This is a genomic window from Streptococcus sp. WB01_FAA12, assembly GCF_012843315.1.
In the GTDB taxonomy this organism is placed as follows: domain Bacteria; phylum Bacillota; class Bacilli; order Lactobacillales; family Streptococcaceae; genus Streptococcus.
Window position 1 is genome coordinate 57,672 of record NZ_JABAEX010000007.1, and the last position, 48,414, is coordinate 106,085.

Genomic DNA, 48,414 nt, shown 5'->3' on the forward strand with positions numbered 1-48,414 from the left:
TCTTGAGTTTCCGCTTCATTCCTGAATTTGGCTGGGGGCGAGGGATTCTAACCTCTATCTTTTTGGCTGTTTCAGCTTTCTGTAATGCTGGATTTGATAATTTTGGAAGTACGAGTTTGGTAGCCTTTCAAACGGACCCCTTGATCAATCTAGTGATTGCTGGTTTGATTATCACGGGTGGTCTAGGATTTATGGTCTGGTTTGACCTAGCGACCCAGATTGGGAAAAAGAAAAAACGACGCCTTCGCTTTCATACTAAGTTGGTTCTCCTTCTAACTGCGGGAATTCTGCTCTTTGGAACAGTATCGACTCTCTTAATTGAGTGGAATAATCCTGGGACGATTGGAAATCTTAGTTTCCCAGAAAAACTGCTGGTTAGCTTTTTCCAGACCGTCAGCATGAGAACGGCAGGTTTTGCTTCCATTGACTACACACAGACTCGACCAGTTACCTTACTGATCTACATCTTGCAGATGTTTCTGGGTGGGGCACCTGGAGGGACAGCAGGGGGGCTCAAGATTACGACCTTCTTTGTTTTGTTGGTCTTTGCCCGTAGCGAACTATTGGGCTTGCCTCATGCCAATGTGGCTCGGAGGACTATTGAACCCCGAACCGTGCAAAAGTCTTTCAGTGTCTTTATTATCTTCTTGCTAACATTCTTGCTGGGCTTGATCCTACTAGGGATAACAGCAGAGGGAAATCCGCGTTTTATTTACCTCATGTTTGAGACCATTTCAGCTCTTGCGACAGTTGGGGTGACGGCGAATTTAACACCGGAGCTAGGCAAGATAGCCCTCAGCATCGTTATGTTGTTGATGTTTATCGGCCGTATTGGTCCCTTGACACTACTGGTCAGTGTAGCGGAATACCAGCCAGACAAGAAAGATACGATTCACTATATGAAAGCAGATATCACTATCGGATAAGAAAGGAAGAACGATGTCAGATCGGACAATTGGAATTTTAGGCTTGGGAATTTTTGGGAGCAGTGTTTTGGCTGCCCTAGCCAAGCATGGCATGAATATCATCGCTATTGATGACCACGAGGAACGCATTAATCAATTTGAACCTGTGCTGGCGCGTGGAGTAGTTGGAGATATCACGGATGAAGAACTCCTTCTATCAGCGGGGATTGACACCTGCGATACCGTAGTTGTCGCAACGGGTGAAAATTTGGAGTCCAGTGTTCTAGCGGTTATGCACTGCAAGAGTCTAGGAGTACCGACCGTTATTGCCAAGGTCAAAAGTCATACAGCTAAAAAGGTTCTAGAAAAAATCGGGGCAGACGCAGTCATCTCACCAGAGTTTGAAATGGGGCGCTCATTGGCGCAGACCATCCTCTTTCATAACAGTGTAGACGTCTTTCAGCTGGACAAGAATGTATCGATTGTCGAGATGAAAATCCCCCAATCATGGGTAGGTAAAAGTCTCAGTCAGTTGGATTTGCGTGGGCGATACAACCTCAACGTACTTGGCTTTCGTGCCTACGAAAATGCTCCTCTGGATGTCCAATTCGGACCTAATGACCTCTTGCAGGCAGATACCTATATTATGGCCGTCATTAATAACCAACATTTGGACACCCTAGCTGAACTGAGTGAGTAGGAGAGGAAGGGTACTCTCTTTCCAATAATTAACGAGTCAATATAAGTATTTTATAAGAGGGATTTAAGAAAAATTTTAACTTTTTCTTAATCCTTTTTAATTTTAGGAGATTATACTAGAGTCATCAAAAAAAGAAAACTCTAAGGAGAATCCTATGAAATTCAACCCAAATCAGAGATATACTCGTTGGTCTATTCGCCGTCTCAGTGTCGGTGTTGCTTCAGTTGTTGTGGCTAGTGGCTTCTTTGTCCTAGTAGGGCAACCAAGTTCTGCACGTGCTGATGTCGTCAATCCGACTACTGCCCAAGTCGTGCCAGACGCTGCTTCGGTGAGTGAAAAGAGCGACTTACCAGCAGAGGCTCTCAAAAAAGCAGTCGATGTAGCTCTTCCTTCAGAACAAGCAGACTCAGCACCTAAAGCAAGCTTGGATACTACAAGCTCGTCAGAAAAAGCGGACGCAACTGCTAAAGAGTCGGCAGTAGCACCAAAAGAAGAAGTGCAAGCACAACCTGACTCTAAGAAACAAACAGAAGATGCAGTTAAACCTGTGGAAAGTTCTGCGTCTACAGGTTCTGGGCAAGACCGTGAAGCCAGTGAATCGCAACCAGCGACCACCCCAGCTGAAGTACAAAAAGGTGTGGCTGACAATACCAAAGATACAGTAGATGTCCCAGCCACTTACTTGGACAAGGCTAACTTCCCTGGTCCCTTCACAGCTGGTGTCAATCAAGTCATTCCATACGAATTCTTCGCTGGTGACGGCATGTTGACTCGCCTTATCTTGAAAGCATCTGATAAGGCTCCATGGTCAGACAACGGAACAGCTAAAAATCCTGCTCTATTGCCACTTGAAGGCTTGGCTAAAGGTCAATATTTCTACGAAGTGGATTTGAATGGCAATACGGTTGGCAAAGATGGTCAGGCCTTGCTGGAGCAACTTCGAGCTAACGGAACCCATACGTATCTAGCTACTGTTAAAGTCTATGGCGCTAAAGACGGCAAACCAGATTTGACCAATCTGAATGCTACTCGTCAAGTAACGATTCAGCTTCGTGGAAAAGAAATGGCGACAACACCATCTCAACAAGGTCAGATGAATACGAAGCCTTCTGAAACAGGCTCTACAGGTACGACTGAGGGCATGATGGGTACAAATTACCATATGTCAGATATGAAAGCAGATCAACCAGCTTCTAGCCCAATGGCTAATATGATGAAAAAAGATGATAGAGCGATGCTACCAAATACTGGGGAAGCTAAAACGGCTACAGCTGGCCTTGGTATCTTTGGTCTAGCCTTGGCAGGTCTTGTTGGACTTTTGGGTTTGACAACCAAACGAGAAGATTAAGATTCAAATCACTTAAACATTAGGGAAAATAGTGTTATACTAAAGCAAGTATAACACTGTTTTTATCGAAGGAGTGTCAGATGAAAAAGACAATTTTGCTGGTTGATGATGAGATAGATATTCTAGATATTCAAAACCGCTATCTTTTACAGGCAGGTTACGACGTTTTGGTCGCCCATGATGGTAAGGAGGGATTAGAGCTTTTCAGAAAAAAATCTATCGACCTCATTATCACAGATATCATGATGCCCAATATGGACGGTTATGATTTTATCAGTGAAGTTCAGTACATCGCTCCGGATCAACCCTTCCTCTTTACAACTGCTAAGACAAGCGAACAGGATAAGATTTATGGGTTAAGTTTGGGGGCAGATGATTTTATAGTCAAACCCTTTAGCCCACGCGAATTGGTTTTAAGAGTGAATAATATCTTGCGTCGCCTTAGCCGTGGAGGAGAGACAGAACAGATCGAGTTTGGTGACTTAGTGATCAACCATGTGACTCATGAGGTTCGCATTGGGGAGCAACCTTTGGAATTGACAGTAAAATCCTTTGAACTTCTATGGGTATTAGCCAGCAATCCTGAGAGAGTCTTTTCAAAGACGGAACTTTACGAGAAGATATGGCAAGAGGACTATGTGGATGATACCAATACACTCAATGTTCATATCCATGCTTTGAGGCAAGAGTTGACCAAGTATACAAATTCAAATGCTCCTGCTATCAAAACTGTCTGGGGTTTGGGCTATAAGATGGAAAAACCAAGAGGTAGAAAATGAAATTAAAAAACTATATTTTAGTGGGGTATCTAGTGTCGACTCTACTAACGATTTTGGTCGTTTTCTGGGCAGTCCAACGAATGTTGATTGAGAAAAGTGAAGTTTACTTTCTAGTTGGAATGACCTTGATTGCTAGTTTCATTGGCGCTGCAGTGAGCATCTTTCTTTTGTCGCCTGTGTTCTCTTCTCTGAAACATTTGAAAAAACAAGCTCAGGATATAGCCAGCAAGGATTTCAGCACAGAAATCGAAACCAAAGGACCATTAGAATTTCAAGAGCTGGGACAGGCTTTTAATGACATGTCCCACAATTTGCAAGCTACCTTTCAATCACTTGATGAGAGCGAGCAAGAAAAGAGAATGATGATTGCACAGCTCTCTCACGATATTAAAACTCCCATTACCTCCATTCAGGTTACTGTGGAGGGAATTCTAGATGGGGTGATTAAGGAAGAGGAGCGGCTCCACTACTTAGCCACGATTGGTCGGCAAACTGAGCGTCTAAACAAGCTAGTGGAGGAATTGGATGTTTTGACTCTCAATACACAACCTCAAGATACTGCTGATGAAGAAGTCGAAGAGGTATTTTTAGATCAATTGCTGATTGAGTCAATGAGTGAATTTCAACTCCAGATTGAACAAGAGGAGCGGGATGTTTACATTCAAGTATCACCTGAGTCGGCGAAAATCAAGAGCCATTCTGACAAACTTTCTCGCATTTTGGTCAATTTGTTAAACAATGCCTTTAAATATTCAGAACCAGGAACCAGAATCGAGGTTCTTGCCCAATTAACAGAACAAGAGCTGACAATCAGTGTGAAAGACGAGGGTCAGGGGATCCTTCCTGAGGATTTGGAAAAGATCTTTAAACGACTTTATCGTGTAGAAACTTCGCGCAATATGAAGACAGGTGGACATGGATTAGGACTTGCGATTGCACGAGAACTAGCACATCAGCTTGGTGGCGAAATCACAGCAGAAAGTCAGTATGGTTTAGGAAGCAAGTTTACATTCAGCCTCAAATTGAAATAAAGGCGTAAAATCCCTTTACAAATCTAGTTTTTCATGGTACAATAGCCCTTGTGTGAAATAGCAGCAGGAAAGCATGAAGCTCGTCAACAGGTGTCTTATGACAAGTAACCTTGGCTGTTTAGGCGAAGGGCATCTGCACGAATCAGGGCTTTCTAAGTGACTATTTCCACCGAAATATTATTTATATCAGGAGGACATACATATGTCACGTTATACAGGACCATCTTGGAAACAAGCTCGTCGCCTTGGCCTTTCACTTACAGGTACAGGTAAAGAATTGGCACGTCGTAACTACGTACCAGGACAACACGGACCAAACAACCGTTCTAAATTGTCAGAATACGGTTTGCAATTGGCTGAAAAACAAAAACTTCGTTTCACTTACGGTGTAGGTGAAAAACAATTCCGTAACTTGTTCGTACAAGCTACAAAAATCAAAGGCGGAATCCTAGGTTTCAACTTCATGCTTCTTTTGGAACGTCGTTTGGATAACGTTGTTTACCGTCTTGGTCTTGCAACTACACGTCGCCAAGCACGTCAATTCGTAAACCACGGGCACATCCTTGTTGACGGAAAACGTGTTGATATCCCATCATACCGTGTAACCCCAGGTCAAGTAATCTCAGTTCGCGAAAAATCATTGAAAGTTCCAGCTATCCTTGAAGCAGTAGAAGCAACTCTTGGACGTCCAGCATTCGTATCATTCGACGCTGAAAAATTGGAAGGTTCATTGATTCGTTTGCCAGAACGCGACGAAATCAACCCAGAAATCAACGAAGCACTTGTCGTTGAATTCTACAACAAAATGTTGTAATATTTTATTGAATAAGATAGGCTGTAAAGCCTTGAAACTAAGCACTTTAGGCCTCTATCCTAGAGTGCTTTTTTTGATTTTACTACCCTTTTAGTTACCCATAACTAATTTTAGGTATAGTAATAGGGTAGCCCAAAAATGGGGCACCCTTATTATTTATAAATTGCTGATAGCTGCCTCAAAGATTGAGACGGCTTTTTTAGCTCCCTCTTTGGTAGCATGGACATAAGTATTCAAGGTCATTGAGATATTAGAGTGACCTAGTCTATACTGTAAATCTTTCGCCTCTATGCCAGCGTATAGCATGATTGTAGCGTGAGTATGTCTGAAACCATGGAAACTAATATCAGGAACGCCAGCAGCTTTAAAGTGACTTTGTAGTCTCTTTCTTAGCAAACAAGCGTAGGCGTATTTTGTGGTAAAAGGAGTAAAGACAATCCCCTCAGACCGTCCTAGTTGCCATGACTGGACTTGTTGACGTTTTTTATACTGTTTGAGTAGGGAAACTGTAGCCTTGTCTATGTCAATCTCTCTTAGACCTGCTTTAGATTTAGGCGTATTTGTTTCCTGGTATCTATTTAGAGTCTTAGATATGCTGATAGTACCTTTTTTAAGGTCAATATCAGACCACTCAAGAGCTAAAGCCTCACCGATACGGCAACCACTAGCCAGCAATGTCTTATAAAGCACGTAGTCAAAGAAATTCTCATAACTAGACTGATCCAAATCTTCCAGGTAGTCTAAAAACCGTTTTAGTTCCTGGTTGCTGAAAAATTTGACCTTATGCTCTTTATTTTGTTGTTTACGTGGGATAATGACATCACGCGCAGGGTTATGCTGGATTACTTGCATAGTCACGCCATACTGGAGTATACGGCGGTTTATATTGTTTAGAAAGCTATAGTTTGCGTATGCCCCTTTTTCGCCCTTATTGGCCTTGTCAGCCCACTTATTGACTTGTTGCTGGATAATGGGAGTAGTGAGCTTGTCTAGCTTGTAATCACCGAATACAGGCAAAATATGAAGCCTTACGATCCCCTCCATGGATTGCTGGGAATTTGGCTTGATTGTATTCTTGTAACTCTCCCACCATAAAGCGACCAGCTCCCTATAGGTTGTAATGGTCGGTTTTTCCTTTACACTATATCCATTAGCTGCAAAAGCATTGACAGCCTCCCTAGCTTTAATTTTAACGCCCTTTTTAGTGTTGGCCGTGACTGTTGTCCTAGCCTTTTTCCCTGTAAGTTTATCAACGCCTAAATAAACACTTGCACGGTACACTGTAGCACCGTTTTTCTTTTTGTATTCTGTAATATTCATAGTCATACCTTTCTAACATCAGTAAGCAAGTATGGGATTTAGTCAAGTATTTATGAATATTGTTTTATATAGCGCTGAGAGCTACGAGAATAGCCCTATTTTCGTTTGTTTTAGGTGTTGTTTGCCTTATTGAAATCCTCCAAGGCTTTTAGATCTTTAGCGTAAATCATTAAACGTTCTTTATTATAGTCTGTTAGATTTCTATATATACTAGTTAACTCATTTTCGTTATTTTTATCATCCAATGGGTCAAAATTAGTAACGTGTATACCTAGAACTTCAGATGGTGAAATTTCAAAGAAGTCTCCTAAAATTTGTAACTGCTCTTTGGTGTAACCTCTTTTTTCCGCTTCCCAATCTTTTACGAGTGATAAGGGGAAATTTAACGAAGAAGCTAACTCTTCCTGAGTTATACCTTTAGTCTTCCTTAGTTTTGCTAATTGGTCCTCATAGACTATGTATTCAGCTTTAGGGTCGTCGTAACCTAATAAGTATGAAACAGAGACACCAAAGAAATCTGCTAGTAATTCTGCCTTGTCTTGTTTTATCGAATGCTTATTATTTTCCCAATTTGAAATTGTCATTTTAGAGATAGCCTTTTTGCTATCGCCTAATTTACTATTTAATTCAGCAACCAACTCGTCTTGAGTAAGTCCTTTTTCATTTCTTAAGGCTTTGAGCCTGTTTTTTATTGTACTCATTTAATATTACCTCACTTAGATTATAACGATTTACAAAACTTTTGTAAAGTTTTTTTATATTTTCTCTTGACAAATAAAGACAAACTTTATAAAATGTAATCAAGTAAAGGAAATCTTTACAAACAAAGAAAGGAGAAAAAAGATGGTGACAATAACCATAGCTCAAGCAAGGGCTATCCGAAGAAAGCAGGCTGATAATATGCTCACAAATCAAGCGGCGGCAAAGCAAATAGGGATTAACTCTATCACGTACCGTAAGGTTATTCAAGGCGGAGAAGTCAAGAATAGTATTTACCAGAAAGTCATGGAATGGCTGGCAGAAGATTATTAAAGCAACAAAAAAAGCCTAGACAGTCGGCAAACTAGTAAGGCTTTTCACACAAACAACTAAAACCACAAATAGCAAGTATGGGATTTAGTTAGGTATTTATTAAATTATATCACAAAATAGTGATTTGTGCCCAAACGAGAGAGCGCTAACTCTTTAAACTGGTACTTTCTCACGCTTTCAGATATTGGCGACCGAGAGTGTGAGGCAGTGAGCAATTGCAAGAAAGACATTAAAAAGCTGGTGGAACCTTTCCCAAATTTGGGAGAAAGTCCTGGAGCAACTATAGAAAATAAAATATGATCGAGGAAAAACATGAACACATACTTTGAAGAATTTGAAAAAGGGCTACAACTTGTTGAGGAAAAACTAGATATTCTATCAGAGTGGCATATAGCTAAAAATCATGATGGAGCAGCAGAGATTGCTGAAGATTGCAGGTCAACTATTAGTCAGCTATGGACTCAGTTTTACAAATTATCTGAGGCATATAAAAAGCAAGAGGCAAGTCATGAGGATTTCTTTAATAGGAATGTTGAGAATTTACTTGGAGAATTAAAAAGATATGACGAGGAATGTACAGAAAGACATGGAAAAGCTCCTGACTGGTTGCTATTCAATTTCTTGGATCAAGTAATAAAAGAAAATGATTTAAGTAACGGGATCAATCATGCAACTACGTCAACCTGGATGTACTTACGTAGTTTAGTAGCTGCTGATCTACAAAAAAGGGGGATACTAAAATGAATGAGCTAGATTTAACCAATACACAGGCGCTCATCTTTTCCGTGGTACTGATTGGCTTGCTGCTTTATTTAAACCATCGAGACCGCCAAAAAAGCGCTCAAATGGAGAGAGAAAGCAGACAGGCGATAGAAACACCTAGCGAGGTTTTAAATCCTTGCTACGGGCGTTATATTCAACTAGCAGGCAAGCGGCACAATTAGAAAAGGGGTGTAATATGCAACTATTATCAAGAGAGGCAGAGCTTGAGCTACTGGAGAAAGTGGGAGATCACTTAGAGAAAAGGCTTGAGCTTGAAAAGCAGCATAATGACGGCTGGGACTTAATTGCTAGAGCTGATCTACTAGAAAAGTTAGGGATCAGCGGAACAACGTTGAATAATTGGGAAAAACACGGCTTAAAGCCTTATCAGTCGCCTTTTGAGAACAGTAAGAAGATTTATTACCGCAAGACCGATATATACAATTTTCTTGCAGTAGATTAGGGGGAATAATGACAAAGAAAAAAGAACAATGGACGCCCACCATCACAAATCTACGTAAGGTAATTGTGGACGGTGTGGAGCAATGGGTGAAATTTGAAACAGAGGGCTATGTCATTCCTGCTGGTCACTCTTATTATGACATCATCAGGGGAATTAACAAGGAGGTGCAACGGAAGAAAAATGGGAAATCGTAGAATGATAAGTAAGACAGTAACCCAAACTCAGAGATTTTTGCGGCTACCGTTAGAGGCACAGGCTCTATATTTTCATTTAATTCAAAACTCAGATGATGATGGAGTAGTAGAGGCTTTCCCTGTTGTTAGAATGATAGGGGTTAGTGAGGATAGCCTAGGACTTTTGATAGTCAAGGAATTTATCAGGCCGCTTAATGATGAAATGGTTTATTTTATTGTGGATTTTCATGAGCAGAATACTATCAAGAAAGATAGATATAAAAAAAGTGTCTATCATGAGCTACTAGAAACCCTTAAAAGCCAGGGTTTTTATGAAGTGGAGCCCAATGGGTTCCAAAGTGGAAACCAAACGGAAACCAATGGGTTCCCCAATATAAGTCAATATAAGTCAAGTCAAGATAATCTAAGTCAATATAAGTCAAGTCAAGATAATCTAAGTCAATCTAGGTCAGGTCAGAATGACGAGGACGAGCATGAAAATCCAATCTTTGAAAAATTAAAGTCGGCTTTTGGTCAAATGTCAGTCAATGGGACAATGATGGAAGAAGTGAGAGACTTGTTAGAAATTCATGGCCAAGAGCTAGTTATCTATGCTCTTGAGGCAACTATCCTAAACGCTGGTAAGTCAATTAGATATACCAGGTCAATTCTTTCAAATTGGCAAGGATTAGGACTTAGAACAGTTGAGCAAGTTAAGCAGCATGAGGAGCAAAGGCAAAAGCTGAAACAGTCACCTAAACAAGCTGAGCCTATTAGCCGTGAGGAATGGCTAAAAACACGAACAGAGGAAAACCCATTTTAGGAGGGTGAGCAATGGAAAATAAATTTGAGCAATATAACAACAGAAAAATTAGTGAAAAGGTATGTGAGGTTCATAAGGTCAATTATTGGCAAATATCAACGCCAATAAGAGGCAGTAAGGAACGAAGTATACAAGAGTTTTGCCCTGAATGTTGTCAGGAGCAAATTGATAGGCAAGAGCAAGAGGGAGTTAATAACAGTCTAAACGCTGAGATTTACCTAAAAACCTATAATGTGCTTATGCGAGACAGTACGATCCCTAGGGAGTTAAAAGAGGCTAGCTTTGAGAACTTCATAGCTGAGACAGCCGAGGAAAAGCAACTATTAGCATTTGCTAGGGAGCAGGTAGATAAATACCTGGACGGTATGACAGGGAATACCCTATTTACAGGATCTACAGGCATAGGGAAAAGCCATTTGAGCGTAGCTATTGCTAAAGCTATAAACGAGGGCTACAAGGCCAAAGGAGAGCCTAAAAGCGTGTTGTTTGTCAATCTAACAGAAATCCTTAGGAGAGTTAGAGAGAGCTTTAACTCTCCTACTAGTCTAGAGGGGCACTACTCAAGAATGCTAAAAGAGGTTGATTACCTGGTACTTGATGATTTAGGTATAAAATCGGACAACGCTAGTAATAAAGGTAAATCAGTCTGGGAAGAAGAGTTTATTTTTGATATTCTCAGCAATCGAGATAAAACCATTATTACTACAAATCTAAGCAGCTCAGAGATTGCTAGCTTGTATAGTGAACGAGTGGCCAGCCGTGTCAGAACTGGCTTAGAGGGTAACTTTTTCAAGTCATTTACTATCAAAGATAAGCGATACTCAATCAGTAGCTTAAAGGCTAAGGTCGCTCAAAATTGAGTAGGTTGAAAAAAGTATGCACGGGGTGCACCTGCACCCTAAGCAAGGCTATTACTCAAAAAAGAGTAACAGCTTAAAGATGAGTAAGCGCTGAGCGCAGCGTTTGCTTTTCAAAAGTGGAACTCAAAAAGCTCAAAAATGAGCGAAAGTACATTAAAAAGGGCAGTAAAAAGTATTGAATGGTTTAAAATATCAGTTATTTCAATGATTTATAGTTGATTAGATTACAACATTTACTTATCTTTCAAGCTATTAGTCATTTTTGCTTAACAGATTTGTGACTCAAAAATGAGTAGCAAACAAAACTAATAACGGTTATACAGGAACCGAAGACTTTTCGACATATTTGTCGCTCAAAGATAGCCCTAAAATGGGTCAGCTTACAACTGTACCCGTTTGGACACTTGTTGTAGCCTAGTTATAACTACAGGCCAAACTATTTAATGTTTACAGGCGTACCTGGAGGTACACCCGAGATAGAGGAGGTTTAATATGATACAAAAGACAGAACAGCTTAAAGATTTGCTTGATAGAGGCTTTGTTTTATTCTCAAAAAATGGTATAATTGAGTCAGTCAAGTTACCTGAGTTTGGCAGTCTTACTATTAAAACGCAAAACGGAAAACCAGTTCATCAGGAAATGTTGACTATGACTAAATTTACTGCTGACTAGAAAACTAGAGGCATGATATAAGAGTTTAACTACTCTTTGTCATGTCTCTTTTTGTTTTAGTCATAGAAAGGAGGGACTTTGGGAACAGGAGTAAAAGTAAAGGTAAATCTAAAAGGTATTGAGCGTAAAGTAACACCTATGGGATTAGCGAGAGCTAAAGAGGCAGTCACTAATCAGATGGTTATGGACATGAACCGTTTTATACCTAGGCGATCTGGGGAACTAAGAGGAAACTTGACTAAGGCCAATGGGAGAATAGTTTATAATGCGCCGTATGCAAGAATGCAGTTTTACGGCAAGAAACGAAAAGGGTTCGTTTCAGATAAACAGCGTAAGTTTTTCTTTGCGAATAAAGAGGAACTACTAAAATATAAAAAAGCCCCAGGGACAGGACCGAGATGGGATAAAAAAGCTAGCGCTCTATATTCTAAGGACTGGGAACAAGTAGCTAAAAGAGCGCTAGAATTGAAATAAAGGAGAATTATCATGACACTAGAACAAATAAAGGCGCAAATTTACAACCTAGGCACTTATAAGCAACAAAAGATTGAGGCTTATGGAGCAATGAAAAAAGAACTTTGGGAAAAAGTTCGAAATCAGGTTTTATATCAGTCTGAGGCTGAGCTACGCCTGGAGAATTTTAAGAAAGAGGCCGATCAGTATTCAGATACTGAGTTTGCAAATATTCTAGCTAAGCTAGAGAACTTTGAACAGACAGAACTAGAGAAAATTAAATCAGAGTACGAAACAGTAACGGCTGATAATGTTGCTGAGTTGAACTTACTGAGCACTATGAAAGTATCGGAGCAGGAGCTGCTAAGTTACTTAGAGAAATACAAGCGCAATCCGTTGGCCATTAAGAAATTACATGAAATCGGAGCAGCTAACAACATTGCTTTGCCTAGCTATATCCTGAAAGAGGATAGACTAGCTGAGCTGCTAAATGTATTCAAACGATATGCTAAGAGTTATCATGAAACTCCAATCGTCGATAGTAACGGTTCAGCAAGTGATCTAGCTTTCATGTTAGTTTTAGCTAGTGATGAATTGAATACAGCCTTAGAAACATACTCTAATCATTTTGATACGGCTCTAGGGCTATCTGAGAGCTTGTAAAACTAGTCAAAAGTGTATCAGCGATAAAATACCTGGTACACTTTTTAGAACGGTTTACGGAACGTTTAGAGCGTTCCAATGAAGTATAATTTCCGAAACGAACACGGTGAGAGGGTGCTAAATGGAGAGAGATGTTAGAGGGCGTTTTTTACCAGGTAATCAAGTTGCTAGAGGCAATCGAGGAAATAGGCAACCGAAGTATGGAAACAATAATGCTATGAAACACGGTTTATATAATCGTTATACAGGCCTTTTACCTAGTAGAAATGGTGGCCTTTCAATATATAAAAACGGGCTATATTTAGGCTCCTTACATAAGAAATACTATCACATTGCTGAAAAGGGCGAGATAATGATAGACGTACAAGCGGTACAATGTCTAATAGATGTTTGTGGCTTGCCTGAAAGTCTTTTCGGAGATCCTGAGTACATTGAATACTATGAGTAATGTCCGTTTTCGGACTTAACTAAAACAAAAAAAGCCAAGGCGCTCCGCCTCAGCAATAATTTTCAAACACTATTATTATATCACAAAGGAGGCCAAGGCATGACACCAGAGCAGGTAAAAGAAAAACTAGAGGGCGTTAAGTGGATCAATAAAGAAATAGAGGGCTTATATTTAGAGCTTGGAGCTTTAGAAAGTGGTATCATCAAAAAGCAAGAACTGAGCACTACCAGAGTACAAACAAGCAGGGTAAATACAGCAGAGAATAACCTTATAAGTGTTCTGAAGCTAAAAGAGGACACTTTACAGAGAATTGAGCGACTTACTGAAGAGAGAATGGAAATATCTAGGCTGATCGATAAGCTGGCCAATCCGCTTGAGCGTTCTGTTTTAAGACTTTTTTATTTGAATGATCTTGTAGCTTTGGAAGTTGCTGAGGAAATAGGTGTATCTACAGCCTCGGTATATCGAGTAAGGCAAAAAGCTATAGAACATTTGGCAGGTATTGTAAACGGGGATTGATTTATACTTATGTAAAAAGCCCTAAGATTACCCTAAAGTATTGATATTTTTTAGAATCGTAGAATGTAAAGGTTTTGGCAAGGTAAACTAAGTTTTCCAATGGTGAGGTTTTGGTGAGGTTATGTATTTAAAAATACTAAGGTTCTACTAAGGTACAAGAGTTATGGTAAAATCAAGATAGAACAATGAGTACAAAGTAAAGGAACAGAACAAAGGTATCATTGTTTTAGAAATGAATTTAAGAGAGGAGTAAAGTCTATGAATTTGGAAGAAGCGTTAAAACAAGTAAGCAGCTGGAATCTTAAAAAGCCTGCTCCCTTAATCCCTGCTGAAATGACTGACGAAGAGCTATCACATTTGAGGTTTACCACGTTTTCAAAAGAAGATGAAGAGGCTATCATGGCTGAACTCAAAAAAAGAGGTCTAGTGTTATGAAATACAGTCAACAAGTATTAGACATGCTAGAAAAAGCAGTCAATGGTCAGATTGATAATTTTTGGGATTCTTCCTTTAAGTTTAATTCCCTTTTTGGAGAAGATGAGGATTTTGCTGAGGCTTGGGACAATGAAAACCCTGAAATGTTTGACGCTCTCAATGATTTTGAGCTGATGATATTCTTAGAGGAACATGACCCAAGTGATAAGCAAGGATTTATCAATTTCCTAACACCTTACTACAAAAAAGCAAAACAGTTAGTAAACCATAGCTCTTAGTTTATTCTAGGCGTTTTTACCTGCAAAAAACACTATGGGAAAGGAGACCGTAAATGAGTAAACAACTTTGGAACTACCTACGTTCAAGAGTTCAGGTAGTAACTAGTGACGGTAAAGTCATAAAAGGTTTTGTCATAGATTTTATTGACGAAATGGACAATGATGAGCAAGATGAAATCACTATCCTCATTGACAATCCTAGCCCTGATGAACCAACTGAGATTTCTCTCTTTGAGACTGAAATCAGTACTATTCAAGAGGTAAAATAAAAAGCACCTATGACAGGTGCAATTTACTTGCTTACTGAACTCATCAATTTAAGTCCCCTTTTTGTTACCCTTTATGTTTTCTCAGCTTATTTGAATTTAATAGTTTTTGAGAAAATCAAGTTAGATTTAGAGCAGGCTTAGGCCTGTTTTTCTGTACCTAATCACTGCAAGATAACAAAATGCTTTAATTTTAAGAAATATCTTACAAAAAGCCTACAACAGTGGGCTTTTTGCTTTGTCTTAAAAAGTTGATTTCTGGGTTTGTTCAGTTATTTGTTCAGTTATAAGCTTTTTAGTGCAGTTTCATAGAATGAGACTGCTTTTTTTGCGTTCTCTTTTGAGAGGTGGCTTATGGTCATGGATAAAGTAGAATTGTTTAGATGTTTGGGTACTTATCGCTTTAATAGATAAATAATAAAAATAGAAGTGTCCCACCTCCTACCGCAGAAAGTTCTGTTTCAAGGGGAGATGGAAAACCTCTATTCGTTAATTTAATTATAGCCTAAAAAACTTTTAAATACAAGGATATTGTAAAATCATAGAATGTTAAAAGAAAATAATAGGGAGGTCAAAGATTACCATTTAAAGAATAAAAAAGCTGATATAGAAAACATTGCAAAAGGTATAAGCGATAATGAAAGTTAATTTTTTAATTTCCAAATAATAGCATTAAGTTTTTCGAATAAGTAAGTATATATTTTAATCTTTTTTAGAAAGTTGAATTAAAGTAGTGACAAATTTTTTTAAAAAGTGTATACTTGATATAGTATGGATTGATTTTGATTCGTACAATATTTTTACTAGGAGGCAAATCATGAATAAGAAGACAACTTTTCTAGTGGCTGAAAATGATTTTTTATCAGGAGTATCCAGAGTTCTTGATATTGCATCCACAAGAAACAAGAGAGTTTACAATACATCACACTCTGGTGAAGAAGCTGATAAAAAAGCTATTTTTAATGATTGGTTTATGATTGGTAATGATATCAGGGGGGCTTATGAGCAATTCAAAAAAGAAGTCAAAGCACAAGCCTAGCTCCAACCCTAATTCTAAATCCAACCTTACAACGGCTCATCAAGTTACAGAGTTCATCGAAAAACAACCAACAGATGTTCGAGAAGAAGTTACAGATAAACTGATAGCTCAACGTGTTGAAAGCATGAGTTATTCAGGGCCAATTCCTCCTCCACATCTATTAAAGGAGTTTAATGCTTCAATTCCTAACGGTGCAGATAGAATAATGAAAATGGCGGAACAACAGTCTACACACCGTATGGATTTAGAGAAAAAAGTTGTTACTGCAAATAACAGAGATGCTCTTTTGGGTGTCATTTTTGCCGGAATAATAGGAATAATAATTGTAATAGGTTCGATGTTCCTTATTTATAACAACAAAAATATACAAGGGTTAGGTATCTTATTAGCAAGTGCTGTGGCTTATATTAGTGTATTTAAGAAGAGTAAAGCAAGAGATGATAAAAACCTTGAAGAAAAAGAGTAATAAAAGAAAAAGCACCGTATGGTGCTTTTTGTAATATAATAGTAGCAAAATAAAAAGCACCTATAACAGGTGCAATTTACTTGCTTACTGAACTCATCGATTTAATTCCCCTTTTAGTTACCCTTTGCATTTTCTATACTTATTTATAAGCAATAAACTTTTGTAGAAACAGGGCAAAAAACTGAGCAGGCTTAGTCCTGTTTTTCTGTACCTATTAAGTAGGAAGATAACAAAATGCTTTAATTTTAAGAAATATCTTACAGAAAGCCTACAACAGTGGGCTTTTTGCTTTGTCTTAAAAAACTATAGAACATTTCTTAACTGTGAAGGAGGATAAAAAAATTCCCTGCAAAATGAAATTGCAAGGAACTTTTGTTAATGGTTATGGGCAAGCCAGGTGGAATACTTTTTCCCAAGCCAGAGAGCAAAGAGGAGATTGATGACGACGATGCCTGAACCGACCAGTGAAAATAGGAAAAATTCGCTAGTCGAAACCTGCCACAAATGCACGATGTCTGTAATCAAATAAGCACTGATAGGAAAACAAAGGATAGAAGTGATTAGAGCAGGAATATACTTGCGGAGAAGAATTGATTGTCCAATATGGAGCAAGAGATGAAGCGCGAAGGCCGCAAATCCTCCTAACCAAACCAATTCGAGCGCTCTAGATTGAGTAAAAAACGCTAATAAAGTGATGGTTAAGACAAGGAAAAATTCTTCAAAAACAGCAAGGGCAAATCCCTCTGTTGTAATTCCTTTGTGAATCTTGAGAATAGCTGGAGCCTTTTGGGTCAGTAAGGTTTTGTTGAGACGGATCCAAGGGACAAGACCGATAATTTCTTCCATATCGTGAAAGATAAAAAGTAGAGGAAACATCCAAAGATAAAACGCCATAAATCTCTCCTGAAAAACTATAGATCGCTAACCAATAAAGCAAAAAACGCCCAGTAAGGCGTTTTGAGTTAGGTGTGCTTATTTAACTTCTGTAAACACTACGTGTTTGCGAAGTTTTGGTGAGTATTTCTTCAATTGAAGACGGTCTGGAGTGTTACGTTTGTTTTTAGAAGTAAGGTACAAGCGTTCACCAGATTCTTTGTGTTCAAGTGTAATATTTACGCGCATGGTATCTCCCTTCTATTATTCAGCTGATGCAGCTTTAGCGATTTTACGTCCTTTGTAGTATCCTTTAAGTGATACGCGGTGAGAACGTGAGTAATCTCCAGTAGTTTCGTCAAAGTTTACAGATGGAGCTGTTACTTTGTAGTGTGTACGACGTTTGTTTTTCTTCGCTTTTGAAGTGCGACGTGCAGGTACTGCCATTTTGATTTCTCCTTTAGATATTTAAATTCGATTCAATCTAGTGATTTTCATCAACCATATTAGAATAACACATTTTTTTTGTAAAGTAAAGTTACTTGACAAAAAAAGATGAAAAAATTAGAAGTTGTTAATCGGAATTTTCTGAAAATTCAAGAATTTTATTCTGTTCATTGCTTTTGAAATGTGCTATAATAGTAAAAACTGAAACGGGAGGAATAAGATGACTGAATTAGATAAACGTCACCGCAGTAGCATTTATGACAGTATGGTTAAATCACCAAACCGTGCCATGCTTCGTGCGACTGGTATGACAGATAAGGACTTTGAAACACCGATTGTTGGGGTAATTTCGACTTGGGCAGAAAATACGCCATGTAACATTCACTTGCATGATTTTGGGAAATTGGCCAAAGAGGGTGTCAAATCGGCGGGTGCTTGGCCTGTTCAGTTTGGTACCATTACCGTAGCGGACGGGATTGCCATGGGAACGCCGGGTATGCGTTTCTCTCTAACATCTCGCGATATCATTGCAGACTCAATCGAGGCGGCTATGGGTGGTCACAACGTGGATGCCTTTGTCGCTATCGGTGGCTGTGACAAGAACATGCCTGGTTCTATGATTGCCATTGCCAACATGGACATTCCAGCTATTTTCGCCTATGGTGGAACCATTGCACCCGGAAATCTTGATGGAAAAGACATCGATTTGGTTTCTGTCTTTGAGGGAATCGGAAAATGGAACCACGGTGATATGACAGCTGAGGACGTGAAACGTCTTGAATGTAATGCCTGCCCTGGCCCTGGTGGCTGTGGTGGTATGTATACAGCTAATACCATGGCGACTGCTATCGAAGTTCTCGGTATGAGTTTGCCAGGATCTTCATCTCACCCAGCTGAATCAGCTGACAAGAAAGAAGATATCGAAGCAGCAGGACGTGCTGTTGTTAAGATGCTGGAGCTTGGTCTCAAACCATCAGATATCTTGACTCGTGAAGCCTTTGAAGATGCTATCACAGTAACCATGGCTCTAGGTGGGTCAACCAATGCGACTCTTCACTTGCTTGCCATTGCCCATGCCGCCAATGTTGACTTGTCACTTGAGGACTTCAATACGATCCAAGAGCGTGTGCCTCACTTGGCCGACTTGAAACCTTCTGGTCAGTATGTCTTCCAAGACCTCTACGAAGTCGGTGGGGTTCCAGCGGTCATGAAGTACTTGCTGGCAAATGGTTTCCTTCATGGCGACCGCATCACATGTACTGGTAAGACCGTTGCTGAAAACTTGGCCGATTTTGCAGACCTTACACCAGGTCAAAAAGTTATCATGCCACTGGAAAATCCAAAACGTGCAGACGGACCATTGATTATCTTGAACGGGAACCTTGCCCCTGATGGAGCAGTTGCCAAGGTATCAGGTGTTAAAGTTCGTCGTCACGTTGGACCGGCTAAAGTCTTTGACTCAGAAGAAGATGCTATTCAGGCTGTCTTGACAGACGAAATCGTTGATGGCGATGTTGTCGTTGTGCGTTTCGTTGGACCTAAGGGAGGTCCTGGTATGCCTGAGATGCTGTCACTTTCATCCATGATCGTTGGTAAAGGTCAAGGAGACAAGGTTGCCCTCTTGACAGACGGACGCTTCTCTGGTGGTACTTATGGTCTGGTTGTTGGACATATCGCTCCTGAAGCTCAGGATGGTGGACCAATTGCCTACCTTCGTACAGGTGATATCGTTACGGTTGACCAAGATACCAAAGAAATTTCCATGGCCGTATCCGAAGAAGAACTTGAAAAACGCAAGGCAGAAACAACCTTGCCACCACTATACAGCCGTGGTGTCCTCGGTAAATATGCCCATATCGTATCATCTGCTTCACGCGGAGCTGTGACAGACTTCTGGAATATGGACAAGTCAGGTAAAAAATAAACTCAAAAAGCAAGCCATTTTGGCTTGCTTTTTTTCATCTTCAAAAGTGATTTGCCTGCTTATACTCAATAAAAATCAAAGAGCAAACTAGAAAGCTAGGCGCAGGCAGTACTTGAGTACGACAAGCCGACGCTGACGTGGTTTGAATTTGATTTTTGAAGAGTATTAACGAGGTGGCAGTCCAAGGGCAATACGGCCGTAGCGACTGATTCGTGTGATCTTCCAGGCAGGCGACCAGGTAACTTCAACCTTGACATCTTCGATACCCTCGATTTGTTTCAAACCTGCGACGATTTCGATAGGCAGGCTTTCGGCGCAATCGCAGGCAGTATCAGTGAAAGTCATGACAATCTTGCAGAGACCTGTTTCGTCCAGATTGATTTCATAAATCAAGCCCAGATTGTAAACATCCAATTCCACATCTGTATCAAAAACCTTCTCTAGTTTTTCGATAATTTGGTCTTGCAAGGCCAAAGCGCGGTCATTGATTTTGATATCGTCTCTCATTACAGTCCCTCCACCTGATAAATATCCTCTATTTTCTCATAATTCTGACAATTTAGCAAGTTTTTGATGAATTTTCTGAAAAGACTCTCTTGAGATTTTCTACTCTCACTGTTTTAATCCCTTTATTTATGGTAAAATAAGACTATTAAGTTTAAAGAGGATTCCCTATGAAATTACAAAAACCAAAAGGAACGCAGGATATTTTACCTGCTGAATCTGCCAAGTGGCAGTACGTTGAGGGCTTTGCCCGTGAAATTTTCAAGCGCTATAACTATGCAGAAGTGCGTACGCCTATTTTTGAGCATTACGAGGTCATCAGTCGCTCTGTCGGAGATACGACGGATATCGTAACCAAGGAAATGTACGATTTCTATGACAAGGGTGACCGCCATATCACTCTTCGTCCAGAAGGAACTGCGCCCGTTGTCCGTTCCTATGTGGAAAATAAACTCTTTGCTCCAGAAGTGCAAAAGCCAAGTAAGTTCTATTACATGGGACCTATGTTCCGTTATGAGCGTCCGCAAGCAGGTCGTTTGCGTCAGTTCCACCAGATTGGTGTCGAGTGCTTTGGCTCAAGCAATCCAGCTACCGATGTGGAAACCATCGCTATGGCAGCTCATTTCTTGAAAGAAATCGGCATCCAAGGTGTCAAACTACACCTCAACACTCTTGGAAATCCTGAGAGCCGTGCGGCTTACCGTCAAGCCTTGATTGATTATTTGACACCGCTCAAGGAGACCCTATCTAAGGATAGCCAACGTCGCTTGGAGGAAAATCCTCTCCGTGTCTTGGACTCTAAGGAAAAAGAAGACAAGGTGGCTGTGGAGAATGCGCCGTCTATCTTGGACTTCCTTGATGAAGAAAGTCAAGCTCATTTTGATGCTGTGCGTCAGATGTTGGAAAATCTGGGTGTAGACTATATCATCGATACCAATATGGTTCGTGGTCTGGACTACTACAACCACACGATTTTCGAGTTTATCACTGAAATCGAGGGCAATGAATTGACGGTCTGTGCAGGAGGTCGCTACGATGGCTTGGTTTCCTACTTTGGTGGCCCTGAGACTGCTGGATTTGGTTTTGGACTTGGTGTAGAGCGTCTGCTCCTCATCCTTGAAAAACAAGGTGTGGCCCTTCCTATCGAGAACGCTCTAGATGTCTATATCGCAGTCTTGGGTGAAGACGCAAATGTCAAGGCCTTGGAGTTGGTACAGGCTCTTCGCCAACAAGGATTCAAAGCAGAGCGTGATTACCTCAACCGTAAACTCAAAGCTCAGTTCAAGTCAGCCGATGTTTTTGCTGCTAAGACCCTCATTACTCTCGGAGAGAGCGAAGTCGAAAGCGGACAAGTGACGGTCAAGAACAACCAAACCCGAGAAGAAGTGCAAGTGTCACTTGATGCTATCAATCAAAATTTCTCAGAAACCTTTGAAAAATTAGGCTTTTAATAGTATCTAAAACTGGTCAGGATCATATTCCTGACCGTTTTCTTTTGCAAAATGACAAAAATCTTAAGCTTTTTGACAAATATGATTATCAAAAATAAAAAGATATGTTACAATGAAATCAAGATAAGAACAAAGGAGAAAAAAGACATGCTAAAAAATCGTCTAAAAGAGCTTCGGGCTCGCGATGGCCTGAATCAAACAGAGCTGGCCAAACTAGCTGGCGTGTCCAGGCAAACCATCAGCTTGCTTGAGCGGGATGAGTACACGCCATCCATCGTCATTGCCCTGAAGATTGCTCAGATATTCAATGAGCCAGTCGAGTCAGTCTTTCGCTTAGAGGAGGATGAGTGATGAACAAGTATAAAGTGATTTATTATCTATCTATAGTTGTGTTTATCGTAAATCTTTTGGCTATGATTGGAAGCCTATTTGGTTGGTTTACAATTGTTGAAAGTAAATACCTCTTCTGGATTAACATAGTTTTACTATTAGTCTTTAGATGGGTAGAGAGAAAGATAAAGTTTAAAGAGATTGTAAAAGGAGAAAAGTTATGAAAGAGTTTTCAGCGGGTTTTCAAGTCGATACTGAACACAAAGCACTTGCAGGTGTTTGTGCAGGTTTAGGAAATTATTTTAACATTCAAGCCAATATCGTTCGTTTGGTGACAGTTTTGTTGTTTCTCTCTTCTACAGAGATTGGTATTTTAACAGTTACAGCCTATGCTTATCTAGCAGGTTGGCTTGGCAATGAACCCTTGGGGGATGGAGCAAAAAAAGCTAGAAACCAAGCTATTCTCTTACTTGCTGTTTGTTTGATTTTGGTGTCACTTGGAACAGAAGGCTTGACAGCTATTTTTGAATCAGGTAAAGCCTTTGGTCAATGGTTGTCTGGCTTGTTATAGAAAGAGGCTAAAATATGGATAAGAAACATATCATTTTTGCACTGAAAGTTTTTATTGCCGGAGTTTTATTAGGAATACTTGCCGGAGCTCTTAAAGTTAATCCTTTAAGTATCAATCAAGAGCAAGTAATCTCTGCCTTGTTCTCAATCTTTTTTGGTCTAGGGCTGATTACGGCAACTCTAACCTTTTATTTTATTAGAAAAAGCAATAAGGCCTATCAAAACTATCAAAGAGAAGAAGAGGACGAAGAAAACGAACAAGACTATCTTGCTATGTATCGTTTCTTGGATTATGGTACAGTGGCTTGGAATGTTTCCCAAATTAGTATGCTATTCTGTATGATTTTAGACTTAGGAAGATTCGGCATATCAGCAACATCCTTACTTGTGATAGTTGTAAGTATTTGGTCGGGTGTTTACTGCCTAAAAATCACCAGCAAGATTCGTAACTATAAACTTTCTGTTATGGCGACTCCAAAGGAAGTTTTGGAATACCTCGATACTTATGATGAGGGAGAAAAACAGGCTGAGATGGAAGAAGCTTACTTGATCTTATTCAAGGTCAATCAGCTCATTATACCAGGTATCTATATTGTCTTAGTAGTTCTATCTATGGTATTAGGACAAGTACAGTTGGTTGCTCTGCTCGTGGCAGTTGTCATCCATTTGTATACCAATGTTGCACAATTGCGAAAAACAAAACGTTATTTCAAATAGGAGGCCCATATGAAATTACTTAAAAATCTTGGCTGGTTTCTTCTAGCTGTTCTATCCTTTTTCTTTGGTTATGGTCTGGTTCAGAGTATGGCACTGTCAGCTCTTGGACTAGGGGCTTCAATCTATGGAGTCTTGCCACTTTATATCGCCCTGTCAGGAGCCTATGTTTATGGAGTTTACAAGTGGTATCAGACAGAAAAGGTTAGCATCCAGACGACTGCTTTTAATCGTTATATCTGGTTGCCTACTCTGGTTTTGCTAGTGGCGATTACAGCCCAGTTCTATTTGCCAGATGATCCGTCGGCTAATCAACAGACTGTATCACAATTGACACTAGCTCAGCCTGCATTTGGTTTCTTTATGGTGGTGGTCTTTGCTCCTCTGACGGAAGAACTCATTTTTAGAGGGATGCTGGCGCGCTATCTCTTTCCTATGCAGGACAATAGCAAACAGACAGCTCTGTTTCTTCTTGTATCGAGTGTCCTTTTTGCCTTGATTCATTTTCCAGGGACTTTGCAACAGTTTTTAGTCTATGCTAGTCTGGGATTGAGTTTAGGCCTGGCTTATGTGAGTCGAAAAGGCCTTCTTTACAGCATTTCTTTACATGCTTTGAATAATTTAATCGGCTTTTTGATGATACTCATGCTATAATAGAGTCAGGAGGTCACATGAAACGAGTAATTTTGTTAGCAGTGATACAGGCAGTCGTTCTCTTCTTTATTATCGGGTCACTTGCCTATGCCTTTAAAGGCGATTTCTTTTACAACTATCTAGCAGTGGTTTTTGCGCCTATTGCTGGAATCTTACGTTTTGCTTCGGCTTATGCGACGGAGATTGTCCTACCCAAAAAGGCAGCTGAGATTGCCGAAAAGCGTAAAAAAGGTTAAGAATCATAATCAGGGAATCCGATGACATTTTCATCGGATTTTTTGTCTGTTTGTTTTGATTCCTAAAGTCAATCAAACTTTTCTGCTGATTTTCATGAAGAGCCTGCGCTTTTATGGTAAAATAGTAACAGAATAAAAGAGGAGAGAAACAATGAAACGTAGTATGTATGCTGGTCGTGTTCGTGAGGAACACATCGGACAAGAAATGACCTTGAAAGGATGGGTTGGACGTCGTCGTGACCTTGGTGGTTTGGTTTTTATCGACCTTCGTGACCGTGAAGGGATCATGCAGTTGGTTATCAACCCTGAAAAAGTATCTGCAGAGGTCATGGCAACAGCTGAAAGCCTTCGTAGCGAATTTGTCATCGAGGTGACTGGACAAGTCGTTGCGCGTGAGCAAGCTAATGATAAGTTGCCAACGGGTGCGGTTGAGTTGAATGTGACAGCTCTTATAGTGCTGAATACAGCCAAAACAACACCTTTTGAGATTAAAGATGGGATTGAGGCCAATGACGATACACGTTTGCGTTACCGTTACCTTGACCTTCGTCGTCCAGAAATGTTGGAAAATCTTAAACTTCGTGCCAAGGTGACCCACTCTATCCGCAACTACTTGGACGAGTTGGAGTTTATCGATGTGGAGACGCCATTCCTTTCTAAGTCAACACCAGAAGGGGCGCGTGACTATTTGGTGCCATCTCGTGTCAATAAAGGGCATTTCTACGCTCTTCCTCAAAGTCCACAGATTACCAAGCAGCTCTTGATGAATGCTGGATTTGACCGCTATTACCAAATCGTTAAATGTTTCCGCGATGAAGACTTGCGTGGAGACCGTCAGCCTGAGTTTACCCAGGTCGACTTGGAAACGTCATTCCTTAGTGAGCAAGAAATCCAAGATATTACAGAAGGCTTGATTGCGCACGTGATGAAGGAAACAAAAGGAATTGAAGTAACCCTTCCCTTCCCACGTATGAAGTACGATGAAGCTATGGCCCTTTATGGTTCTGATAAACCAGATACACGTTTTGACATGTTGCTTCAAGACTTAACAGAAGTGGTCAAAGGTGTAGACTTCAAAGTCTTTTCAGAAGCTCCTGCCGTAAAAGCAATTGTAGTCAAAGGGGCTGCGGACAATTATTCACGTAAAGATATCGACAAAATGACAGAAGTAGCCAAGCAGTACGGGGCTAAAGGCCTTGCTTGGGTAAAGGTAGTTGATGGAGAATTAAATGGACCGGTTGCCAAGTTCTTAACTGGTATCCAAGCAGAATTGACAGCAGCACTTGGTCTTGAAGATAAGGATTTGGTTCTCTTTGTGGCGGATACGCTTGAAGTGGCGAATGCAACACTAGGTGCCCTTCGTGGCCGTATTGCCAAAGAGCTTGGCTTGATTGATAGTGACAAATTCAACTTCCTTTGGGTTGTTGACTGGCCAATGTTTGAATGGTCTGAAGAAGAAGGTCGCTACATGAGTGCCCACCATCCATTTACTCTTCCACAGGAAGAAACAGCTCACGAACTAGAGGGTGAATTGGCCAATGTTCGTGCCATTGCTTACGATATCGTTTTGAACGGTTATGAGCTTGGCGGTGGTAGTCTTCGTATCAACCAAAAAGACCTTCAAGAACGCATGTTCAAGGCTCTTGGTTTCTCAGCTGAAGAAGCAAATGACCAGTTTGGTTTCCTTCTGGAAGCCATGGACTATGGATTCCCACCACACGGAGGTTTGGCTATCGGGCTTGACCGCTTTGTCATGCTCTTAGCAGGAGAAGAAAATATCCGTGAAGTCATTGCCTTCCCTAAGAACAACAAGGCGACGGATCCAATGACGCAAGCCCCATCAACAGTCGCTCTCAAACAACTAGAAGAACTCAGTCTACAAGTAGAACAAGATGAAACAAGCGAAACGAACTAAGCGGTGGCGCTATTATCTGCGCCGCTTTGCTTATCAGATAAAAATCTTACGAGTTTTACAAAGTATCTCTCGGGAAAAATATGATGAGAAAGTATCGGCTTCTCTGGTTTATGGCTTTTTGTCAGCAGTAGCGGTCAATTTCTTTTTTCAACCAGGGCACGTTTACTCCAGTGGTGCGACAGGTCTGGCACAGATTGTCTCTGCCTTGAGTCATCACTGGTTTGGGTTTTACATTCCGATATCGCTAACCTTTTATGCTATTAATTTTCCGTTGATGATTTTGGCTTGGTATCAGATTGGGCATAAGTTTACAATCTTTACCTTTATCACAGTATCCATGAGTTCCCTCTTTATCCAGCTTGTGCCAGTTGTGATCTTGACAGAGGATCCCATTATCAATGCCCTTTTTGGGGGTGTTGTCATGGGCTTGGGGATTGGTTTTGCGCTCCGTAACAATATTTCTAGCGGAGGTACAGATATCGTCAGTCTGACCATTCGAAAGAAAACAGGGAGAAATGTTGGTAGTATCTCTTTCTTGGTAAATGGAACTATTATGCTGATAGCAGGTTTGACCTTTGGTTGGAAATACGCCCTCTACTCCATGATTACTATTTTTGTATCCAGTCGTGTGACAGACGCTGTCTTTACCAAGCAAAAACGGATGCAGGCCATGATTGTAACCAATAATCCTGACAAGGTAATCGAAAAAATCCATAAAAAATTGCACCGAGGCGCTACCATGATCCACGATGCAGAAGGAACCTATAATCATGAGAGAAAAGCAGTCTTGATTACGGTTATCACGCGAGCAGAGTTTAATGATTTTAAACACATCATGAAACAAGTTGATCCGACAGCCTTTGTCTCTGTATCCGAAAATGTCCACATCCTAGGACGATTCGTAGAAACGGACAATTAATAATACTCAAAAGACCAGCTCTGGAGCTGGTCTTTATTTTTCGATAATTTTGTGGGCAATCAACTGACGGTAACAAATCTGTTTATTGTTTTTAGCATCGTTGATGATTTGGAGAATGGTTTCAAAGGAAACGCGCCCAAGTTCTAAGCTATTGATATCGACATAAGCTACAAGGTCAAGTCGAGGATTGACAGAGTCAAAACTCAAGACAGGAACATTTAACTGATGCTTACTGATGTAGTCGCAAACCCCTTCAGCTAAAAGGCTGTCGGTTGTGATGATGGCATCAATCTGCGGATCGTGATTGAACAGGAGTTCACTGAACTGATACCCTTTTTCTTCTAGAAATTCGGTCGCAAAGTAGGTTAAGTGGGTATCAATCGGAAGTTGGTGTTGTTTGAGTGCCAATTCGTAACCTCTTAGACGGTCTTGTGTAACGAAAAGTTTCTTGGTTCCTCCGATAAAGGCGATCCGTCTGCATCCTTTTTTGATGAAATACTCAGTTGCATCAAAACCGGCTTGGACATTGTCATTATCAACAAGAGGGATAAAGGGTGAAATGGATTTTCCGAGGATAAGGAAAGGGAACTGTTCCTCCGCTACGAGCTTTACCAGTGGATCTTCTTCTTGAGCGTAGAGGAAGATCAGGCCATCAACACGTTTTCCATAGACCATTTGTGAGATGGCATTGAGACGTTCCTTCTCATCTTTCCCCGTTGCAATCTGAATAGCGTAGTGGTTTTCGGACGCGACTTGGGCGATACCACGAAGGACAGATGGGAAGAAAGGATTTTGGTAAAAGGCATCCGAGTCATCAGGAAGCACCAAACCGATAACTTGAGTATAGCTGCTAACTAGGCTACGAGCATTGAGATTGGGATGGTAGTTGAGTTCCTTCATAGCCTTGCGAACTCGTTTTTTGGTTTCATCACTAATTGTTGATTTGTTTTGAATAACGCGGGTTACGGTTGAAGGTGAGACACCTGCAGCCTTGGCCACATCTTTAATCGTAACGGGCATAAAAATCTCCTATTTATGATAATCTGGATCGCGGTAATGTGTTTTATAAAAGATGGTGACCAGATAAAGAACAAAAAGAATGTTTTGTACAGTGATAAGGGTTGTCATATTTTGGCCAAAAAGTCCCAAAATAAGTGTAATCAAAGTTGGTAATCCTAAACAGTTCAAGATAAAATGGTAGCACTCTTTAAAGCTCCTAAATGAAAAGAGGCGTGATTTTTTGGTGATATAAAGGAGAAGACTAGCTCCAAGAGAGACAATGAAGAAATTCAATCCAAAGAGGAAGCTAGCACCAAGGACGAGAAAGAGACTGATATAGACACGGTTCTGTTGGTACCAGTCTTTAGAAATAGCCTGGGTCAAACTTTCCTTACTCTGGAAACTCTCCGTTTGAATCGCCCGGTAGCGAATACGAGTCAGCTCTTTACTTTCCTTACTGATGATGAGTTCTTCCGTATCAAAATGAAGTTGCAAATCCTTTGGCAATTCTTTGCTTTGGCTTGGACCAATCAAAAGAGAAGGCTGCTGATTCTTAGTGCCTGAGTAGTTCAGCTTTCCATCTACGATTTGTACATTCTCTGACAAGTCCATGATGGCTTCATCTGTCAGTGGAGTGTAGACATTATCGATAAAAGTATCCAGTGGATACGTTTCCTGCGAGCTGTTTTGAATGGCAATCGGAACCATAGACAAGCTGATGAGGAAAATGCTCGTAAAGAGAAGCTGAAACCAGTTGAGGCCGAAACGTTTTGATAGGGGCTTACGAAATCCCCAGATACTAGAGAAATACGAGAATGGATATGGAAGCATAGGCATCTTTCTAAAAGTGTTTTCTATATGAGTATTATTATATAGAGAAATGTGCTTTATTTCAAGTCTAGTAGAGAAATTGCTTTTTGAAAAGCGGATTTTGCTACTATTTGTGGTCTTGTGTCTAATCTTTCAACTTTACAAGTAAGATCCAAAATGAAAAAGGGTGGCGGGGATAAATTATCCCTTGTCGCCACCACTTGTAAGTCCTGAAACAAAGTTCTTTTGTAGGAAGAAGAAGAGAATACAGATTGGAAGGGCGATGAGGATAGCACCTGCTGAGAAGTAGGCGATCTTCATGTTTTTCACATTGCTAACGAAGGTTTGGAGACCAACGGCAACAGTAAAGTATTCTTTCTCACGAAGCAAGAAACTAGAGAGAATGTAGTCTCCGAAAGGTCCCATGAAGGCCCATAGAGCTTGTACAGCCACCATTGGGCGAACGAGTGGGAGAACAATTTGCCAGAAGCGGCGGAAGTGTCCAGCACCATCTAGTTTTGCAGATTCGTCTAGAGACATTGGCACAGTATCGAAGTAGCCTTTCATGAGCCAAGCATTCATCGGAATACCTCCACCAACGTAGAGGAAGATGAGGAACCAGCTATGGTTAAGGGCGTTCAACATAAGAGCCATAACGAAGAAGGCTGTCAAAGCGGCCATAGTTGGCACCATTTGGATAATCAAGAAGAAGACCAAACTTTGCTTACGAGCCAAGAAGTTGTAACGACTGTAGGCGTAACCTGCAAGTACGATGATACTTGTTTGAACAGCCATTGTGATAAAGGCAATAATCAAAGTATTAAAGTACCAAGTGCCATACAAGGTTTCGGTGAAGAGCCCTTTAAAGTTATCAAAATTGAAGTCGATGTTAGTATCTAGTTTAAAGGCTGCGACGTTACCTGCTTTGAAGGCGGACATGATGGTGATCAAAAGTGGGTAGATGATCACGATTGATAGGCCAATCAAGTAGAGGTAAGTGAGGGTTTGAGTCAGTCTACGTTTGAGTTTGATTGAGTTATTCATCTTAGACGTCCTCCATATCAAATGCGTGTAGTTTCTTGAATGCGATCATAGAGATAGAGATGACAATGATTGAGATAATCAAGGTAACAGCTGCCGCCATAGAGTATTGAGGAGATGTACCTGTTGTCAAACGGTAAATCCATGAAATCAAGATATCAGTTGAACCGGCTCCGCCTCCGACAGTACCAGGACCTCCACCATTAAAGAGGTACATGATAGAGAAGTTGTTAAAGTTGAAGGTGTATTGGCTGATCAACGTTGGTGCTGCAACAGCCAAGATCATTGGGAAAGTGATGTTGCGGAATTTTTGCCAAGCATTAGCACCATCGATGTAAGCCGCTTCGTAGAGGTCGTTAGGAATAGACTGCAAGATACCCAAGGTCAAAACGTAGATGTATGGGAATCCTAGCCAACCTTGCATCATAATCAAGGCAACCTTAGTCCAAGTTGGATTTGTTTTCCAAGGAATAAGAGCTCCATCTAGGAAAGGAAGGACCTTAGACAAAAGAGGCAAGACTTGGGTGTTGATGGCACCGACACTATCATTAAACATGTTTGAGAATGTCAAGATAGTGATGAAGGCTGGAACAGCCCAAGGAAGAAGGAAAATAACACCAAAGATACGTTTTCCTTTGATAAATGGTTGATTAGCAATGATAGCGGTGAAGATACCAATCACAATCTGCAAAGTAGAAGCAGACAAAGCCCAGATAATGGTCCAAGAAAGAACGGAACCAAAGGCTGAACGGAAGGTACTTAAGCTCCAGATATTTGTGAAGTTAGTCAAACCAACCCAGTCCAACAATTTGTTTGGTGGCAAGTGTTGGAAGTCATAGTTGGTAAAGGCGATCATCAAGGTTACGATAACTGGGAAGATAATCGCAAATGTCATCGCTACATACGATGGGATAATCAAAAGGTATGGGAATCCATTCTCATAAATACCTTTAATCATATCCTTGAAGGTACGAGCTACAGGAATACCATTATTGATACGTTTAGCAGTCGTATGTGCGTCCTTGATATTAAAGATATAAAAGAGCAGGTAGACGACAACAAAGATAGAGTGGAAGGCACCACGAATCAGCATGAAAAGTGAATTGTCACGACCAGGTTTGTCACCAAGTGTGATCAAATTGCTCAATTCAGGGCTTGCAAGCGTTAGAAAATACAGAACAAATAAAATAGTAACACCAAGGAAAATAAATCCTTTAGCTTTTTGTTTGTTATAGATTTGTCCTAAACCAGGAATGATTGACAGCAAGGCTGCTTTGCGAGGCTGTTGTTTTTCCATGATTACTCCTTTCATAGGATGCGAGATAAAACTCGGGTTCAATCGCAAGATACGCATATTTAATAAGAAACGCATCTATACATTCAAAGGGGGATTTCACTTCCACCCCCCTTGAACAAATCAATTATTCACCAAATTTTTGTTTGATTGTTTCTTTGATCAATGTTACAGCATCGTTAGCAGCTGTTTTCGCATCTTTCTTACCACTTACAGCTTCAAAGAGCATAGTTTTCGCTGGATCCCAAACAGCTGACATTTGTGAGATGTTTGGCATTGGTTGAGCGTTCTTGAACTGTTCAATCACGGCTGTTGTCAACTCATCTTTTTTGCCTTCAGCATAAGTACGAGCTTCAGTATTAGCTGGGATTTCGTTAGTAGTATCGTAGAATGCTTTTTGTTGTTCAGTTGATACAAGGAAGTCTACAAATTTTTGAGCTCCTTCAAGGTTCTTAGTGCTTGCTGGGATAACCCAAGCCTTACCACCACCAAATGTTTCATAGTTTTTACCGTTTGGAAGAGTTGGGATAGTCGTAACACCGTAGTTCACTTTAGCATCTTTGAATGCTTGAGCTTTCCAAGGACCATCGATGATAGCAGCAGTTTTACCTTCTTGGAATTGAGTTTGAATTAAGTTTGGAGCTCCTTCAGTATCTTGCATACCTTTAGGCCATTTATCGTACCAAGTCTTAGCGTAGTTGATACCTGCGATAGCACCATCGTTTGCAAGACCAATATCTTTAGGATCTTTACCGTTTTGTCCGAATACGTAAGCACCGTTACCAGCAAGAAGTCCGTATGCGTAGTAGAAGTTAGTCCAGTCAGCTAGGAAGGCAGTAGTTTTGCCATCTTCACCAGCGAAAGCGTATTTGCTGTCTTTAGCAAGATTTTCTAGGTCACCAAAAGTTTTAGGAGCTTCTTTGAGCAAGTCTTTATTGTAGTACAAAACGAGTGATTCGATAACGGCTGGAGCACCATATACTTTACCACCGACAGTTACAAGTGATTTTGTTTTATCGTCTGTCTTTGCACCGTCGCTAAGAGTAACTTCTGAAAGTTGTCCGTCAGTACCAAGGCTACCTACACGGTCGTATGGAGCCATCATAACGTCAGCAGCTTTACCAGATTGGTTGTCTAGAGAAAGGTTGTCAAGACCACCCATTTGGTCACCTGTCTTGATGGTAACTTTTACGCCAGATTCTTTTTCGTAAGCTTTTGCAGCAGATTCAGCGAAGGCTTTATATTGGTCTTCAACGTAGAAAGTAAGTTCTTTCGCTTCTGAAGAGCTAGTATCAGCAGCTTTGTCAGCAGATTTGCTTCCGCAAGCTACCAAAAGCAAGCTAGCTAGAGTAGCAGTTCCGAGCACAGCAGCGCTCTTCATGAATTTAGATGACATAGTGTATTCCTCCTAAAGAATAACAAATTTTATTTGATAGAAAAACGCAAACGTTTTCCCTTACCAGTCCAGTATAGCACAAATAGAAAACGGTTGCAAGCCTTTTTTGAAAAAATTTTAAAAAAACTTTAAGGTTTGTCAAAAGAAAAATTGCTTTGTAAATAGGAAGAAAAGTGATAAAGGTTCATTTTCTTATAAAATATTAAGATCAGGGAAACGATTGCATTGATTAGGCTGATTTCTTAGCAAAAATGAGGCTGTTTTTTATTTCAACTATCTTAAATTAGAAAAACTTTATAAGAAAAGTGTTCGTTTCATAAAATAACAGTGGAACCAAGATTCATTCGAAGAAAAAGAAATCAAAAAAAGTTTCTAAAACCGCTTGCATTTGTTTTTGAAATGCGTTATACTTAACTTAACGCAAACGTTTGCGCCTTGGTTGCGCAACGTTTTATAACAAACACATGAGGTGCTATTATGAAAAAACGTCAAAGTGGTGTGTTGATGCACATCTCTTCTCTGCCAGGAGCATACGGGATTGGATCATTTGGGCAGACTGCCTATGATTTCGTTGATTTCTTGGTTCGTACGAAACAACGTTACTGGCAAATCCTCCCTCTTGGGACAACAAGCTATGGAGATTCTCCATACCAATCATTCTCAGCCTTTGCTGGAAATACGCATTTTATCGACCTTGATATCTTGGTAGAGCAAGGCTTGCTCGAAGCCAGTGATCTTAAAGGTGTTGACTTTGGTAGCGATACATCTGAAGTTGACTATGCGAAGATTTATTACGCACGTCGTCCACTTTTAGAAAAAGCAGTTAAACGCTTCTTGGAAGTGGGTGATGTCAAAGATTTTGAGAAGTTTGCTCAAGACAACCAATCATGGCTCGAACTCTTCGCAGAATATATGGCTATCAAAGAGCATTTTGACAATCTTGCTTGGACAGAATGGCCAGATGCAGACGCTCGTACCCGTAAAGCTTCAGCACTTGAAAGCTACCGTGAGAAATTGGCAGACAAGTTGATTTACCACCGTGTGACTCAATACTTCTTCTTCCAACAATGGTTGAAATTGAAAGCCTACGCTAACGACAACCACATTGAAATCGTTGGGGACATGCCAATCTATGTAGCGGAAGATTCAAGCGACATGTGGGCAAATCCACATCTCTTCAAGACAGATGCCAATGGTAAAGCAACTTGCATCGCAGGATGCCCACCAGATGAGTTTTCTGCCACTGGTCAGCTTTGGGGGAACCCAATCTATGACTGGGAAGCTATGGACAAAGACGGTTACAAATGGTGGATTGAACGCTTGCGCGAAAGCTTCAAAATCTATGATATCGTTCGCATCGACCACTTCCGTGGTTTTGAATCTTACTGGGAAATTCCTGCTGGTTCCGATACAGCGGCACCTGGTAAATGGGTGAAAGGTCCAGGCTACAAGCTTTTCGCAGCTGTTAAGGAAGAACTTGGTGAGCTAAACATCATCGCAGAAGACCTTGGTTTCATGACAGATGAAGTCATCGAGTTGCGTGAACGTACTGGCTTCCCAGGAATGAAGATTCTTCAATTTGCCTTCAACCCAGAAGACGAAAGTATCGATAGCCCACACTTGGCACCTGCCAACTCTGTTATGTACACAGGAACACACGATAACAATACGGTCCTTGGTTGGTACCGTAATGAGATCGACGATCCAACTCGCGAGTACATGGCTCGTTACACGAACCGTAAAGAGTACGAAACAGTGCCACACGCAATGCTTCGCACAGTATTTTCATCAGTTAGCTTCATGGCTATTGCAACCATGCAAGACTTGCTAGAACTAGATGAGGCAGCTCGCATGAACTACCCATCTACTCTTGGCGGAAACTGGTCATGGCGTATGACAGCAAATCAACTCACACCAGCTGTTGAAGAAACTTTGCTTGACTTGACTACAATTTATCGCCGAATCAATGAAAATTTGGTAGAATTAAAGAAATAAGACAATATCAGGAGACACATAAACATGTTACCATTAAAAGAATTTGTACAAAAGCGTTACAATAAAACTATTGCAGAATGTAGCAATGAAGAGCTTTACCTTGCTCTTCTCAACTACAGCAAGCTTGCTAGCAGTCAAAAACCAGTCAACACTGGTAAGAAAAAAGTTTACTACATCTCAGCTGAGTTCTTGATCGGTAAACTCTTGTCAAACAACTTGATTAACCTCGGCCTTTACGACGATGTCAAAAAAGAACTCGCAGCTGCAGGTAAAGAGTTGATCGAAATCGAAGAAGTAGAATTGGAACCATCACTTGGTAACGGTGGTTTGGGACGTTTGGCAGCCTGCTTTATCGACTCAATCGCTACACTTGGTTTGAATGGTGACGGTGTTGGTTTGAACTACCACTTCGGTCTTTTCCAACAAGTTCTTAAAAACAACCAACAAGAAACGATTCCAAACGCATGGTTGACAGAGCAAAACTGGTTGGTTCGCTCAAGCCGTAGCTACCAAGTGCCATTTGCACACTTCACATTGACATCTACTCTTTACGATATCGATGTACCTGGTTACAAGACAGCTACTAAAAACCGCTTGCGTTTGTTTGACTTGGACTCAGTTGATTCTTCTATCATCGAAGATGGTATCAACTTTGACAAGACAGACATCGCTCGCAACTTGACTCTCTTCCTTTACCCAGACGATAGTGACAAACAAGGTGAATTACTCCGTATCTTCCAACAATACTTCATGGTTTCAAACGGTGCGCAATTGATCATCGACGAAGCAATCGAAAAAGGAAGCAACTTGCATGACCTTGCGGACTACGCAGTTGTACAAATCAACGATACTCACCCATCAATGGTGATCCCTGAATTGATCCGTCTCTTGACTGCGCGTGGTATCGAGCTTGATGAAGCAATCTCAATCGTTCGTAGCATGACTGCCTACACTAACCACACAATCCTTGCTGAAGCCCTTGAAAAATGGCCTCTTGAATTCTTGGAAGAAGTGGTTCCTCACTTGGTACCAATCATCAAAGAATTGGATCGCCGTGTTAAAGCAGAATACAAAGACCCAGCGGTTCAAATCATCGATGAAAACGACCGTGTTCACATGGCTCACATGGATATCCACTACGGATACAGTGTTAACGGGGTAGCAGCGCTCCACACTGAAATCTTGAAGAACTCTGAGTTAAAAGCCTTCTACGACCTTTACCCAGAAAAATTCAACAACAAAACAAACGGTATCACATTCCGTCGTTGGCTCATGCATGCCAACCCAAGACTGTCTCACTACTTGGATGAGATTATTGGACATGGTTGGCACCATGAAGCAGATGAGCTTGAAAAACTCTTGTCGTACGAAGACAAGGCTGCTGTTAAAGAAAAATTGGAAAGCATCAAGGCTCACAACAAACGTAAATTGGCTCGTCACTTGAAAGAACACCAAGGTGTGGAAATCAATACAAACTCTATCTTTGATATCCAGATCAAACGTCTTCACGAGTACAAACGCCAACAAATGAACGCTTTGTATGTCATCCACAAATACCTTGATATCAAGGCTGGTAACATCCCTGCTCGTCCAATCACAGTATTCTTTGGTGGTAAAGCAGCTCCTGCCTACACAATCGCCCAAGACATCATTCACTTGATCCTTTGCTTGTCAGAAGTGATTGCAAACGACCCAGCAGTAGCTCCACACTTGCAAGTCGTAATGGTTGAAAACTACAACGTTACTGCAGCAAGCTTCCTTATCCCAGCATGTGACATCTCAGAACAAATCTCACTTGCTTCTAAAGAAGCTTCAGGTACTGGTAACATGAAATTCATGTTGAACGGAGCTTTGACTCTTGGTACTATGGACGGAGCTAACGTGGAAATCGCTGAATTGGTTGGCGACGAAAACATCTACATCTTCGGTGAAGATTCAGAAACTGTTATTGACCTTTACGCAAAAGCAGCTTACAAATCAAGCGAATTCTATGCTCGTAAAGCCATCAAACCATTGGTTGACTTCATCGTCAGCGACGCTGTTCTTGCAGTAGGTAAGAAAGAACGCTTGGAACGTCTTTACAACGAATTGATCAAAAAAGACTGGTTCATGACTCTCCTTGACTTGGAAGACTACATCAAAGTCAAAGAGCAAATGCTTGCTGACTACGAAGACCGTGACGCATGGTTGGATAAAGTCATCGTTAACATTTCTAAAGCAGGATTCTTCTCATCTGACCGTACAATCGCTCAGTACAACGAAGATATCTGGCACTTGAACTAATAATTACATAATTTAAACCCGTACCTTGAAGGTGCGGGTTTTGTCTTATCTGAAAGTTTTATTTACAGTGCTTTCCCAACTAGAATCTCGGCTTCAATGGTAATCTCAGTCAACCGAGTCCAGTCAATCTTACTTTGGTCAACGTGAAAGAGTAAGGGTGTCATGGCAAGCAGGGCTTGGCGTTGCTCCGCTGTGATAGGTTTTGTTAAGGAAGCAATCTGGCGAGATTGGATACTGAAGTGTTCCTGGAAATGTTCTTTGATATCTTGGTTGGAATAATCCTTCTTTGTCAGCTGGTCCTGCACCATATGACGGATTTCTATGAGGTGATTTTCAGTTGGGATGACCTTGATCAAGATTCCGTCTTTGGATAAAACGCGGCGAAATTCTCCATAGTTGGCAGGTGAAAAGATATCAAGCAGGATATCCATGCTGGCGTCTTTTATAGGAAGACGGGCCAGGTCACCAACAAACCAGTTGACTGCCCAGTTGGGTTCACTCTTAGCAGCGATTTGGACCGAGTCTTTTGAAATATCAAAGGCATAGAAGGTCTTGTCAGGGTGACTTTCTTGGAGTTTACGAGAGTAGAAGCCTTCGCCACAACCGATGTCCAAGACTGTTTGGGTAGTTTTAGAAGTTGTAAGCAGGTCTGAGATGGTTTCTAAAATAGTTTGATAAAAACCAGCTTCTAGGATTTGCTGGCGATTTTGAAAGTTTTCTTTGTCGTAGTTGGCAGATTGTTTGATTTGAGGTGCTAGATTGACATAGCCGAATTTTGCTAAATCGAAAGAGTGGCGGTTGCTACACTTGAGACTGGTTTCTACCAAGGTGAGGTTTTCTTGGCAGATAGGGCAGGCAAAGGCGCTAGCAGAAGTAAAACGCTGGAGTTTGGGTTTGAGGTTTGTATTCATAGTTTAAGTCTAGCAAAAGAGGCAAGCGAAAGCAAGTATAGGAGTATGTAGATATGAGATTCAATAGAAATAAATCCAATTCTTTAATCCATAGAATGGAATTGCTTTTATATCTAAATTGCTATATAATAATGATAAGGAGGAAACGACTATGTTAAAAGAAGTATTAAGCGTCGCAAAAGTTGCGAAAAAATCATCACTCTTTTTGGGTGGTGTCGCATTTGGTACCCTTGGTTTGAAAATTTTGGCAAGTAAGGAAGCTAAAAAAGGTTATTCTAAAGCTTTGGCTAAGGCTTATAAGTTAAAAGACGAGCTAGACGCATCTGTTTCTGTTGTGAAGCAACATGGAGATGATGTCTTGCAAGATGCCAAATATTTGTACGAGCAAGAGAAAAAAGAAGAGCAATTAGATAGCCTTATAGGGGAATAATATGTCTTTTAAAGTGCTACATAGAGGATACCAACATATCCGATTATCATCTTCTTTTTCACTCACCTTGGATATTCAAGACTATCTTCGTTCCTTGGTGAGAGATGAAAAGGGGATTGAGTCTATCCAGTTTTACATGGATCAACAGCACTTTACTCTACGCATAAAAGAAGGCTTTTCTGTATTAGATAATGCAGAAGCCTTTTTAAAAAGAATTGATAAAGGGAAAGTTTCTGAGTTGATGACTCTTCCCATTCGTAGAGAAGAGAGTGCTTATTCTATTGTTTCAGGTGCAGCGATTAAGCGTATACTTTTTCGTAGTTTTGTGCCGTATCCTATTCGCTATATATGGACTTGTTATCAGGCTTTTGGCTATATTAGAGAAGCTTATCAAACACTAGCGCGTAAGGAACTAACGATGGAGGTCCTGGACTGTTCGGCGATTTTATTGTCCTTGTTTATGAACCAATCCAAGACGGCTAGCAATATCATGTTTATGCTTGATTTGGGGAATCATTTAGATCAGTGGTCCTTGAAAAAAACTGCAACAGATTTAGAACAAAGCCTTCTTGCAAAAGAGAGCGATGTATTTCTAGTACAGGGGGATACGGTCGTTAGTATCAAGAGTTCCGATGTTCAAATAGGAGATGTCTTGGTCCTATCTCAAGGAAATGAAATTCTGTTTGATGGACAAGTAGTTTCAGGTTTAGGTATGGTCAACGAAAGTTCCTTGACGGGAGAGAGTTTTCCAGTTGAAAAAAGAGAGTCTGATTTGGTTTGTGCAAATACAGTATTAGAAACTGGAGAGTTGCGCATTCGTGTAAACGACAATCAGATGAACAGCCGGATTTTACAACTGATTGAGTTGATGAAGAAATCTGAAGAAAACAAGAAAACTAAACAACGCTATTTCATCAAGATGGCGGATAAGGTCGTCAAATATAATTTCTTGGGTGCTGGTCTGACTTACCTATTAACAGGTTCTTTTTCTAAGGCTATTTCTTTTCTATTGGTCGATTTCTCCTGTGCTTTGAAAATCTCTACTCCTGTAGCTTATTTAACAGCTATCAAGGAGGGGTTGAATCGTGAAATGGCGATTAAGGATGGGGATGTTCTGGAGAAATATCTGGAAGTCGATACCTTCTTATTTGATAAGACTGGGACAATCACAACTAGCTATCCTATAGTTGAAAAGGTGTTACCTTTTGGAGACTATAGTGAGGAAGAAATCTTAAGAATAAGTGCCTGTCTTGAAGAACACATCTATCATCCTATCGCTAATGCCATTGTCAAGCAAGCTGAGATAGAGGGAATTGAACATGAGGAAATGCATGGGAAACTCCAATATATTGCAAGCAAGGGAATTAAGTCCCATATCGATGGCCAACCAGTTGTTATTGGGAATTATGTCTTGATGCAGGATGAGCAAATTCATATCAGTTCGGAACAAAATGCTTTAATTGAAGAGTATAAGAGCCACTACAATCTCTTATTCTTAGCATATCAGAATGAATTGAGTGGAATGTTCTGCATCCATACTCCTTTGAGAAAAGAAGCAAAAGCAGCCTTGGAGAAACTTAAGGCACAAGGGAAAAAATTGATTCTGGCAACAGGGGATACCCTGGTTAGGACAGAGGAATTAGTAAAAGATTTGCCCTTTGATCAAGTCTATACAGACTTGAAACCTGATGGGAAGTTTGAGTTAGTAGAGAAACTGCAGAGAGCAGGTCACACTATTTTGATGGTTGGGGATGGATTGAATGACTCAGCTGCTCTAACCCTATCAGATATCGGTGTGGTGATGAATGAGAGTGCAGATATTTCTAAGCAAATGAGTGATATCTTATTGTTAGATAATCGCTTGGATTTCTTCCAAGAGTTGGATTTGCTATCATCATCTTTGCAAACACTTATCAAGAAGAATATTCAAGATACCGTTGTCGTAAATAGTAGTTTGATTGGCTTTGGCTTGTTTAATTGGCTCAGTCCTTCAAACCTCTCTATCCTACATAATCTAACAACCTTACGCATAGTCCTGCGTAGCCTGTCTATTAAGGGATAGGTGGGGACTATTCACAGCAAAAAGGAGTTACCTTTCTCGAGGGTAACTCCTTTGTTTATAGGTAAATGTTTAACAATTTAGTAAGTCAATACAAAGTATTTCTTCTTCCCGCGACGGATAACAGTTAGTTCGTTTTCTAACTTATCTGCATCACTCAAGACATAGTCAAGGTCTTGGATGCGGTCGCCGTTGACGTAGATAGCTCCGTTTTGAACATCTTCACGGGCTTGGCGTTTTGAATTGACCACGCCAGAAGATACAAGGAGTTCCACGATATTGTGATTTTCGTCTGCTTGTACTTGGTAGTTTGGTACTCCACGGAGTCCTTGTTTGAGTTCTTTGACAGAAAGGTTTTTGATGTTCCCAGCAAAGAGTTGCTCGGTGATGTTAAGAGCTTCTTTGTAAGCTTCTTCTCCGTGGACAAGAGTCACCACTTCACGAGCGAGGACTTTTTGAGCCAAGCGTTCGTGTGGAGCTGCTTCAAACTGTTTGCGGATGTCTTCAATCTCATCAAGTGACAAAAAAGTAAAGATCTTCAAGAAACGAACAGCGTCGGCATCCATCACGTTCATCCAGAATTGGTACATTTCGTATGGAGAAGTCTTTTCAGGATTGAGCCAGACTGCGTTTCCTTCTGATTTACCAAATTTCTTACCAGTTGCGTCTGTAATGAGGGGAACTGTGATAACGTGACCAGTCTTGTCAGCCTTACGACGAAGCAATTCGGTACCAGCGGTCATATTTCCCCACTGGTCAGAACCACCGATTTGAAGGGTTACGTTGTGGTCTTGGTTAAGGACATAGAAGTCATAACCTTGCATGATTTGGTAGGCAAACTCTGTGTAAGAAATTCCTGTTTCGATCCGTTTTTTTACAGACTCTTTACTCATCATGTAGTTGACAGTGAAGTATTTTCCGACATCACGGAGGAAGTCAATGAAGCTGATGCTGCCAAACCAGTCGTAGTTGTTGACCATGACAGCTTTATTTTCCCCATTTTCAAAGTCAAGAAAACGAGAAAGTTGCCCTTGGATAGACTTGACCCAGCCATCTACTGTGTCTTTTGTTTGGAGACTACGCTCAGCATCTTTGAAGGACGGATCTCCAATGAGACCTGTAGCACCGCCAACGAGCGCATAAGGTTTGTGACCTGCTAATTGCAAACGACGACTTGTCAAGATTGCGACAAGGTGGCCTAGGTGAAGGCTGTCAGCAGTTGGATCGTAGCCAGTATAATAAGAAACTTGACCTTCTTCTAGGGCTTTACGCAAAGCTTCTTCATCAGTCGTTTGAAAAATCAAACCACGCTCTTTTAGCTCATCAAAAATGTGCATATGTCTTTTCTCCTTTATAAAATATTGTTTCTACCTATTGTATCACAAACTTGGGCAATAGCCTAGTGGAATAGGGAAGAAAGTGGCTATTTTATTGAAAGTTTTCCTTTTATGGTATAATAAAGAAAGTGAGGACATTCATGAAAAAAAGAAACAGTGAATTAAAAACAAAGTTGCTGCATTTTTTTCAGCAACTAACTACCAAATGGAAGAAAAAACAAGCAAGTAAAAAGACTGATAAGAAAGTGGCTTCTTCTGACAAAGTCAGAAGGGTTGGGTCTATTTTGGCTAAGATTTTGAGTGCTTTTAAAGTGACCTTCAACACTCTCTTTATCCTAGGCTTTATCGGAAGTCTTCTTGGTGCTGGTGTGACTATGGGTTATGGAGTCGCTCTATTTGACAAGGCTCAGGTTCCTCAAGCAGAGGAGTTAGTTAAACAAGTGAAGGATATTGCCTCCATCTCAGAAATCACTTATTCTGACGGGACTACCATTGCCTCGATCGAGGGTGATTTGTTGCGCACTTCAGTCGCTTCAGATGCTATATCAGATAATCTTAAGAAGGCTATCATTGCGACAGAGGATGAGCATTTCAATGAGCACAAGGGAGTTGTACCTAAGGCCGTTATTCGTGCGACCTTGGGAACCTTTGTCGGTCTAGGGTCGTCCAGTGGTGGTTCGACCTTGACCCAGCAGGTCATCAAGCAACAGGTGGTAGGGGATGCTCCGACCTTGGCTCGTAAGGCGACAGAAATCATAGATGCTCTTGCCTTGGAGCGCGTCATGAGCAAGGACGAAATTCTGACAACCTATCTGAATATTGCTCCTTTCGGTCGCAATCACAAAGGTCAAAATATTGCAGGTGCCCAGCAAGCTGCAGAAGGAATTTTCGGTGTTAATGCTTCAGATTTGACGATACCTCAAGCGGCCTTTATCGCAGGCTTACCACAGAGTCCGATTAGTTATTCCCCTTATGAATCTGATGGCAGTATGAAGAGTGATGAGGATATGGCTTTGGGTATCAAGCGTGCCAAGGATGTCCTCTACAATATGTACCGGACAGGTGCTCTGAGCCAGGAAGATTACGACAAGTGCAAGGATTATGACTTTAAGCAAGACTTCCTACCATCAGGTAGTGTCAACGGAAGCTCACGCGACTATCTTTACTTTGCAACCTTGGCAGAAGCTACCGATCGGATGTATGATTATCTAGTTGAGAGAGACCACGTCTCTGCTCAAGAGTTAAAGAATGAGTCCATCCAGAAAGCTTATCATGACTTAGCAACCAAGGAAATTGAAAATGGTGGATATAAGATTACGACAACTATTAATAAAAATGTTCATGCTGCGATGCAAAATGCGGTTGCGACCTACGGATATCTGCTAGATGATTCGACAGGCCAGCCCGAAGTAGGAAATGTCCTCATGGACAACCAAACAGGAGCCATTCTTGGATTTGTTGGTGGTCGTAATTATCAAGAAAATCAGAACAATCATGCCATTGACACCAAACGTTCTCCAGCTTCAACCACTAAGCCTATACTGGCCTATGGTATCGCGATTGACCAAGGTTTGATGGGAAGCGCAAGTATCTTATCAAACTATCCGACAAACTTTTCAAACGGCAATCCTATCATGTATGTCAATAGTCCTGGTACAGGGATGATGACCTTGGGAGAAGCCCTCAACTATTCATGGAACATCCCAGCCTACTGGACGTATCGTACGCTTCGAGAGAAGGGTGTCGATGTCAAGGGTTATATGGAAAAAATGGGTTATGAAATCCCAGAATATGGGATTGAAAGTTTACCGATGGGTGGGGGGATTGATGTTACAGTTGCCCAGCATACCAACGGTTATCAGACCTTGGCTAATAATGGGGTCTACCACAAGAAACATATGATTTCCAAGATTGAATCGACGACTGGGCAAGTGATTTATGAGCATAAAAGTCAACCTGTCCAAGTCTATTCGAAAGCGACAGCGACCATCATGCAGAGTCTGCTTCGCGAGGTGATCTCATCTCGAGTTACATCAAGCTTTCAGACTGATTTGGCCTCTATCAATCCAAGTCTAGCTCGCGCCGACTGGATCGGAAAAACTGGTACGACCAATGAAGATGAAAATATGTGGCTCATGCTTTCTACGCCACGCTTGACTCTAGGGGGCTGGTTAGGTCACGATGACAACCGACCGCTAGCCAAAGGAGCAGGCCACTACCGCAATGCCAACTATATGGCCCGCTTGGTCAATGCTATCCAGCAAGCCGAACCTGGCATATGGGGGAATGAGCGCTTTAGTCTAGACCCAAGTGTGACCAAGTCTCAAGTCCTCAAATCGACAGGAGAGAAACCTGGCAAGGTCACAATCAATGGCAAAGAAGTCACCGTTTCAGGTTCTACTGTAACGAGTTATTGGGCTACTAAAGAAGGGGCTCCAGCAACTACTTACCGCTTTGCCATCGGAGGGAGCGATGCAGATTATCAAAATGCTTGGAAGAGCATTTTAGGAAGTTTACCGAGTCTCCCGACCCCAACTCTTCCAAGTTCTAGTGGAAGTTCAGGAACAAGCTCATCAACTCGCTCAAATCAATCAAATCGATAGAATAAAAAAGTAGCAAGTTTCATTTAATATTATGTTTCGTGCTACTTTTTTCTTTTTTCATTTCGTGTTACAATAGGAGAATGAATAAGTATCAAAAGAAGATTTTTAAGGGAACTTTATATTCACTGTTGTCAGGTCTAATCTGGGGGATTTGTGGTATTTTAGGAGAATATTTTTTCGCCCATTATCAGGTGTCGTCTGGCTGGATCACTTCCATGCGCTTGCTTTTGGCGGGTAGCTTGGTCTTGTTTTTATCTGCCTTTCAGTTGCGCTTTCAACTGTTGGACATTTGGCGAAATAAGAAAAACTATCTGCCTTTTTTAGCCTACGCTATTCTGGGGATTTTTTCTGTGCAGTTTTTCTTTTATCTCTGTGTTGAGTATTCCAATGCGACGACAGCAACGATTTTGCAATTTATCAGTCCAGTTTTTATCTTGTTTTATAATCGTATCGTCTATCAAAAGAAGGCTTCCGTCACAGCCATTCTCTATGTTTTGATTGCCATGCTAGGTGTTTTTTTGATGGCTACAAAAGGGGATTTATCCCAGTTGTCCATGACTCCCTTAGCTTTGGTCACTGGACTCCTCAGTGCTGTAGGGGTTATGTTCAACGTTATCTTGCCTCAGCGTTTTGCACGTGACTATGGTTTTGTGCCAACCGTTGGTTGGGGAATGTTGCTAGCAGGTGTTTTTAGCAATTTTCTTTATCCTGTTCATCAGATTACCTTTCAACTTGATGTAACGAGCCTTTTGATTTGTTTTACTATTGCTGTGTTTGGAACGGCTTTTGCCTTCTTTCTATCTATGAAGGCCGTGTCACTCGTTTCTCCGCTGGTTGTATCGGTGGTGAGTGCTAGCGAACCGCTCTCTTCAGCTTTATTAAGTGTTCTTTTTTTGGGATTGGTCATGGATGGTTTTTTGGCCTTAGCTATGGTGTTGATTATCGTTCCAATGGTTTTCTTATCAATTGAGGAAACGAAGGAAAGGTAAAATGTTCTGTTCGAGTGCTTAAGGCTTCAAATTTGAAGCCTTTTTTGGTAGAATAGGTATCATTATAATGAATCAGGAGGCGCCTATGACTGCCACAAAAATGAATGCCCAAGAAATCATTCAATTTATCGCCAATGCGGAAAAGAAAACCAGTGTTAAAGTAACCTTTGAGGGAGAACTCGCATCTGCTCTACCTAGCTCTGTTGTCAAACTAGGGAATGTTCTATTTGGAGACTGGAAGGACGTCGCTCCGCTTCTCGAAGGTTTGGTAGAAAATCAAGACTATGTTGTCGAACAAGATGCTCGTAATTCGGCAGTTCCCTTGCTAGACAAACGTGCTGTCAACGCTCGTATCGAGCCAGGTGCTATTATCCGTGACCAGGTGGAAATTGGTGACAATGCTGTTATCATGATGGGAGCTGTTATCAATATCGGTGCGGAAATCGGTGCAGGAACCATGATTGATATGGGTGCTATCCTTGGTGGTCGTGCCATCGTTGGGAAGAACAGCCACGTTGGTGCAGGTGCAGTTTTGGCAGGTGTGATTGAACCAGCTAGTGCCGATCCAGTCCGTGTCGGGGACAATGTTCTTATCGGAGCTAATGCAGTGGTCATCGAAGGTGTCCAAATCGGTAGTGGTTCAGTTGTCGCTGCAGGAGCTATCGTTACCCAAGATGTTCCAGAAAACGTTGTAGTAGCAGGTGTTCCAGCTCGTATCATCAAAGAAATTGATGCCCAAACCCAACAAAAAACAGCGCTAGAGGATGCGCTTCGTACCTTGTAATTGTTAAAAGTAAAAAAGAGGCGGAACCCTTTTTCCAGCCTCTTTCTGCTATATCGGAGGACAGATAGATGTTAGATTTGATTCAGACTAGACGAGATTTACACCAGATTCCAGAGATTGGCTTGGAGGAGTTCAAGACTCAGGCTTATTTGCTGGATGTGATTGAGAAATTGACTACGGGTAAGGATTTTGTTCAAGTTCGTACTTGGCGGACAGGGATTTTGGTCTACCTGCAGGGAAGTCAGCCGGAGCGGACCATTGGTTGGCGAACAGATATTGATGGCCTGCCTATCGTCGAACAAACAGGTCTGCCTTTTGCTTCTCAGCACCAAGGTCGCATGCATGCCTGTGGCCATGATTTTCATATGACCATTGCCTTGGGCTGTCTCGAGCGTGCTCTTGAGGAGCAACCCAAGAATAATCTGCTTTTTCTGTTTCAACCTGCTGAAGAAAATGAAGCTGGTGGCATGCTCATGTATGAGGACGGCGCTTTTGGGGACTGGCTACCAGACCAGTTTTATGGTCTCCATGTTCGTCCGGATCTAAAGGTTGGACAGATTGCGACCAATACACACACTCTCTTTGCAGGGACCTGTGAGGTGAAGATTCGTTTCAAAGGAAAAGGAGGACACGCAGCCTTTCCGCATGAAGCCAATGACGCCTTGGTGGCTGCTAGTTACTTTGTGACCCAGGTGCAGTCAGTTGTCAGCCGCAATGTTAATCCAATCGAAGGAGCAGTGGTGACCTTTGGCCTTTTCCAAGCTGGAACAACCAACAATGTCATTACAGACACAGCATTTTTACACGGAACCATTCGCGCCTTGACTCAGGACATGAGCCTCTTGGTACAAAAGAGAGTCAAGACAGTCGCAGAAGGAGTTGCAGCAGCCTTTGATATGGAAGTCGAAGTAGAACTCAAGCAAGGAGGCTACCTACCTGTTGAGAATAATCCAGCCTTGGCGCGTGAACTGATGGACTTTTTTGAAGAGAAAGAGGGAATTGAGTTGATTGATATCGAGCCTGCTATGACTGGTGAGGACTTTGGCTATCTCCTTTCGAAGGTAGATGGCGTTATGTTCTGGTTGGGTATCAACAGTCCCTACGCTCTTCACCATCCACAGATGAGTCCCAAGGAAGAAGCCTTAGCCGTTGGGGTGGAAGCGGTCTCTAGCTTTCTTCAAAAGAAGGCGGCGGAGTAGAGGTGTTGTCTATGAAAGCAGAACTACGCAAGCAAGTCTTGCACGAAATGAAGGCTTTATCTCAGAAGCAAAAACAGGCTATGGATCGAGTTTTAACAGAACGATTTTTGAATCATCCTTTTTACCAAGATGCCAAAGCCATCGCAACCTATCTCTCCTTCCCTCATGAATTTCAAACGCAGGGACTGATTGACCAGGCGCTGAAGGACGGCAAAAAGGTTTTGATACCCAAAACCTATCCAAAGGGGCGCATGGAGTTTGTGGTCTATGATCCGCAGCAGTTGAAAAAAACTTCCTTTGGTTTACTGGAGCCCCAAGGGGACTTGGAAGTGGTGGATGCCTCTCAGATTGATTTGATTCATGTTCCAGGCTTGGCTTTTACAAGAGAGGGGTATCGGATTGGATATGGCGGAGGCTATTACGACCGCTATCTGGAGAATTTTGCTGGTCAGACCATGAGTACAATCTATCCTTGTCAAATCCAGAATTTCAACTCTGAAGACCATGATATTCCCGTTCAGGAGGTACTAATCTATGAAGAAAATCTTTGATAAACGCTACTCTGTGACTAGTTTTTTTCTCCTAGTGACTGGCTTTGTATTTCTACTGATGCTGATTACTACGGGTATCAACTTTGATCAAGTCAAAACTCTGTTTCAGTTTGGAGCTATGTATGGACCGATCATTCGCCTGTTCCCAGAGCAGTTCTGGCGCCTTTTTTCGGCTATATTTGTGCATATCGGTTGGGAACATTTCATTGTCAATATGATTTCACTCTACTTTCTTGGACAACAGGTGGAGGAGATTTTCGGCTCTAAGCAATTTTTCCTTCTTTATCTCTTATCAGGAATGATGGGCAATCTCTTTGTTTTTGCTTTCACACCGAAAGTCCTAGCAGCAGGTGCCTCCACTTCTCTCTATGGATTATTTGCTGCGATTATCGTTTTGCGCTATGCGACTCACAGCCCCTATATCCAGCAGTTAGGGCAATCCTACCTGACGCTTTTCGTGATAAATATCATTGGAAGTATTCTGATTCCAGGAATCAGCCTATCAGGGCATATTGGTGGTGCAGTAGGCGGTGCCTTTCTAGCAGTCATCTTTCCAGTCAAATGGGAAAAAAGGATGTTTAGTACCTGCCAGCGACTCGGAGCAACCGTACTTTTTATCGCACTAGCCGTTTTCCTTTTCTATAAGGGAATGAGCTATGTGTAAGTTTGGAATACATAAAAAGCTACTCAAAAAACGAGTAGCTTTTTATGTGAATTTGAACCATTCGAAACAACACAGCTCTAAAACCCCTTGGTTGGTTATCTGGTAATTATTCAGGTTTTGGAACCATTCGAAACAACACAGCTCTAAAACAAAATAAAAGCTGGCACTCCCAAAAGCCCAGTTTTGGAACCATTCGAAACAACACAGCTCTAAAACCCCTTGGTTGGTTATCTGGTAATTATTCAGGTTTTGGAACCATTCGAAACAACACAGCTCTAAAACA

At 41.2% G+C, this 48,414-nt stretch carries 57 protein-coding genes (1 of these 57 cut by a window edge); 43 read left to right on the forward strand and 14 right to left on the reverse strand.

From position 1 onward, the window contains the following. The 6 genes from HF881_RS08190 to rpsD all read left to right on the forward strand — a co-directional run. Positions 1-926: the 3' portion of a potassium transporter TrkG gene (locus tag HF881_RS08190; RefSeq protein WP_169447089.1), read on the forward strand. Its footprint begins 454 nt before the window's first position; 926 of the gene's 1,380 nt are visible here — the last part of the coding sequence; its start codon lies off the left edge, out of view; it ends in the stop codon at positions 924-926. Between the two features lie 13 nt (positions 927-939). After that, positions 940-1,605 (forward strand): TrkA family potassium uptake protein, encoded by a 666-nt coding sequence (locus tag HF881_RS08195; RefSeq protein ID WP_169447090.1) that lies wholly within the window; start codon positions 940-942, stop codon positions 1,603-1,605. A gap of 154 nt (positions 1,606-1,759) precedes the next feature. After that, positions 1,760-2,953 (forward strand): fibronectin-binding SSURE repeat-containing protein, encoded by a 1,194-nt coding sequence (locus tag HF881_RS08200; RefSeq protein WP_169447091.1) that lies wholly within the window; start codon positions 1,760-1,762, stop codon positions 2,951-2,953. A gap of 80 nt (positions 2,954-3,033) precedes the next feature. Further along, positions 3,034-3,732 carry a response regulator transcription factor gene (locus HF881_RS08205; protein ID WP_169447092.1) on the forward strand — a complete coding sequence of 233 codons (699 nt, stop codon included), beginning with the start codon at positions 3,034-3,036 and terminating at the stop codon, positions 3,730-3,732. Beyond that, positions 3,729-4,763, forward strand: a complete 1,035-nt coding sequence (locus tag HF881_RS08210) for a HAMP domain-containing sensor histidine kinase (protein ID WP_143989092.1) — start codon at positions 3,729-3,731, stop codon at positions 4,761-4,763. Before HF881_RS08205 ends, HF881_RS08210 begins: the two co-directional genes overlap by 4 nt. A gap of 202 nt (positions 4,764-4,965) precedes the next feature. After that, entirely contained in the window at positions 4,966-5,577 is a 612-nt protein-coding gene (rpsD, locus tag HF881_RS08215; RefSeq protein ID WP_169447093.1) for a 30S ribosomal protein S4, read from the forward strand. Positions 5,578-5,733: 156 nt separating this feature from the next. On the opposite strand, the gene HF881_RS08220 is transcribed toward rpsD, so the two are convergent. Both HF881_RS08220 and HF881_RS08225 read right to left on the reverse strand, forming a co-directional pair. Next, positions 5,734-6,897 (reverse strand): site-specific integrase, encoded by a 1,164-nt coding sequence (locus tag HF881_RS08220; protein WP_169447136.1) that lies wholly within the window; start codon positions 6,895-6,897, stop codon positions 5,734-5,736. 110 nt (positions 6,898-7,007) lie between these two features. Continuing rightward, positions 7,008-7,598, reverse strand: coding sequence for a helix-turn-helix transcriptional regulator (locus tag HF881_RS08225; protein ID WP_169447094.1), 591 nt, complete (start codon positions 7,596-7,598; stop codon positions 7,008-7,010). Between the two features lie 145 nt (positions 7,599-7,743). Here HF881_RS08225 and HF881_RS08230 point away from each other — a divergent pair, with 145 nt between their 5' ends. The 17 genes from HF881_RS08230 to HF881_RS08315 all read left to right on the forward strand — a co-directional run bounded on the left by HF881_RS08230 (position 7,744) and on the right by HF881_RS08315 (position 16,249). Further along, entirely contained in the window at positions 7,744-7,929 is a 186-nt protein-coding gene (locus HF881_RS08230) for a hypothetical protein (RefSeq protein WP_169447137.1), read from the forward strand. A gap of 312 nt (positions 7,930-8,241) precedes the next feature. After that, entirely contained in the window at positions 8,242-8,673 is a 432-nt protein-coding gene (locus tag HF881_RS08235) for a hypothetical protein (protein ID WP_169447095.1), read from the forward strand. Then, on the forward strand, positions 8,670-8,873 hold the full coding sequence (locus HF881_RS08240; protein ID WP_169447096.1) for a hypothetical protein: 204 nt from the start codon (positions 8,670-8,672) through the stop codon (positions 8,871-8,873). Before HF881_RS08235 ends, HF881_RS08240 begins: the two co-directional genes overlap by 4 nt. A gap of 14 nt (positions 8,874-8,887) precedes the next feature. Further along, positions 8,888-9,154, forward strand: a complete 267-nt coding sequence (locus HF881_RS08245) for a hypothetical protein (RefSeq protein ID WP_061865008.1) — start codon at positions 8,888-8,890, stop codon at positions 9,152-9,154. 8 nt (positions 9,155-9,162) lie between these two features. Next, positions 9,163-9,348 carry a hypothetical protein gene (locus tag HF881_RS08250; RefSeq protein ID WP_169447097.1) on the forward strand — a complete coding sequence of 62 codons (186 nt, stop codon included), beginning with the start codon at positions 9,163-9,165 and terminating at the stop codon, positions 9,346-9,348. After that, positions 9,335-10,150 carry a DnaD domain protein gene (locus HF881_RS08255; protein ID WP_169447098.1) on the forward strand — a complete coding sequence of 272 codons (816 nt, stop codon included), beginning with the start codon at positions 9,335-9,337 and terminating at the stop codon, positions 10,148-10,150. Before HF881_RS08250 ends, HF881_RS08255 begins: the two co-directional genes overlap by 14 nt. A gap of 11 nt (positions 10,151-10,161) precedes the next feature. Beyond that, on the forward strand, positions 10,162-11,010 hold the full coding sequence (locus HF881_RS08260) for a DnaA/Hda family protein (protein ID WP_169447099.1): 849 nt from the start codon (positions 10,162-10,164) through the stop codon (positions 11,008-11,010). Between the two features lie 492 nt (positions 11,011-11,502). Next, positions 11,503-11,682 (forward strand): hypothetical protein, encoded by a 180-nt coding sequence (locus tag HF881_RS08265; protein ID WP_169447100.1) that lies wholly within the window; start codon positions 11,503-11,505, stop codon positions 11,680-11,682. Positions 11,683-11,760: 78 nt separating this feature from the next. After that, a complete protein-coding gene (locus HF881_RS08270; protein WP_169447101.1) occupies positions 11,761-12,156 on the forward strand; it encodes a minor capsid protein in 396 nt (131 codons plus the stop codon). 12 nt (positions 12,157-12,168) lie between these two features. Beyond that, a complete protein-coding gene (locus tag HF881_RS08275; RefSeq protein ID WP_169447102.1) occupies positions 12,169-12,798 on the forward strand; it encodes a hypothetical protein in 630 nt (209 codons plus the stop codon). Positions 12,799-12,919: 121 nt separating this feature from the next. Beyond that, positions 12,920-13,246 carry a hypothetical protein gene (locus tag HF881_RS08280; RefSeq protein WP_169447103.1) on the forward strand — a complete coding sequence of 109 codons (327 nt, stop codon included), beginning with the start codon at positions 12,920-12,922 and terminating at the stop codon, positions 13,244-13,246. A 99-nt stretch (positions 13,247-13,345) separates the two neighbouring features. Then, the gene (locus HF881_RS08285; protein ID WP_169447104.1) at positions 13,346-13,765 is read left to right on the forward strand and encodes a DUF1492 domain-containing protein; all 420 of its coding nucleotides are present in this window, start codon (positions 13,346-13,348) and stop codon (positions 13,763-13,765) included. 258 nt (positions 13,766-14,023) lie between these two features. After that, entirely contained in the window at positions 14,024-14,200 is a 177-nt protein-coding gene (locus tag HF881_RS08290; RefSeq protein WP_169447105.1) for a hypothetical protein, read from the forward strand. Beyond that, positions 14,197-14,478 (forward strand): hypothetical protein, encoded by a 282-nt coding sequence (locus tag HF881_RS08295; protein WP_169447106.1) that lies wholly within the window; start codon positions 14,197-14,199, stop codon positions 14,476-14,478. Before HF881_RS08290 ends, HF881_RS08295 begins: the two co-directional genes overlap by 4 nt. A 53-nt stretch (positions 14,479-14,531) precedes the next feature. Beyond that, a complete protein-coding gene (locus HF881_RS08300; protein ID WP_169447107.1) occupies positions 14,532-14,747 on the forward strand; it encodes a hypothetical protein in 216 nt (71 codons plus the stop codon). 814 nt (positions 14,748-15,561) lie between these two features. Beyond that, on the forward strand, positions 15,562-15,783 hold the full coding sequence (locus tag HF881_RS08310; protein WP_169447108.1) for a hypothetical protein: 222 nt from the start codon (positions 15,562-15,564) through the stop codon (positions 15,781-15,783). Further along, entirely contained in the window at positions 15,746-16,249 is a 504-nt protein-coding gene (locus tag HF881_RS08315) for a DUF2335 domain-containing protein (protein ID WP_169447109.1), read from the forward strand. The genes HF881_RS08310 and HF881_RS08315 overlap by 38 nt, the downstream gene beginning before the upstream one ends. 375 nt (positions 16,250-16,624) lie before the next feature. Here HF881_RS08315 and HF881_RS08320 read toward each other — a convergent pair whose 3' ends face one another. The 3 genes from HF881_RS08320 to rpmF form a co-directional block, all read right to left on the reverse strand. Beyond that, positions 16,625-17,143: an HXXEE domain-containing protein gene (locus HF881_RS08320; protein ID WP_169447110.1), complete on the reverse strand. Its 519-nt coding sequence runs from the start codon at positions 17,141-17,143 to the stop codon at positions 16,625-16,627. Positions 17,144-17,221: 78 nt separating this feature from the next. Next, the gene (gene rpmG, locus HF881_RS08325) at positions 17,222-17,371 is read right to left on the reverse strand and encodes a 50S ribosomal protein L33 (protein ID WP_001265622.1); all 150 of its coding nucleotides are present in this window, start codon (positions 17,369-17,371) and stop codon (positions 17,222-17,224) included. Between the two features lie 15 nt (positions 17,372-17,386). Beyond that, entirely contained in the window at positions 17,387-17,569 is a 183-nt protein-coding gene (gene rpmF, locus HF881_RS08330; protein WP_000290417.1) for a 50S ribosomal protein L32, read from the reverse strand. A gap of 220 nt (positions 17,570-17,789) precedes the next feature. Here rpmF and ilvD point away from each other — a divergent pair, with 220 nt between their 5' ends. Beyond that, a complete protein-coding gene (gene ilvD / locus HF881_RS08335; protein WP_000137343.1) occupies positions 17,790-19,493 on the forward strand; it encodes a dihydroxy-acid dehydratase in 1,704 nt (567 codons plus the stop codon). Positions 19,494-19,658: 165 nt separating this feature from the next. Here the strand turns inward: ilvD and HF881_RS08340 are convergent, their stop codons facing one another. Beyond that, positions 19,659-20,000: a metal-sulfur cluster assembly factor gene (locus HF881_RS08340; protein ID WP_001204052.1), complete on the reverse strand. Its 342-nt coding sequence runs from the start codon at positions 19,998-20,000 to the stop codon at positions 19,659-19,661. 167 nt (positions 20,001-20,167) lie between these two features. On the opposite strand from HF881_RS08340, the gene hisS reads away from it, so the two are divergent. The 9 genes from hisS to HF881_RS08385 all read left to right on the forward strand — a co-directional run bounded on the left by hisS (position 20,168) and on the right by HF881_RS08385 (position 26,786). Then, positions 20,168-21,448, forward strand: coding sequence for a histidine--tRNA ligase (gene hisS, locus HF881_RS08345; RefSeq protein ID WP_169447111.1), 1,281 nt, complete (start codon positions 20,168-20,170; stop codon positions 21,446-21,448). 147 nt (positions 21,449-21,595) lie between these two features. After that, positions 21,596-21,799: a helix-turn-helix transcriptional regulator gene (locus HF881_RS08350; RefSeq protein WP_000916945.1), complete on the forward strand. Its 204-nt coding sequence runs from the start codon at positions 21,596-21,598 to the stop codon at positions 21,797-21,799. Then, positions 21,799-22,002, forward strand: coding sequence for a hypothetical protein (locus tag HF881_RS08355; RefSeq protein ID WP_001046116.1), 204 nt, complete (start codon positions 21,799-21,801; stop codon positions 22,000-22,002). The genes HF881_RS08350 and HF881_RS08355 overlap by 1 nt, the downstream gene beginning before the upstream one ends. Then, complete coding sequence (locus HF881_RS08360) at positions 21,999-22,349, forward strand: PspC domain-containing protein (RefSeq protein WP_169447112.1); 351 nt, start codon at positions 21,999-22,001, stop codon at positions 22,347-22,349. The genes HF881_RS08355 and HF881_RS08360 overlap by 4 nt, the downstream gene beginning before the upstream one ends. Positions 22,350-22,363: 14 nt before the next feature. Continuing rightward, positions 22,364-23,065, forward strand: a complete 702-nt coding sequence (locus tag HF881_RS08365) for a DUF3169 family protein (protein WP_169447113.1) — start codon at positions 22,364-22,366, stop codon at positions 23,063-23,065. 9 nt (positions 23,066-23,074) lie between these two features. Beyond that, entirely contained in the window at positions 23,075-23,716 is a 642-nt protein-coding gene (locus HF881_RS08370) for a type II CAAX endopeptidase family protein (RefSeq protein ID WP_169447114.1), read from the forward strand. A gap of 17 nt (positions 23,717-23,733) precedes the next feature. Then, positions 23,734-23,952 carry a hypothetical protein gene (locus HF881_RS08375; RefSeq protein ID WP_169447115.1) on the forward strand — a complete coding sequence of 73 codons (219 nt, stop codon included), beginning with the start codon at positions 23,734-23,736 and terminating at the stop codon, positions 23,950-23,952. A 151-nt stretch (positions 23,953-24,103) separates the two neighbouring features. Continuing rightward, positions 24,104-25,867, forward strand: a complete 1,764-nt coding sequence (aspS, locus tag HF881_RS08380; protein ID WP_169447116.1) for an aspartate--tRNA ligase — start codon at positions 24,104-24,106, stop codon at positions 25,865-25,867. Further along, positions 25,845-26,786, forward strand: coding sequence for a YitT family protein (locus HF881_RS08385; RefSeq protein WP_169447117.1), 942 nt, complete (start codon positions 25,845-25,847; stop codon positions 26,784-26,786). Before aspS ends, HF881_RS08385 begins: the two co-directional genes overlap by 23 nt. Positions 26,787-26,819: 33 nt before the next feature. Here the strand turns inward: HF881_RS08385 and HF881_RS08390 are convergent, their stop codons facing one another. From HF881_RS08390 to HF881_RS08410, 5 genes are all read right to left on the reverse strand, one after another. After that, on the reverse strand, positions 26,820-27,806 hold the full coding sequence (locus tag HF881_RS08390) for a LacI family DNA-binding transcriptional regulator (RefSeq protein WP_169447118.1): 987 nt from the start codon (positions 27,804-27,806) through the stop codon (positions 26,820-26,822). A gap of 9 nt (positions 27,807-27,815) precedes the next feature. Beyond that, positions 27,816-28,616, reverse strand: coding sequence for a DUF1189 family protein (locus tag HF881_RS08395; RefSeq protein ID WP_169447119.1), 801 nt, complete (start codon positions 28,614-28,616; stop codon positions 27,816-27,818). A gap of 180 nt (positions 28,617-28,796) precedes the next feature. After that, complete coding sequence (locus tag HF881_RS08400) at positions 28,797-29,639, reverse strand: sugar ABC transporter permease (protein WP_143989103.1); 843 nt, start codon at positions 29,637-29,639, stop codon at positions 28,797-28,799. Position 29,640: 1 nt separating this feature from the next. Beyond that, positions 29,641-30,933 carry a sugar ABC transporter permease gene (locus HF881_RS08405; RefSeq protein ID WP_169447120.1) on the reverse strand — a complete coding sequence of 431 codons (1,293 nt, stop codon included), beginning with the start codon at positions 30,931-30,933 and terminating at the stop codon, positions 29,641-29,643. Positions 30,934-31,057: 124 nt separating this feature from the next. Then, a complete protein-coding gene (locus HF881_RS08410) occupies positions 31,058-32,326 on the reverse strand; it encodes an extracellular solute-binding protein (RefSeq protein ID WP_169447121.1) in 1,269 nt (422 codons plus the stop codon). Positions 32,327-32,803: 477 nt separating this feature from the next. Between HF881_RS08410 and malQ the strand changes: the two genes are divergently transcribed. Both malQ and glgP read left to right on the forward strand, forming a co-directional pair. Then, entirely contained in the window at positions 32,804-34,321 is a 1,518-nt protein-coding gene (gene malQ, locus HF881_RS08415) for a 4-alpha-glucanotransferase (protein ID WP_169447122.1), read from the forward strand. Positions 34,322-34,345: 24 nt separating this feature from the next. Further along, the gene (gene glgP / locus HF881_RS08420) at positions 34,346-36,604 is read left to right on the forward strand and encodes a glycogen/starch/alpha-glucan family phosphorylase (protein ID WP_169447123.1); all 2,259 of its coding nucleotides are present in this window, start codon (positions 34,346-34,348) and stop codon (positions 36,602-36,604) included. 62 nt (positions 36,605-36,666) lie between these two features. On the opposite strand, the gene HF881_RS08425 is transcribed toward glgP, so the two are convergent. Then, positions 36,667-37,515 carry a putative RNA methyltransferase gene (locus tag HF881_RS08425; RefSeq protein ID WP_169447124.1) on the reverse strand — a complete coding sequence of 283 codons (849 nt, stop codon included), beginning with the start codon at positions 37,513-37,515 and terminating at the stop codon, positions 36,667-36,669. Between the two features lie 151 nt (positions 37,516-37,666). Between HF881_RS08425 and HF881_RS08430 the strand changes: the two genes are divergently transcribed. Together HF881_RS08430 and HF881_RS08435 are read left to right on the forward strand one after the other, a co-directional pair. Further along, positions 37,667-37,945, forward strand: a complete 279-nt coding sequence (locus tag HF881_RS08430) for a DUF6110 family protein (protein ID WP_000910903.1) — start codon at positions 37,667-37,669, stop codon at positions 37,943-37,945. A 1-nt stretch (position 37,946) separates the two neighbouring features. Further along, a complete protein-coding gene (locus HF881_RS08435; RefSeq protein WP_169447125.1) occupies positions 37,947-40,007 on the forward strand; it encodes a heavy metal translocating P-type ATPase in 2,061 nt (686 codons plus the stop codon). 77 nt (positions 40,008-40,084) lie between these two features. Here HF881_RS08435 and tyrS read toward each other — a convergent pair whose 3' ends face one another. After that, a complete protein-coding gene (gene tyrS / locus HF881_RS08440) occupies positions 40,085-41,341 on the reverse strand; it encodes a tyrosine--tRNA ligase (RefSeq protein ID WP_169447126.1) in 1,257 nt (418 codons plus the stop codon). A gap of 140 nt (positions 41,342-41,481) precedes the next feature. On the opposite strand from tyrS, the gene pbp1b reads away from it, so the two are divergent. The 6 genes from pbp1b (at position 41,482) to HF881_RS08470 (ending at position 48,131) form a co-directional block, all read left to right on the forward strand. Continuing rightward, positions 41,482-43,944, forward strand: coding sequence for a penicillin-binding protein PBP1B (pbp1b, locus tag HF881_RS08445; protein ID WP_169447127.1), 2,463 nt, complete (start codon positions 41,482-41,484; stop codon positions 43,942-43,944). An 80-nt stretch (positions 43,945-44,024) separates the two neighbouring features. Further along, positions 44,025-44,933, forward strand: coding sequence for a DMT family transporter (locus tag HF881_RS08450; protein WP_169447128.1), 909 nt, complete (start codon positions 44,025-44,027; stop codon positions 44,931-44,933). A gap of 85 nt (positions 44,934-45,018) precedes the next feature. Continuing rightward, positions 45,019-45,717: a 2,3,4,5-tetrahydropyridine-2,6-dicarboxylate N-acetyltransferase gene (dapD, locus tag HF881_RS08455; protein ID WP_169447129.1), complete on the forward strand. Its 699-nt coding sequence runs from the start codon at positions 45,019-45,021 to the stop codon at positions 45,715-45,717. A 68-nt stretch (positions 45,718-45,785) separates the two neighbouring features. Beyond that, positions 45,786-46,916, forward strand: coding sequence for an N-acetyldiaminopimelate deacetylase (locus HF881_RS08460; RefSeq protein ID WP_169447130.1), 1,131 nt, complete (start codon positions 45,786-45,788; stop codon positions 46,914-46,916). A gap of 11 nt (positions 46,917-46,927) precedes the next feature. After that, positions 46,928-47,467, forward strand: a complete 540-nt coding sequence (locus HF881_RS08465) for a 5-formyltetrahydrofolate cyclo-ligase (RefSeq protein ID WP_169447131.1) — start codon at positions 46,928-46,930, stop codon at positions 47,465-47,467. Beyond that, positions 47,451-48,131, forward strand: a complete 681-nt coding sequence (locus HF881_RS08470; protein ID WP_169447132.1) for a rhomboid family intramembrane serine protease — start codon at positions 47,451-47,453, stop codon at positions 48,129-48,131. The genes HF881_RS08465 and HF881_RS08470 overlap by 17 nt, the downstream gene beginning before the upstream one ends. Before the next feature lie 42 nt (positions 48,132-48,173). On the opposite strand, the gene HF881_RS10410 is transcribed toward HF881_RS08470, so the two are convergent. After that, positions 48,174-48,414 (reverse strand): hypothetical protein (locus HF881_RS10410; RefSeq protein WP_206283191.1); only part of this gene is annotated, 241 nt, incomplete at its 5' end.

Coding starts and splice junctions, on each gene's coding strand:
- HF881_RS08195 (WP_169447090.1), top strand. CDS start 940: ATGTCAGATCGGACAATTGGAATTTTAGGCTTGGGAATTTTTGGGAGC.
- HF881_RS08200 (WP_169447091.1), top strand. CDS start 1,760: ATGAAATTCAACCCAAATCAGAGATATACTCGTTGGTCTATTCGCCGT.
- HF881_RS08205 (WP_169447092.1), top strand. CDS start 3,034: ATGAAAAAGACAATTTTGCTGGTTGATGATGAGATAGATATTCTAGAT.
- HF881_RS08210 (WP_143989092.1), top strand. CDS start 3,729: ATGAAATTAAAAAACTATATTTTAGTGGGGTATCTAGTGTCGACTCTA.
- rpsD (WP_169447093.1), top strand. CDS start 4,966: ATGTCACGTTATACAGGACCATCTTGGAAACAAGCTCGTCGCCTTGGC.
- HF881_RS08220 (WP_169447136.1), bottom strand. CDS start 6,897: ATGAATATTACAGAATACAAAAAGAAAAACGGTGCTACAGTGTACCGT.
- HF881_RS08225 (WP_169447094.1), bottom strand. CDS start 7,598: ATGAGTACAATAAAAAACAGGCTCAAAGCCTTAAGAAATGAAAAAGGA.
- HF881_RS08235 (WP_169447095.1), top strand. CDS start 8,242: ATGAACACATACTTTGAAGAATTTGAAAAAGGGCTACAACTTGTTGAG.
- HF881_RS08240 (WP_169447096.1), top strand. CDS start 8,670: ATGAATGAGCTAGATTTAACCAATACACAGGCGCTCATCTTTTCCGTG.
- HF881_RS08245 (WP_061865008.1), top strand. CDS start 8,888: ATGCAACTATTATCAAGAGAGGCAGAGCTTGAGCTACTGGAGAAAGTG.
- HF881_RS08250 (WP_169447097.1), top strand. CDS start 9,163: ATGACAAAGAAAAAAGAACAATGGACGCCCACCATCACAAATCTACGT.
- HF881_RS08255 (WP_169447098.1), top strand. CDS start 9,335: ATGGGAAATCGTAGAATGATAAGTAAGACAGTAACCCAAACTCAGAGA.
- HF881_RS08260 (WP_169447099.1), top strand. CDS start 10,162: ATGGAAAATAAATTTGAGCAATATAACAACAGAAAAATTAGTGAAAAG.
- HF881_RS08265 (WP_169447100.1), top strand. CDS start 11,503: ATGATACAAAAGACAGAACAGCTTAAAGATTTGCTTGATAGAGGCTTT.
- HF881_RS08275 (WP_169447102.1), top strand. CDS start 12,169: ATGACACTAGAACAAATAAAGGCGCAAATTTACAACCTAGGCACTTAT.
- HF881_RS08280 (WP_169447103.1), top strand. CDS start 12,920: ATGGAGAGAGATGTTAGAGGGCGTTTTTTACCAGGTAATCAAGTTGCT.
- HF881_RS08285 (WP_169447104.1), top strand. CDS start 13,346: ATGACACCAGAGCAGGTAAAAGAAAAACTAGAGGGCGTTAAGTGGATC.
- HF881_RS08290 (WP_169447105.1), top strand. CDS start 14,024: ATGAATTTGGAAGAAGCGTTAAAACAAGTAAGCAGCTGGAATCTTAAA.
- HF881_RS08295 (WP_169447106.1), top strand. CDS start 14,197: ATGAAATACAGTCAACAAGTATTAGACATGCTAGAAAAAGCAGTCAAT.
- HF881_RS08300 (WP_169447107.1), top strand. CDS start 14,532: ATGAGTAAACAACTTTGGAACTACCTACGTTCAAGAGTTCAGGTAGTA.
- HF881_RS08310 (WP_169447108.1), top strand. CDS start 15,562: ATGAATAAGAAGACAACTTTTCTAGTGGCTGAAAATGATTTTTTATCA.
- HF881_RS08315 (WP_169447109.1), top strand. CDS start 15,746: ATGAGCAATTCAAAAAAGAAGTCAAAGCACAAGCCTAGCTCCAACCCT.
- HF881_RS08320 (WP_169447110.1), bottom strand. CDS start 17,143: ATGGCGTTTTATCTTTGGATGTTTCCTCTACTTTTTATCTTTCACGAT.
- rpmG (WP_001265622.1), bottom strand. CDS start 17,371: ATGCGCGTAAATATTACACTTGAACACAAAGAATCTGGTGAACGCTTG.
- rpmF (WP_000290417.1), bottom strand. CDS start 17,569: ATGGCAGTACCTGCACGTCGCACTTCAAAAGCGAAGAAAAACAAACGT.
- ilvD (WP_000137343.1), top strand. CDS start 17,790: ATGACTGAATTAGATAAACGTCACCGCAGTAGCATTTATGACAGTATG.
- HF881_RS08340 (WP_001204052.1), bottom strand. CDS start 20,000: ATGAGAGACGATATCAAAATCAATGACCGCGCTTTGGCCTTGCAAGAC.
- hisS (WP_169447111.1), top strand. CDS start 20,168: ATGAAATTACAAAAACCAAAAGGAACGCAGGATATTTTACCTGCTGAA.
- HF881_RS08350 (WP_000916945.1), top strand. CDS start 21,596: ATGCTAAAAAATCGTCTAAAAGAGCTTCGGGCTCGCGATGGCCTGAAT.
- HF881_RS08355 (WP_001046116.1), top strand. CDS start 21,799: ATGAACAAGTATAAAGTGATTTATTATCTATCTATAGTTGTGTTTATC.
- HF881_RS08360 (WP_169447112.1), top strand. CDS start 21,999: ATGAAAGAGTTTTCAGCGGGTTTTCAAGTCGATACTGAACACAAAGCA.
- HF881_RS08365 (WP_169447113.1), top strand. CDS start 22,364: ATGGATAAGAAACATATCATTTTTGCACTGAAAGTTTTTATTGCCGGA.
- HF881_RS08370 (WP_169447114.1), top strand. CDS start 23,075: ATGAAATTACTTAAAAATCTTGGCTGGTTTCTTCTAGCTGTTCTATCC.
- HF881_RS08375 (WP_169447115.1), top strand. CDS start 23,734: ATGAAACGAGTAATTTTGTTAGCAGTGATACAGGCAGTCGTTCTCTTC.
- aspS (WP_169447116.1), top strand. CDS start 24,104: ATGAAACGTAGTATGTATGCTGGTCGTGTTCGTGAGGAACACATCGGA.
- HF881_RS08385 (WP_169447117.1), top strand. CDS start 25,845: ATGAAACAAGCGAAACGAACTAAGCGGTGGCGCTATTATCTGCGCCGC.
- HF881_RS08390 (WP_169447118.1), bottom strand. CDS start 27,806: ATGCCCGTTACGATTAAAGATGTGGCCAAGGCTGCAGGTGTCTCACCT.
- HF881_RS08395 (WP_169447119.1), bottom strand. CDS start 28,616: ATGCTTCCATATCCATTCTCGTATTTCTCTAGTATCTGGGGATTTCGT.
- HF881_RS08400 (WP_143989103.1), bottom strand. CDS start 29,639: ATGAATAACTCAATCAAACTCAAACGTAGACTGACTCAAACCCTCACT.
- HF881_RS08405 (WP_169447120.1), bottom strand. CDS start 30,933: ATGGAAAAACAACAGCCTCGCAAAGCAGCCTTGCTGTCAATCATTCCT.
- HF881_RS08410 (WP_169447121.1), bottom strand. CDS start 32,326: ATGTCATCTAAATTCATGAAGAGCGCTGCTGTGCTCGGAACTGCTACT.
- malQ (WP_169447122.1), top strand. CDS start 32,804: ATGAAAAAACGTCAAAGTGGTGTGTTGATGCACATCTCTTCTCTGCCA.
- glgP (WP_169447123.1), top strand. CDS start 34,346: ATGTTACCATTAAAAGAATTTGTACAAAAGCGTTACAATAAAACTATT.
- HF881_RS08425 (WP_169447124.1), bottom strand. CDS start 37,515: ATGAATACAAACCTCAAACCCAAACTCCAGCGTTTTACTTCTGCTAGC.
- HF881_RS08430 (WP_000910903.1), top strand. CDS start 37,667: ATGTTAAAAGAAGTATTAAGCGTCGCAAAAGTTGCGAAAAAATCATCA.
- HF881_RS08435 (WP_169447125.1), top strand. CDS start 37,947: ATGTCTTTTAAAGTGCTACATAGAGGATACCAACATATCCGATTATCA.
- tyrS (WP_169447126.1), bottom strand. CDS start 41,341: ATGCACATTTTTGATGAGCTAAAAGAGCGTGGTTTGATTTTTCAAACG.
- pbp1b (WP_169447127.1), top strand. CDS start 41,482: ATGAAAAAAAGAAACAGTGAATTAAAAACAAAGTTGCTGCATTTTTTT.
- HF881_RS08450 (WP_169447128.1), top strand. CDS start 44,025: ATGAATAAGTATCAAAAGAAGATTTTTAAGGGAACTTTATATTCACTG.
- dapD (WP_169447129.1), top strand. CDS start 45,019: ATGACTGCCACAAAAATGAATGCCCAAGAAATCATTCAATTTATCGCC.
- HF881_RS08460 (WP_169447130.1), top strand. CDS start 45,786: ATGTTAGATTTGATTCAGACTAGACGAGATTTACACCAGATTCCAGAG.
- HF881_RS08465 (WP_169447131.1), top strand. CDS start 46,928: ATGAAAGCAGAACTACGCAAGCAAGTCTTGCACGAAATGAAGGCTTTA.
- HF881_RS08470 (WP_169447132.1), top strand. CDS start 47,451: ATGAAGAAAATCTTTGATAAACGCTACTCTGTGACTAGTTTTTTTCTC.